Genomic DNA, 57,671 nt, shown 5'->3' with positions numbered 1-57,671 from the left:
GGTTCATCATGTCCTCGTCACTGGTGCCGGGATGGGCGGCGATGAAATACGGGATCAGGTAGTACTTCTTGCCGGCCTGCGCCGCGGCCGCATCGAACATCTGCTTGAAGCGGTGATAGGTGCCGATGCCCGGCTTCATCATCTTGTCGAGCGGACCGCGCTCGGTATGCTCCGGCGCGATCTTCAGATAGCCGCCGACGTGATGCGTGACGAGCTCCTTGATGTAGGCCGGGCTCTCCACCGCGAGATCGTAGCGCACGCCGGAAGCGACCATCACGCGCTTGACGCCCTTGACCTCGCGCACCTTGCGATACAGGCGGATCAGATCGTCATGCGAAGTGTTGAGGTTCGGGCAGATCTCCGGGAAGACGCAGGACGGCCTGCGGCACGCGGCCTCGACCTTGGGGTCCTTGCAGGCCATCCGGTACATGTTGGCGGTGGGGCCGCCGATGTCGGAGATGACGCCGGTGAAGCCCGGCGTCTTGTCGCGGATACGCTCGATCTCCTGCAGGATCGAGCCCTCCGAGCGGCTCTGGATGATGCGGCCCTCATGCTCGGTGATCGAGCAGAAGGTGCAGCCGCCGAAGCAGCCGCGCATGATCGTGACCGAGAACTTGATCATGTCCCACGCCGGGATCTTGGCATCGCCATAGGACGGATGCGGCGCGCGGGCGTAGGGCAGGTCGTAGACGCTATCCATCTCCGCCATGGTCAGCGGGATCGGCGGCGGGTTGAGCCAGAGGTCGCGGTCGCCATGCCGCTGCACCAGGGGGCGCGCATTGCCGGGATTGCTCTCGCGATGGAGCACGCGCGAGGCGCGCGCATAGGCTTCCTTGTCGGCCTCGACCTGCTCGCAGGACGGCAGCCGGATGACGACGTCGCCCTTCTCGCGCGCGGCGCCTTCGTCGGCGGAGTCGAGATCGTCGGCGTGCAGCTCGACGTAGCCCTCCGGCACTTTCCGGAACAGCGCGGTGCCGCGCACCGACTGGATGTCCTTCGGCTGCTCGCCGCCCGCGATGCGGTGCGCGACCTCGATCACGGCGCGCTCGGCATTGCCGTAGATCAGGATGTCGGCCTTGGCGTCGGCCAGCACCGAGCGCCGCACCTTGTCGGACCAGTAGTCGTAATGCGCGATCCGGCGCAGCGAGGCCTCGATGCCGCCGAGCACGACCGGCACGTCCTTGAACGCCTCGCGGCAGCGCTGCGCATAGACGAGGGTGCAGCGGTCCGGCCGCTTGCCGCCTTCGCCATTCGGCGTGTAGGCGTCGTCGCTGCGGATGCGGCGGTCGGCGGTGTAGCGGTTGACCATGGAGTCCATGTTGCCGCCGGTGACGCCGAAGAACACGCGCGGTTTGCCGAGCGCCTTGAACGGCTCGGCCGAGTGCCAGTCGGGCTGCGAGATGATGCCGACGCGAAAGCCCTGGGCCTCGAGCAGCCGGCCGATGATCGCCATGCCGAACGAGGGATGGTCGACATAGGCGTCGCCGGTGACCAGCACGATGTCGCAGACGTCCCAGCCAAGCGCGTCCATTTCCTTCCGGCTCATCGGCAGGAACGGCGCGGGCTTGAGGTCGGCGCGGTGGCGCGGCCAGGAACTCAAGGGAGGAGCGCTCAGAGGCGGGGCGGTGAGGGCGATGTTCATCGCCCACGCATAGAGAAAGGGGCTCTCGGATTCAACCGAGCCCCCTGTCGCAGGAGACGGCGGACGATCAAATTGTCCGGAATGGTTCCCGCGCGGTGTTGCCCGGGATCCGCGCCTCGAGGTCGCTGGTGCTCAGTTGAGGCCCTCGGAGGCCTCCGCCCGTCGCTTCAGCCAGCCATGACCGAAGAACGCCAGCAGCGCCGCGGCCGCGAGCATGATCCAGATCGAGGGCATCCGCGAGCGGGTGCCGCCGGGGGCTTCGCCGACCGTCATCGGCCCCTGTGCCGTGCCGGAGTCGCGCATCGAGACCAGCCGCATGTCGGCGCCGTCGGTGGTGCTGCCGCGCAGGCCGGCCACCGCCGGCTGAACCTCCGCCGACAGCATCCGTCCCATCTGCGCGCCGGCATAGGCGGGCGAGCCGTCGTCGGCCTGCGGCGTGTCCATCGCCGCCGGCGCGGCCCGGCTGCCGCCGGGCAACTGCGCGAAGGAGTTCAGGTTGGCCGGCCGATGCGCCTTGGGCGGATGCTGGGGCATCCGCTCCGCCTTCTCAGGCTTATCCATCGCCGTCTTGTCCATCGGCTTCGTCGGCATCGACTGCGGCAAGGCCACGCGGACCTGGGGACGCGTGTAAGACTGGGTGACCGCGAGCATTCGGTTCGACCAGGCCATGTAGGCCTTGCACATCGAGTTGCAGTATTGCCCGTTGACCATGTCCTCGCTGGCCCGCGCCGCACCGGGAACGGCGAGCAGCACGGCCGACAGCAGCGCCGCGGCGGCGCCGAGCTTCATGGCCGATCTCGATTGGGACGTCGCTTGCAAATGGCCGATCATCGCAATTTCCCCCGTCGCGGTTTCACGCCGTTTCGGAGATAACGACAGCCGCTGTGGTCGAGAGTTGGATCAGATCGCGTCAACATCCGGATGAGTTTGAGGTCAATTTGCTGATGCGAGGCGTTCTTAATAGGCGGCCGGTGCTGCTGTTCGACATCGACGGCACGCTTGCGGATACGGATGCGCTGCACCTGCAGGCGTTCAACGCGGTGTTTGGTCCGTATGGTCACGTGTTCGACCGCGCGCGTGCGGCACGCGAACTGCTCGGCCGCTCCAACGCCGCGATCGGCGCCCAATTTCTGCCCGACGAGCCGCCGGAGCGGCGCGCCGCAATCATGGCGCAGAAAGAGGCGGTGTTTCGCAGCCTCGCCGCCGGAAAGGTGGAGCCGCTGCCGGGCCTGATCGCGCTGCTGGATCGCGCAGCAGCGGCGGCGGTCCCGGTGGTGGCGGTGACCAACGCGCCGCGCGCCAATGCCGAGCTGATCCTGCGGGGGATCGGCATCGCCGACCGGTTTCGCGCCGTCATCATCGGCGACGAGCTGCCGCACGGCAAACCGCACCCGCTGCCTTATCTCGAAGGGCTGCGCGCCGTCGACGCTGGGCCGGACAGTGCGGTCGCGTTCGAGGATTCACGCGCCGGCATCGCGGCTGCAACTGCCGCGGGCATCGTCACTGTCGGCCTGCGCACCAATCTCGAGCACGACGATCTGATCGCCGCCGGTGCCGTGCTGTCGGCTGCGGCATTCGACGAGGCGGAGGTGCTGGCGCTGGTGCAAAGGCGTCTGGGAGGCGATTGAGTCGCCGCATGGCGACGCGGGTTCAAACCGGGGAGACGAAATATTTCGGCGACGGTGGTCTTTGAAAATCCGGGAAGAGGTCTAGGTTCTCGCGCGCCGACATCGATCGGCATGATCGCGCGCGGTGACAGCGCGGCGGCAACAGCCGCCCCGGCCATGCGCGACTTGGAGACCCCTCATGGACATCACCACTCTGGTCCAGCCGGCCCTCGCGGCCGGGGCGATCATTGCGTTGCTTGCACTGCTGAAGCTTTCCAACGTCGTCCGCTACATTCCCAACAACCAGGTCGGCATCGTCGAGAAATTGTGGAGCGTGCGCGGCTCCGTCGCCGACGGCTTCATCGCGCTGAACGGCGAGGCCGGCTTCGAGCCGGAGGTGCTGCGCGGCGGCCTGCACCTGTTCTTTCCTTTCATGTACCGCATCCACACCTCCGATCTGGTGACTGTTGGCCAGGGCAAGATCGCCTATGTCTTTGCCCGCGACGGCGCGCCGCTCGGCGCCTCGCAGGTGCTCGGCGCCAACGACAGCGAGGACAACAGCGACTTCCAGGACGCGCGCCGCTTTCTCATGGCCGGCGGGCAGAAAGGCCCGCAGCGCAAGATCCTGCGCGAGGGCACCTATGCGATCAACACGACGCAGTTCGCGATCATCACCGACGAGCGCGTCTATGGCCATGCGCTGAGCGACCAGGAGCGCATCGTGCTCGACGCCATGCAGCTGACGATCGCCGAGCGCTGGGGCTTCACGCCTGTGATCCTGGCGGCCGATCATGACCTGGTCGGCATCGTCACCGTGCATGACGGCCCGTCGCTGCCTCCCGGCGAGATCATCGCGCCGGAGGTCGGCATCGCGCTGCACGACGCGGCAACTTTTCACAACAATTTTCAGGAGCCCGAAAAATTCCTCGCCGCCGGCGGCCATCGCGGCCGTCAGCTGCAGGTCATCGTCGAGGGCACCTGGTACATCAACCGCCTGTTCGCGACTGTCGAGAACGTGCCGAAGACCATCATCCCCGTCGGCAATGTCGGCGTCGTCATCTTCTACACCGGTCCGCGCATGGCCGACGTCTCCGGCGAGACCTATCGCCATGGCGAGCTCGTCTCCAATGGCGGCCGCGGCGTCTGGAAGGATCCGCTGCTGCCCGGCAAATACGCGTTCAACACCTATGCGGGCAAGATCGAGATCATCCCGACCGTCAACTTCATCCTCAAATGGGTGCGCGGCGAGGTCGGCGCGATGAAGCTCGACGAGAACCTGTCGGAGATCTCGCTGATCACCAAGGACGCGTTCGAGCCGACCCTGCCGCTCTCGGTGGTGATGCATATCGACTACAAGAAGGCGCCGATGATCATCCAGCGCTTCGGTGACGTGAAGAAGCTGGTCGAGCAGACGCTCGATCCGATGGTGTCGGCGTTCTTCAAGAACGTCGCGCAGAAGATGACCCTGATCGAGCTGCTGCAGAACCGCGCCGCGATCCAGGAGGAATCCGCGGCCGAGATGAAGGTGAAGTTCGAGGGCTATTCGCTCGAGCTGCAGGAGGTGCTGATCGGCACGCCGCGCGCGGCGCCCGGCGACCAGACCATCGAGAACATCCTGATCCAGCTGAGGATGCGCCAGGTCGCGCGTGAGCAGGTCGAGACCTTCCAGGAGCAGGAGAAGGCCGCGATCCAGGAGCGCACGCTCAACGAGGCCAAGGCGACGGCGGCGGCGCAGGCGGCGCTGACGCAGTCGCTGATCCAGATCCGGGTGAATGAGAACGAAGGCGCGGCCGCGCTCGCCCGCGCACAGAAGGATGCCGAGACGCGCAAGGTGACGGCGGCCGCCGTCGGCGAGCAGTCGCGGCTCGAAGGCCAGGGCGAGGCCGATCGCGCGCTGGCAGTCGGTGCGGCGAATGCGCAGGCTACCAAGCTCGCGGTCGATGCCTATCGCGGCCCGGAGTTCAGGCTCGCCGAGCAGAATTTTGCGAAGTTCGCAGAGGCGCTGACCCGGATCAACCAGCCGCTGGTGCCGCAGTTCCTGATGTCCGGCGGCCAGGGACAGGAGACCGGCAATTCCGGCCTGATCCCGACAGCGATGCTGAGCTCGATGTTCGGCCGCATGATGCCGGAGGCGCTGGAGCAGCTGAAGCGCGAAGCCCCGCGCAGCGCGCGGCAGTAGGAGGGAACAACGTGGGACGGCGAGCTGACATTTGGCTGACATCCGGCAACAGCTCGCCGTCACCGCGCTTGGCGCAATGCTCGCGGCGAATGCGGCCGATGCATCGGCCGTCAGGACACGAAGGTGAGACGCATGCGCAAGATGTTGATTTCAACCGGCCCGTCGGAGCAGCCGCTCCGCGTGCTGCTGCCCGCCGACGAGACCGCAGCGGCGATCGAACAGCGCGGACGTCGCGCGCGGGCGTTGAGCCGCCATCGGTCGGCACGTCCGTCTCGCGCCATGAAGGTCATCCTGAGAGGCCTCAGGGCCACGCTGATGGTTCTGATGCCGCGGGATCTTCACAGTCCCGCGGACGAGCCTCGCCGCGAGATGCTGCCGTCGTCCTCGGTTCTGCCGGGGCTGCATCTCGTTCGCGATTGCGGCCGAGCGCTGGATGTGGCGGATCCGGCGCCCTGCTTGCCGAGCATCTTCTCGTGTGGGGCCATGACCCCGCGTCATCACTTGCGTCATCTGCGCGGCCGACGCCGGCGCTGTTGAGCCCCGACGCGTGCGCGCTCGACGAGCCGGATGGATCGCGTCTGTCGCACCTATGCTGCAGCCAGTCTCACGAGGGCTCGCGCGCCATGCATCGGTTCGGGTTGAGCGTCGCACTGCTGATCGCTCTGATTTTGCCGACGGAGCGCGCTGCAGCTCAGAGCCTCGATGAGCCGGTCACGTTCAACTCTGCACCCTACGTCGTCGGCCAACTCCAGCAGCGCATGGCCCTGGAACGTGGCGAGATGGTGGGTGGTTCGACGCAGGCCATCGGCGGCTATCTCTCGAAGCCTGCGGGCGATGGCCCGTTCGCGGCGATCGTCTATCTGCATGGATGTGCCGGCCTGAGCGAGCAGACGCGCCAGCGTTTCGCACGGATGCTGACCGGATGGGGCTACGTCGTGCTGGCCGTGGACAGCTTCGGCGCGCGCGGACTCGCGCAGGCCTGCACGCGTCCGGCGCTCGATCGCCAGGCCGACGCCTGGGGAGCAATGGCCTATCTCGCTTCCGTCCCCTTCGTCGATCGGACGCGCATCGGCGTTGTCGGCTCCTCGCAGGGAGCCATGGCGGCGATGCGGCTCGCCTCGACGCATGATGTCAAGATCTATGACGTTCCCGATGACCTGACCTTCAAGGTCGCAGTCGCCTACTACCCCCGATGCGGTGTCGCGTCGAAATGGCTGGCGGTGCCGACGCTGATCCTGATTGGTGACAAGGACGATTGGACCCCTGCGCAGGATTGCCAGAAATGGATGTCGCTGCGCCCGGACAAAGGGGCTCCCGTGAAGCTCCAGGTCTATCCTGGTGCCTATCATTCCTTCGATACGCCCCGACCAGGCCGGTCGCTGTACGGCCACTGGCTGAAATACGACGCGGACGCGACCGAGCGTTCGACCGCCGAGATGCATGATTTTCTGGCAGCTCATCTTGGCAAGCAGTAACTCAATCATTGCTCATCGCAGGATGCCGCGACGTCAGGCTTCGGCCACCGATTGCGGCGCGCCTGCATGGGCGCTCTGCGGGGTTCGGGCGGCCATCGGCTTGTGCCGGGCTCGACGTCGTGAGATCAACGCCCGGAGTGTGCTGTGTTTGCGCCGTGCAAGAGGTGATGTTGGCGATGATCCTGTCCCGTTGTCTGTCGGCCGCTTCAGCGCTGCTGTTCGCCACGGCCGTCCTCGCCGCCGACAAGCCTGGCGAGACGAAGGGCTCGGTGCTGGAGCCATCGTCGGAGAATCTCGCGCTGACCTGGACCAAGGCCAATCTCGTGCTGCCGGCGACGTTGGCCGGCGGGCGGCGCTGGGAGGGGCACGCCGCAGATGCGCCAGACGTGATCGGCATCGCGCCGCTTGTGGTCGTGATGCATGGCTCGAGCGGGGTGGCTCCGGCCGTGAAGGAGTTTCAGGTCTGGCTGGCCGACGAACTCGGCGTCGCCTCGGTTGCACCCGACAGCCTCGCGATCCCTGACCGGCTCACCTACACGTCGCCGGTCGACGTCGCGACCTATGAGCGCGTTCACACCTTGCGGCTGGCCGAGTTGGAGAACGCGCTGAAGACGTCGCGTGATTGGAGCTGGGTCGATCGCCAGCGCCTCGTGCTCGCCGGCACCAGCGAGGGCTCCGTAGCGGTCGGCCGTTATGCCGGCAAGGACGTCGCCGCGCGGCTGATCTATTCCTGGTCCTGCGAGGACAATTATTTCGTCACTGCGCCGAAGCTCGGCATCGGTGCGAAGGAGCCGGTACTCAATGCGATCTCGGCGCGCGATCCGTATTTTTCGGCGGCCAACCCCTGGAACAAGGACCGCGCGGTGACCGGCTCCTGCGCGGCGGCCTTGAAAGATGATCCGAGGGCTGAGGTCGTGGTGATCGACGCCGATGTTCACACGATCCTGAACCGGCCCGAGGTGCGGGAGCGGAGCGCTCAGTTCCTGCGCGGCGTTCTCAATCCGTGAGACTGCGAATGAAGATGCGGAGACTGGCCTGGTGTTGAAACTGCTCGTGCTCGAGGGCAACTCGCTCGCCGGCCGTCGCCGCTGGGCGGAGGTCGCGGGACAATCGCCATCTGAAAGCTATGCTGATGTGTTGCGCGCGCTCGCGCCTGACGCGGAGGTCGACATCGCCACGCCTGCCGATGCGGGCGCGGCGTTGCCGCAGCCGATCGAGGCGTATCAAGGCATCGTCATCACCGGCTCGGCGCTCAACATCTATCAGCGCGAGCCGGAAGCGCTGCGCCAGATCGAGCTGGTACGAGCAATCTTTGCCCAAGGCGTGCCGATGTTCGGCTCGTGCTGGGGGCTGCAACTGGCGACGGTGGCGGCCGGCGGCGAGGTGTCGCTCAATCCGGCCGGCCGCGAGGTCGGCTTCGCGCGCAAGGTCGTGCTGACCGAGGCCGGCCGCGGTCATCCCTTGCACGCGGCGCGCAACGAGGTCTTCGATGCGCCGGCCATCCACAGCGACATCGTCACCAGGCTGCCGTCGGACACGACGGTGACGGCGCGCAATGCGATGAGCGAGGTGCAGGCCGCGGAGATCCGCAGCGGCCGCGGCCGTTTCTGGGGCGTGCAGTATCACCCGGAATTCAGCCTGCAGGACGTTGCCTGGGTGATCAGGCGCCTCGGGCAGCCGCTGCTCGAGGAAGGCTTCTTCGCGGATATGGCGGAGCTTGAGCGCTACGCGACCGATCTCGCAGCGCTGCATCATGACCGTGCCCGACGCGATCTCGTGTGGCGGCTCGGGCTGGATCAGGACGTTACGAACGACGCGCTGCGCCAGGCGGAGATCAGCAACTGGATCGCTTCGCTCGCGCGCCGCTGAGCGGCTACTTCATGAGCTGAATGATCAGCGGCGCCAGCGCAACGTTCATGAGCCCCACCAGCACCATCACGAGCCCGGCGATCGCACCTTCCTCCCGGCCGATCTGATGGGCGCGCGCGGTGCCGGCGCCGTGCGCGCCGACGCCGAACAGCGCGCCCTTGGCGAGCGTCGAGCGCAGCGGCAGCCGCGCTAGCACCACGTCACCGACGGCCGCGCCAATGATGCCCGTGAGCACGACGAAGATGGCGGTGAGGTCGGGGCTGCCGCCGATCTCGCCGGACACCTCCATGGCGAATGGCGTGCTCATCGAGCGCGGCAAAAGGCTGAGCCGCAGCTCACCGTCGATGCCGAGTACATAGGCGAGCGCCCAGCTGGTCGCAACGGCGGTGAGACTGCCGGCGACCATGCCGGCCAGCAGCAGCGGCCAGCGGCGGCGGATCAGCGCGCGCTGCTCATAGATCGGCACGGCAAAGGCGACCGTCGCCGGCCCGAGCAGCGCCACCAGCCAGTGCGTGCCACGGATGTAGTCGCGATAGGAGACGTTGAGCGCAAGGGCTGCGATCATCAGCAGCGCGGGCGCCACCGCGAGCGGCATCAGCCACCAGCGCGGCCAGCGCCGGTGTACGCGCTTGGCGACCACATAAAGCAGGATCGTCGCCAGCGACCAGACCGCCGCCTGGACCAGCGGTTCACGCCACAACGCTGCGGCCGTCATCACGTTCGGTCCAGCGATAGCAGAGGTCCACGGTCAGCGCGGTCACGCACATCACGGCGGTGGTGCTCACGGCGATGATTGCGAAGATCTTCAGGCCGAGCAGGCCGAACAGCTCGCGATGATCGAGCAGCGCCAGTACGGCCGGGACGAAGAACAGCAGCATCTCGGCCAGCATCCAGTTGGCACCGCGTTTCACGCTGCCCACCTTGAGGCCTCCGCACAGGAACAGCGCAAGCGCCAGCGCCATGCCGACGATCCCGCCGGGCAGCGGCAGCCCGCTTGCCTGCGCCAGGATCTCGCCGGCGGTCCAGAACAGGCCGAGCAGACCGGTCTGCACCAGCCGGTTACGGCGCAGCAGGCGCTGAAGCGGAGTGAAAATATTGCGGTGCATCATAAACGATATTCCAAGGCTGTCTCTGCAGCAAAGGATATGTCGCATTGCAGCATGTACAAAATGAATTGATTGAATGAAGATCAGTCGAAAATGGAATGCCGAGGCTCTATATGGAACTGCGAACGCTCAAGACCTTCGTCGAGGTAGTCCGGCAGGGCGGTTTCTCGCACGCCGCCAAGGTGGTGTTTGCCACGCAATCGACGGTCAGCAAGGCCGTCAAGCAGCTCGAAGACGAGCTCGGCCTGCCGCTGCTGGACCGGCTCGGCCACAAGAGTCGCATGACCGCGGCGGGCGAGATCGTGTATCGGCGCGCGGTCCGGCTGCTCGCCGAACGCGACGATCTGCAGGCGGAGCTCGAGGAGCTGCGCGGGCTGAAGCGCGGCGTCCTGCGGCTCGGCCTGCCGCCGATCGGATCGAGCACGCTGTTCGCCCCGCTGTTTGCGCAGTACCGCCAGCTCCATCCAGACGTCGAGATCCGTCTGGTCGAGCACGGCAGCGACCGACTCAGCGAGTTGCTTGCCGCGGGCGACATCGATTTCGCCGGCCTGCTGCCGCCGATCGCCGATGAGTTCTCCGCCCAGATCGTGCGCCGCGAGCCGTTGATGGCGCTGGTGTCGGTCGATCATCCGCTGGCGCGGCGCGACACGATCACGCTGGCCGAGCTGCGCGAGACGCCGTTCATCCTGTTCGAGGCGGGCTTCGCGCTCAACCGCATCATTCGCGAGGCGTGCCGCCGCAACGGCTTCGAGCCGCTCGTGGCCGCCCGCAGCACCCAGATCGACTTCATCGCCGAGCTGGCCGGCGCCGGGCTCGGCATCGCCTTCCTGCCGCGCATGATCGCGACCCAGCGCACGCAGGTGCCGATCCGTCTCATCCTGCTCGACGAGCCCGACACGGAATGGACGCTGGCAATGGCCTGGCGCCGCGGTGCCTATCTGTCGCCCGCGGCTGCGGCATGGCTCAAACTGGTGCGAGAGCGGGGCGAAGCGTGAGTGCGACGCTGGTGCGCGTCGTTGGCGGAGGAACGTGGAGCAAAGCGGACGGTTGTCGCGGCCAATGCCTCTCGAGGATCTGCCATGGCCGAATTCAGACTGCCGAAGAATTCACAGATCTCGGAGGGCAAATCCTGGCCCACGCCGAAGAGCATCACGCTCCGCGAGTTTCGCATCTATCGCTGGGACCCGGATGTCGGCGGCAATCCGCGACTCGACAGCTATCACGTCGACACCTTCGATTGCGGGCCGATGGTTCTCGATGGGCTGATCTGGATCAAGAACAACGTCGATCCGACGCTGACCTTCCGGCGCTCATGCCGGGAAGGCATCTGCGGCTCCTGTTCGATGAACATCAACGGCCAGAACACGCTGGCCTGTACGAAATCGATGAGTGACCAGGACGGCGCGGTCCAACTGCTGCCGCTGCCGCATCAGCCGGTCGTGAAGGATCTCGTTCCCGATCTCACCAACTTCTATGCGCAGCTCTCGGTGATCGAGCCCTGGCTGCAAACCACGACGCCGACGCCGCAGAAGGAATGGCGACAAAGTGAAGAGGATCGCGACAAGCTCAACGGACTCTACGAGTGCATCCTGTGCGCCTGCTGCTCGACCTCATGCCCAAGCTATTGGTGGAACTCGGAGCGCTTCCTCGGGCCGGCGGCGCTGATCCAGGCGGCGCGCTGGATCAATGACAGTCGCGATGAAGCCACCGGCGAGCGTCTCGACATCCTGGAGGATCCGTTCCGCCTGTATCGCTGCCACACCATCCTCAACTGCGCAAAGGCGTGTCCGAAGGGGCTCAATCCCGGCGAGGCGATTTCCGAGCTGCGCATGAAGCTCGTGGCCCGCAAGATGTGACGCCTGGAACGTCGGGCGGCGGCCGAGGTTGGCTTCAAAGGCGCCGTTTGCTCAGCGCGCGTCAAGAGGAGACCTCCGATGTCCAAACTGCCGCCAGTCCCGCCCGAACAGCGCAGCGACAAGGGCCCGGGCTCCGACCCGAAGATCTCGGTTGAGGACAACGTTGCCGGCCGCGAGAACTTCGATACCCAGGGCCGCCAGGGCAACCTCAAGCAGAACACTACCAATCAGGGTTATCAGCAGGACCGTTAGCCACCTGCCAGATGCCTGCCGACGGGACGGATTGATGAGCGAGCACCGCCGCGAGACGCCAGATCGGACATCCGGCAAACCAGCCGATCCGAACACGTCGAAAGATCAACCGCCGCCGGCAGGGCCGCATGCCCGGCCGGACCTGGTGGACGAGGATAAGACGCCCGGCACGGGCATGTTGCCGGATCCGCACGATTCCAATCCCAGCCCGACAGGGTGACCGCAACGGCGTGCCTCGCCGCCGCACGAGGATCGCGGTTGTAAGACTGCCCTCAAGGCTCGCCTGATTCCTCGTTGGGACTGGCCGCGTCGACATGCGGTCGATCGGACGCCGGCGAATGCCGATGGTGAGCGCCGGTCGGCAGCCGCGGGCCGGGAACCGCGGCCGGCGCTGCTGCGTTGCTGCCTCCCTCGCATTCGCGACCTTGGTCGCGCCTCTTTCCTATTCATCCGACCGGAGGGGCAAGGATGTGCCGCTGGATCGCCTATCGCGGAGAAACGACCGCGTTCGAGCACTATGTCACCGAGCCCGAGCATTCGCTGGTGACGCAGAGCATTCGTGCGCTTGAATCCACCGCAGGCACCAACGGCGATGGCTTTGGGCTCGGCTGGTATGGCGACCATCCCGAGCCGGGCCTGTATCGCGAGACGCGGCCTGCGTGGTCGGACGAGAATCTGCGCTATCTCTGCCGGCACCTGCACTCGCATCTGTTCTTCGCGCACGTCCGGGCAGCGACCGGCACCGCAGTGACGCGGCAGAACTGCCATCCCTTCGCCTGTGGTCGCTGGCTGTTCATGCATAACGGCTTCGTCGGCAGCTGGAACAGGCTGCGGCGCAAAGTCGAGGCCATGATTCCCGAGGCTTTATATCCGTCGCGGCTCGGCACGACGGATTCCGAGGCCGTGTTTCTCGCCATCGTCGGGGCCGGCATTGATCAGGATCCGATCGGCGCGACCTCCAAGGTGCTGCGAGACCTCTGTCAGCTCGTCAACGAGGATGGCTTGCGCGAGCATCTGCGCTTCACCTCGGCGCTGTCGAATGGCCACGATCTCTACGCGTTCCGCTTCGCCGCCAATGATCGTGCCAATTCGCTCTACTACCGCGAGGATGGCGATCAGGTGATCGCCGTCTCCGAGCCCTACGACAAGGAGCCGGACTGGATCGAAGTCCCGCCAGATCATCTGCTGGTCGCACGTGCGTCCAGACCCGCTGAAATCGTTCCGCTCTTTGTCGCAGGCGCGGTCGGCTTCGACGAGGAACGCAAGAGATCACAGAGGGTTATCGGAGGCATGTAGAAGAACGGAGTGATGTTCCGCGATGTGCGGCATTTGTGGTGAAATCAGACATGCCGGCCAGCCCGCGCTCGCGGCGCTCGGCCGGGTCAATGATGCGATGCAGGCGCGTGGTCCCGATGCCGCCGGGCTCTATGTCCAGGGCGGGATCGCGCTCGGCCATCGACGTCTCAGCATCCTCGATCTGTCCGCCGCCGCGCAGCAGCCGATGATTGATCCGGCGCTGGGGCTGGGCATTGCCTTCAACGGCTGCATCTATAACTTTCGCGAGCTGCGCACCGAGCTGCAAGCCAAGGGCTATGCATTCTTCTCCGACGGCGACACCGAAGTCATTCTCAAGGCCTATCATGCCTGGGGCAAGTCCTGCCTGCAGCGGTTCAAGGGCATGTTCGCCTTCGCGCTGTGGGAGCGCGACAGCGGGCGCGTCGTGATCGCGCGCGACCGGCTCGGCATCAAGCCGCTGTACTACACTGAAGGTCCCGGCTTCTTCCGCTTCGCCTCGTCTCTGCCGGCGCTGCTGGCGGGCGGCGGCGTCGATACGTCGCTGGATCGAAACGCACTGCATCACTTCTTCAGCTTCCACGCGGCCGTTCCGGCGCCGCGCACGATTCTCAACGGCGTGAAGAAGCTCGAGCCTGCGACATTGCTGACGATCGAGCCGGACGGGGGGCAGCGTCGTGAACGCTACTGGCAGTTCAGCGTCGGCGAGCTGCGCCCGACCGATCGCGCGATGAGCCAGGAGGAATGGTCGGATGCGGTGCTGGATGCGATGACGACGGCGGTCGACCGCCGCCGCGTCGCAGACGTGCCGGTCGGCGTGCTGCTGTCCGGCGGGCTCGATTCGTCGCTGCTGGTCGCGCTGTTGTCCAAGCTTGGCCACGAGGACATCCGCACCTTCTCGATCGGCTTCGACGCGGTCGGCGGGCATGGAGGCGACGAGTTCCGCTACTCCGACATCATCGCGCGGACGTTCGGCACCAATCACGAACAGATCAGGATCGGCGGCAACCGCGCCCTCGAGGCGCTGCCCAACGCGATCGGGGCGATGTCGGAGCCGATGGTCAGCCACGACACGGTCGCGTTCCATCTGTTGTCCTCAGAGGTCGCCAGGCGCGTCAAGGTCGTGCAGAGCGGCCAGGGCGCCGACGAGGTGTTCGGCGGCTACAGCTGGTATCCCGGCTTCCTCTCGGCAAACGACGCCGTCCAGCAATATCAGAACGCCTATTTCGATTGGAAGCACGCCGATCTGCAGCGGCTGCTCGCGCCAGACATGCTTGGCGACGACGTGAGCCTCGATCTGGTCGACCGCTTCTTCGCCGATCACGGCGGCGCCTCCGCCGTCGACAAGGTGCTGCAGATCGACACCGAGATCATGATGGTCGACGACCCCGTCAAGCGGGTCGACAACATGACGATGGCGTTCGGGCTGGAGGCCCGCGTGCCTTTCCTGGATCATGAGGTGGTCGAGCTTGCCGCGCGCATTCCGGCGGAGCTGAAGGTCCGGAATGGCGGTAAATACATTCTGAAGGAAGCAGCCCGACGCTGCGTTCCGGCGGAGGTGATCGATCGCCCCAAGGGCTATTTCCCGGTGCCGTCGCTGCGATATCTGCGCGGGCCGTTTCTGGACTATGTGCGCGATGTTTTGAGTGACGAGAAGGCGCGCACGCGCAGTCTCTATCGCCGCGAGTTCATCGATCACATGCTGCAGAACCCGGAGGCCGAGATGAGCCCGAAGGGACACTCGCGGCTTTGGCAGGCAGCCCTGCTGGAGGCCTGGCTGCAGACTCACGGTATTTGATTCCGACAGGATTGATCAGATGGGATTGGACCCGAAAATACTCGAGCGGCTGAGGCTCGGTCTGAGCGATGATGAGCGGCGGCTGGTCATCCGCTCCGCCACCGGCGGAGAGGACGTCACGGAATATTCCTTCGGCATCGAGGAGGAGTATTTCCTCGTCGATGCGAAGACGCTCGATGTCGCGATCCGCACCCCAGACGATCTGTTCGAGGCGGCGAACTGGTCGACCGGCGGGCAGGCCATGCGCGAGATGCTGCAGGCTCAGCTCGAGGTCGCGACCAATGTTCATGTCGACGTGGGCGACGCGCGCGAGGAGCTGAAATTCCTGCGGCGGGAGGTCGCCAGCGTCGCGAGTCAGTATGGCCTGACGATCCTCGCCTGCTCCACCCACCCGACCGCGACGTGGCGCAGCTCGCAGCCGACGCCGAAGCCGCGTTATGAGGAGATGATGGAGGATCTGCGCATCGTCGGCCAGCGCAACATGCTGTGCGGCATGCATGTGCATGTCCAGCTGCCGGATCCCGATCGCCGCTTTGCGGTGATGCGCGCCATGCTGCCCTATATCCCGGTGTTCATCGCGCTGTCGGCGTCCTCGCCGTTCTGGAATTCGCGCGAGACCGGGCTGAAGGGCTATCGGCTCGCCGTCTACGACGAGCTGCCGCGTACCGGCCTGCCCGAGCTGTTCACGTCGAAGAAGCAATACGACCGCTACATCGCGGCGCTCACCAAGTCCGGCGTGATGCCGGACGAGAGCCATGTGTGGTGGGCGATGCGACCGTCGCTGCGGCATCCGACCCTGGAATTGCGTGCCCCCGACGTCTGCACGGCCGTCGATGATGCCCTCGCGATCGCCTCGCTGTACCGCGCTCTGGCTCGGCATCTCTATCTCAATCCCGAGCTCGCCGACGCCGTCGGGAATGTCGAGCGCGCGATCGCCGTCGAGAACAAATGGCGGGCGCAGCGCTATGGCACCGACTGCCTGTTCGTGACCGAGGATGGTCCGGTGACCGGCCAGGAGGTCCTGAATCGGATGATCGCCGATATCGCTGAACATGCCGAAGCGCTGGGATGTCTCGCCGAGGTCGAGCGCTGCCGCACCATCATGCAGTTCGGCAGCTCGGCGGATTATCAGTTGCAGGCCTATCGCGAGTCCGGCGGGCGATTGTCGGCGGTGACACAGTGGATTGCGGCCGCGACCGTGTCGCGCGCCGAGCCGCCGCAGTCGCAGGCTTCGGTCGAGACAGCGCGGTAAGGCCGCTCAGCGCGATCGCGTCACGCGGCCATCGCGCGCGACGAGGCGGCCGTCCTTGTAGACGGAGCGTCCTTTGGGCACGGCGACGACCGCCTCCGGGACGTGCTCCGCATTCAGGGTGACGAAGTCGGCGCGCGCGCCGACACGCAGGCCGTACTCCGTGAGTCGCAACGCCTTGGCGCCGGCTTCGGTGACAAGGTCGAAAGCGACGCGCAGCTCGTCGTCGACATAGAAGCCGGAGCGATAGCCGACCATCATGGCGCGGTTCAACAGATCGCCGTCGCCATAGGGCCACCAGGAGTCGCGAATGTTGTCGTTGCCGCTGAACACGGTGACGCCGGCCGCGCGCAGCAGCGCAACGGGCGGGAAGGGGCGCGCGCCAGGGGCGTTGGTCATGATCGCAACACCTGATGTCGCCAGCACGTCGGCGATTGTCTTGAGCGGATCGGTCGGCAGGTCACCGAGCCCGTAAGCGTGGCTGACCGCGACGTGACCTTGCATGCCCAGGGCACGCGTGCGGGCGGCGATCTGCTCCAGCTCGAACAGGCCGAGCATGCCTGCATCGTGCAGGTGGATGTCGACGTCGACACCGTGCTTGTGTGCCGTGCCGAACACGACGTCGAGATGCTTCTCGACGTCGCGGTCGAAGCTTGCCGGATCGAGCCCGCCGACCACGTTTGCCCCGAGCTTGATCGCCTCGTCGAGCAGCTCCGGCGTGCCCGGGCTCTTGAGAATGCCGCTCTGGGGGAAGGCGACGAGCTGGATCTCGATCAGGTCGCGGTATTCCTCACGTACGCGCAGGATGGTCTCCAGCGATGTCAGTCCGACGGAGCCGTCGACCATCACGTGGCTGCGCATCCGGGTGGTGCCGTGGCCGATGCAGAGATCGAGCTGGTTGCGGGCGCGGACGTCCATCGGCGCGGCCGCCGCCATGTTCTGGGCCTGGAAGGTGACGCGCTCATGCACGTCGAAGCCGTTGGTGCAGGGCTTGTGCGGCTTCCAGACATCGCCATAGAAGCTGGTGTCGAGATGGATATGGCCCTCGACGAAGCCGGGCACGACCAAGGCGCCGCCGAGATCGATCACCTCGCGCGCCTCGGGCCGCGCCGTCTCGGCGAGCAGCCCGCTGATGCGGCCGTTGTCGACCGCGATCGCATGGCGCGCGCCGCGATCGAGCCGCGCATTGATGAACAGCTTGTCGACGGCCACGCAGAGCTCCTCCCAATCGGCCGGCGTCGGCCCGCATGTCGCGGTCCGACGCCAATGCGAGCATTTTCAATCAGGATCGGCTCCGGCCGCAAGCGCCGATGCCGATCAGGCTGCCATCACTTGCGGCAGTCCGGCAAGCCAATCCCGCGCCAGCGCCATATCCGCCTGCGACAGCTGATGTCCCGTCGGCAGCGTCGTGTGGGTCACATCGGCGCCGGCCTCGGTGAGCTGGCTGCACAGCTTCGCCGAATTGCTCGCGGGCACGATCGGATCAGACAGTCCCGACAGGATCAGCACCGGCTTGCGCGCAAGCTTGACGGCTGGCGGCTGGGCCAGCGGCACCATGGCGCGGAACAGCACCGCGCCGGCCAGCGCCTCCGGCTGCAGCAGGAGCAGCGCGGCGGCGATGTTGGCGCCGTTGGAGTAGCCGACCGCGATCGGCGCCGCGATGCCGTAGCGCTGCCGCGCCTCGCCGATGAAGGCGCCGAGCTCCAGTGCGCGGCGGCGGACATCGTCCTCGTCGAACACGCCTTCCGCCAGGCGGCGGAAGAAGCGCGGCATGCCATGTTCGAGCACCTGCCCGCGCGGCGACAGCAGCGCGGCGCCGGGCGACAAGGTGGCGCCGAGCGGCAGCAGGTCGTTCTCGTCGCCGCCGGTGCCGTGCAGGAGCAGCAGCGGTGCTGCGCCTGCGTTGCTTCCGGGCTGGAAGCGGTGGGTGAAAGACAATGTGTCGGTCACGATGCGGCCTCCTCGAGGTTGGGCAGCACGCCCTCGATCTGTTTGCGGTGCGATTCGAGAAACGCGGGCAGCTTCAGATTGCGCCCGAGCTCGGCGACCGGCTCGTCGACCGCGAAGCCCGGGATGTCGGTCGCGATCTCGAACAGCACGCCGCCCGGTTCGCGGAAGTAGATCGAGCGGAAGTAGTTGCGGTCCTTCTGCTCGGTCGGATGCAGGCCGTGGCGGTCGACCAGCTTTTGCGCCATCACGCCCTGCTCGGCATCATCGGCCGCGCGGAAGGCGATGTGATGCACGGAGCCGGCGCCTTGCGCACCGCGCAGAAAGCCCTTGGCTTCGTAGATGTCGACCACGCTGCCCTGCGCATCGCCCGGCGCCTTGAAGCGGATCACCGAGCCTTCGCGGCCGGCTTCCGCGAAGCCGAACACGTCGGTGAGCACGGCCGCGGTCTTCTCGGCGGAATCGAGCAGCAGGGTGACGCCATGGAAGCCGCGGATCGCATGCTCGGCCGGGATGTCGCCATTGCTGTAGCCGGGCTCGTTTTCCGCGCCGGGCACGCCGACCAGCGCCAGCGCCATGCCGTCGGGATCGGTGAACGGCAGCACCGACTCGCCGAAGCGCTTCTCCAGCGCTTCATAGGCGATGCCCTTCTCGGTGAGGCGCTGCGTCCAGTAGCCGAGCGAGCGCTGCGGCACCCGGAACGCGGTCTGGTGCGTTTCGCCGACGCCGCGGCGGCCGGGCCGCACGCCGGCCCAGGGGAAGAAGGTCAGGATGGTGCCGGGGCGGCCGGTCTCGTCGCCGTAGTAGAAATGGTAGGTGCCGGGATCGTCGAAATTGACGGTCTTCTTGACGAAGCGCAGGCCGAGGTCGCGGGTGTAGAAGCCGAAATTGCGGATCGGGTCGCCGGCGATCGCGGTGACGTGGTGCAGTCCGGGCATGTGGGTCTCCTGTCTGTTGGCCCCGGTCGGAGCCGTCGAATGTCTGGACGCCATATTGGTCTGCTTTGGTTTGGAGACAATCCGTGCTCTTGTGACGTCTCTGTCTACGATTTGGCGACAATGCCCGCCTGGAGACCATGGACAAGCTCAGCAGCCTCAGGGCCTTCGTGAAGGTGGTCGAAAGCGGCAGCTTCGCCGAGGCGGGCCGGCAGCTGCGGCTGTCGCGCTCGGCGATCTCGAAATATATCGGCGAGCTCGAGCAGAGCCTGGGCGTGCAGCTGATCGTTCGCACGACCCGGCATGCGAGCCCGACCGAGACCGGCCAGCGCTATTTCGAGCGCGCCGTCTCGATCCTGGCGGATCTCGATGCCGCCGATCAAGCCGTCAGCCAGTCGCAGGCGGCGCCGCGCGGGCTGCTCCGCATCAATGCCCCGATGTCGTTCGGCACTCTGCGCCTCGGGCCGGTCGTGGCCGACTTCATGAGCCGCTATCCCGAGTTGCAGCTGCAGATCGTGCTGAGCGACGATCTGCTCGATCCGGTGCAGGACGGCTTCGACGTCACGCTACGGATCGCGGAGCTGGAATCGTCGAGCCTGGTCGCGCGCCGGATCATGCCGGTCGACCGCGTCATCTGCGCCGCGCCGGCCTATCTTGCCCGGCACGGTACCCCAGAAAGCCCCGAAGATCTGCGCCGCCATACCTCGCTGACGTATGGTTTCCTGCTGACCGGCAATCAGTGGAAGCTCACCGGCCGCGACGGTGATCACTGGATCCAGCCGGCCTGGAGCCTGTGCGTCAACAATGCCGAGGTGCTGCGCGACGTCGCAACCAAGGGGCAAGGCATCGCGCTGATCCCGCACTTCATCGCGGCGGAGGCGCTGGCCAGCGGCGCCCTGACTGCGATCCTCGCCGACTACACCGCGCCGCCGCTCGCGCTCTACGCGATCTATCCGCCGACGCGGCACCTCTCGGTCAAGGTGCGGCTGTTCATCGACTTCCTGGTCGAGCGCTTCGGCCGGGCCCATCCGTGACCAGGCTTTGGGCTGGTGGTGACCGGCAAAACGCCTCGAAGCTTTAACCGGGCGCTGCTAGGCTTGGACGACAGCAGCAGGGGAGCAGGGATGGGCCGTCTCAGCACGCATATCTTGGACACGGTGAGGGGCAAGCCGGCCGCCGATGTCGCGATCGATCTCGATGGTCTTGGGCCGGGCGGCGCCTGGCGGCGGATCAAGCAGGTCCGGACCAATGCCGACGGGCGCACCGATGCGCCGGTACTGGCCGGCGAGGAGTTCGTGGCCGGAACCTACATGCTGACCTTCCACATGGGCGCGTACTTCAAGGCCCATGGTCTCGCCTCCGGCGATCCGCTGTTCCTCGACCTGATTCCGCTCCGCTTCACGGTCGCAGACGCCGCCGCGCACTACCATGTGCCGCTGCTCGCGACGCCCTGGAGCTACCAGACCTATCGCGGGAGCTGAGACGAATGAGTGCTGACTATCCGCGCGACATGGTGGGCTACGGCCGCATGCCGCCGCATCCGCGCTGGCCCGGCGATGCCCGTATCGCCGTGCAGTTCGTGATCAATTACGAGGAGGGCGGCGAGAACAACATTCTCCACGGCGATGCCGCCTCGGAAGCGTTCCTGTCCGAAATCGTCGGCGCGGCGCCTTGGCCGGGCCAGCGCCACATGAACATGGAGTCGATCTACGAGTTCGGCTCGCGCGCCGGCTTCTGGCGGCTGTGGCGGATGTTCACCGCGCGCAAGCTGCCGGTGACGGTGTTCGCGATCGCGACCGCGATGGCGCGCAACCCGGAGGCCGTGGCGGCGATGAAGGAGGCCAATTGGGAGATCGCCTCGCACGGCCTGAAGTGGATCGACTATCGCGATTTCTCCGAGGCCGACGAGCGCGCCCATATCGAGCAGGCGATCCGCCTGCACACCGAGCTGACCGGCGAGCGGCCGCTCGGCTTCTATCAGGGCCGGACCTCGGAGCACACGCTCGACATCGTCCTGAACGAGCAGGGCTTCGTCTACAGCGCCGACTCCTATGCCGACGAGCTGCCCTACTGGATCCAGGGACCACATGGCCCGCAGCTGATCGTGCCCTACACGCTCGACGCCAACGACATGCGTTTCGCCACCCCGCAAGGCTTCAATGCCGGCGATCAGTTCTTCGCCTATTTGAAGGACAGCTTTGATACGCTCTACGCCGAGGGCGCGGAGAGCCCGAAGATGATGTCGGTCGGGCTGCATTGCCGGCTCGTCGGCCGCCCGGGCCGTGCCGCAGCGCTGGCGCGCTTCCTCGACTACATCATGAGCCACGACAAGGTCTGGGTCGCGACCCGGCTGGACATCGCCCGGCACTGGATCCGGACGCATCCGCCGACCGGCGTCTGGCGTCCGTCGCAGATGTCGCGCGTGCTGTTCGTGGAGCGCTATGGCGACATCTTCGAGCATACGCCGGAGATTGCCGACCGCGCCTATCGTGCCGGCCTCACCGCCTTCGACGACGCTGCCGATGCACTGCACTCCACGTTGATGAACGTCGTCCGCGGCATGAGCCGCGACGAGAAGCTGAAGCTGATCCGCGCCCATCCCGAGCTCGCCGGCCGCGAGGCGCTGTCCGGCGAGATGACCAACGACTCCATCGGCGAGCAGGGCCGGCTCGGCTTCACCTCGTTATCGCGCGCCGAATTCGAGCGCGTCGCCGACATCAACCGCCGCTATCGCGACAAGTTCGGCATGCCGCTGATCGTCGCGCTCGCCCTGCACGCCGACCGCGCCTCCGTGATCGCCGAAATGGACCGCCGCATCAGCAACGATCTCGACACCGAGATTGCCAACGCCATCGACCAGATCGGCCACATCACCCGGGCAAGGCTGGCGAACAAGTTCGAGCAGGGGTGAGAGCGGCTGTCGCTATCCGCTACTGGGCTTCTGGATCCATCCTTGCAGGTGGCGCGTCCCCTCTCCTCGTTCTTCACGGGAGAGGGTTGGGGCGAGGTGCCGCGGCACGGGCGGCGCGAGTCGTTGAACCTTTACCCTCTCACCCGCATTGCATCTGACGACGGAATCCGACCTCTTCCGCGAACGGGGCGACGTAAACACCAAGTTCGCCCTACCGCCGTCGCATCTCGCCGTCTTGCTCCGCGGCCCCGCTTGCCATATCCGAAGAGGTCTCGCAGCGTCGTTTTGAGCGCTGCAATCGCGCCTTCCAACGGAGCCCCCCATGAGCGTGACCGCCGCCGGCATTTCCTCGATGGCTACCCGGCAGATCCTCGCCGAGCTCGCGGCCGCCTATGAGGAGGCGACCGGCGAGGTGATCACGATCGAGTCCGTCGGCGGCGTCGACGCTGCCAAGCGCATCCGTGCCGGCGAGGCGTTCGACTTCGCGGTGCTCGCCTCGGATGCGTTGCAGAAGCTCGAGGCCGACGGCCATCTCGTGCCCGGCAGCATCATCGAGATCGCGGAATCGCCGATGGCGATGGCCGTGCGCGCGGGCCATCCGAAGCCCGATCCGCTCGACGAAGCCGCCGTGCGCAAGGCGATGGAGAGCGCCAGGGCAATCGGCATCTCCACCGGACCGAGCGGCACCCACGTGCAGAAGCTCGCCCGCGACTGGGGCCTCGAGAGCGACGGCGCCTCGCGCCTGGTCCAGGCCAAGCCGGGCATTCCCGTCGCAAAGCTGCTTGCCGACGGCGAGGTCGATGTCGGCTTCCAGCAGCTCAGCGAGATGCTCGGCGCCCCCGGCATCGACATCGTCGGCCTGCTGCCGGCCTCGCTGCAGCCGGGCACGGTGTTCGCCGCGGCGCTCTGCAAAGCCGGCGCGCACGGCGATGCCGCGCGCGCCTTCATCGAGTATCTTGTCTCGGATGAGACCGCCGAGACCAAGCGCCAGCACGGCATGACGCCGGTGTGAAGCGGAAGAGGGCTGCAATGGCCTCCAGCACGCCGCTGACTGCCAAGGCCCTGGAGCAGCTCGGGGCGCAGCGCCTCGCCGAGCTGCTGCTGGAGGTGGCCGAGCGCGACACGGCGATCAAGCGGCGCCTGAAGCTCGAGATCGCAACGCCGGCCAAGATCGCAACCGAGCTGCGCAAGCGGATGGCGCAGATCGCCCGCGCCACGACCTTTCTCGAGCGCAACAAGCTGCGTCCGCTCGCCGCCGACCTCGAAGCCTTGCGTGCCAGCATCGCGAAACAGGTTGCGGAGCACGATTCGCAAGCGGCGCTCGAGCTGATGTGGCAGTTCATGGATCTGGCGAACGGCGTTCTCGGCCGCTGTGACGACAGCGACGGGGTGCTTCACGACATCTTCTGCGCGGCCTGCGCCGATCTCGGCCCGTTGGCTGAGGCGGCCAAGGCCGATCCCATCGCCCTGGCCGACCGCGTCTTCGACGCCCTCGACCACAACGCCTACGCACAATATGGCGATCTGATCGAGACGGTGGCCCCGGCGCTCGGCGAGCGCGGGCTTGCTCATCTCAAGCAGCGCTTCATCGAATTCGCCAAGACACCGGTCCAGCGACCCTCGCAGACCCAGCGCAGGGCCGCGGGGTGGGGAAGCAGCGATTCCCGCTATGAGCAGGAGGCGGAGCAGCGCCGCCGCACCAGCAATGCCCGTTCGGCGCTGCTGGCCATCGCGGACGCGACCCATGACGTCGACCTCTACATCGCGCAATTCGACGAGGAGGAGAGCAGGCGGTCGGAGATCGCAGCCTATATCGCCCTGCGGCTGCTCGCTGCGGCGCGGGCCACGGAGGCGCTGCAGGTCCTCGACGCCGCCGAGCTCCGCAATCCAAGCCGGCCCGATCCGGACTGGGAGGAGGCGCGCATCCAGGTGCTCGACGGCCTCGGGCGCAATGAGGAGGCGCAGGCGGCACGCTGGGCCTGCTTTGCGCGCAGCCTCGACGCACGACAGCTGCGCGCCCATCTCAAGCGGCTGCCCGACTTCGACGACGTCGAGGCCGAACGGCGCGCGCTCGACCATGTCGAACAGTTCCCGCGGTTGATAGGGGCGCTTGACTTCCTGATCCGCTGGCCGGCGCTGGATCGCGCCGCGAGGCTTGTGCTGGCGCGCAGCCGCGAGCTGAACGGCGAGGCCTATCACGTGCTTGCGCCGGCCGCGGATGCGCTCGCCGGCAAGCATCCGCTCGTGGCCACGCTGCTGCTGCGCGCGATGATCGACGACACCCTGCAGGGCAGCCGCACCAGCCGCTATCGCCATGCTGCCCGGCATCTGCTCGAATGCGGCAGCCTCGCCGCGGTCATCGCGGACTTCGGTGCCTTCGAGCCGCATGCGGCCTATCTCGCGCGCCTGAAGTTCGAGCATGTGCGCAAGGCGAGCTTCTGGGACCTGATGAGTTGACGCGGAACGATCAATCGCGCGATGTCGCAGCGATTGATCGCGACATTCCTCGGTTCCCGCACGGTCGCCTTGGCCTGAAAAAATGCGGTCCGCTGTCGTCCCGGCGCTATCCCGCACGTCTTCCAGAAAGAGGCGGTAAGAACGGAGACGACCGATGAACGCATCGCATTATCGCTGGGTGATCGTAGCGGCCGGGGGCGTGCTCGGCTGCGTCGCCGTCGGCGGCCTGTTCTCGCTGCCGGTGTTCCTCAAGCCGATGGCCGCCGCGACCGGCTGGTCGGTCGCCGGCATCTCCAGCGCGCTGACGATCGGCTTTCTCGCGATGGCCTGCACCAGCATGGCCTGGGGCACGCTGTCCGACCGCATCGGCCCGCGTCCGGTGCTGCTGATCGGCTCGACCCTGCTTGCGTTGAGCCTTCTGTTGGCGAGCCTGACATCGTCGTTGATCGTGTTCCAACTGCTGTTCGGTCTGATCGCGGGCGTCGCGACCGCGGCGATCTTCCCGCCGGTCATGGCGACCGTCACCGGCTGGTTCGACACCCATCGCAGCCTCGCGGTCTCCCTGGTGTCGGCCGGCATGGGCGTGGCGCCGATGACGATGTCGCCGCTCGCGGCGTGGCTCGTCTCCAGCTACGACTGGCGGACCGCGATGCAATTCATCGCCGCGATCGTGGCCGCGATCATGATCCCCACGTCGTTGCTCGTGGGACGCCCGCCATCGTCAGCGCCCGGCGATGCCGTCACGTCGGGACCCGCCGCCGGGCCGCCCGAGATGACGCGATCGGCGGCGCTGCGCTCGCCGCAGTTCCTGATCCTGCTCGCCACCAACTTCTTCTGCTGCGCCACTCATTCGGGCCCGATCATCCACACCGTCAGCTACGCCGTGACCTGCGGCATCCCGCTGATGGCGGCGGTGACGATCTACAGCGTCGAGGGCCTCGCCGGCCTCGGCGGCCGCATCGCCTTTGGCCTGCTCGGCGACCGCTTCGGCGCCAAGCGCGTGCTCGTGCTCGGCCTGCTGGCGCAAGCCTTCGGCGCGCTCGCCTATGTCGCCGTGCGCGATCTCGCGGCGTTCTACACCGTCGCCGCCATCTTCGGCTTCCTCTATGCCGGCACCATGCCGCTCTACGCGTCGATCGCGCGTGACAACTTTCCGCAGAGCATCATGGGCACGGTGATCGGCGGCACAGCGATGGCCGGCAGCCTCGGCATGGCGACCGGCCCGCTCGCCGGCGGCCTGATCTACGACAGCTTTGCCAGCTACACATGGCTCTATGTCGGCTCCTGGGTGATGGGCCTCGGCGCGGTCCTGATGATGATGACGTTCAGGCCGTTCCCGAAAACACCGCCGGCAGTGGCCTCGGCGCAGGCCATGGCGTGAACGTGCTGCGAAGCAGCAATCACCCGTTGCGCCGCTGGTGACAGAGTTTCGTTCCTAATGAGTAGCTCTGGAGACCACACCAACGCTTGATCGGTAATCCGGAACTCGGTCGTCATCAGCGGGTTGGGCGTGCGTGTCGTTTCAACCCGATGGAGATCGGATCCATGAAGAAGACTCAGCTCGCCCTTGCCACTCTCGTCGCCGTCAGCTTCGCGGCGGCGCCGTTCGCGGCCGAAGCCAAGCACCACAAGAAGCACCACTCGTCGATGTCGACGAACTCCTCCCAGACCACCGGCGCCAACATGCAGCCCGGCAGCAGCAACATGAAGTCCGGCCGCGACTCCACCTCGTCGAGCCAGGGCAATGTCGGCCCGGGCACGAACCAGGCGGGAAGCATGGGGAAGTAATCTGGCACATCACCCATCGGACGTAGCGCCGGGAACATCTGGTCCTGGGTTTTCCCGGCGCACGCGGACATAGCCGTGCGAGGCTCTAAATCAATCAATATACCAGCAGTCCAAAAGAGCTACATGAAACTATCCCAAGTTGAGGGAGAAAGGCGTTCTGCCGCAGTCGTGCTTCGCTAAGCCTCGGCGGCCAATGTCTCTTCTTTGCCGTGCTACTCCGCGAGGGCGAGTTCGCGAGCTTCGTCAGCAAACGCCTGCTGCTTCACAAAATCATGAAGTCTTTCCGACGCTTTTATACCGCCCGATCTGGGCGCATTCTCCCACCGTGCGATAGCAATATCGGGTCGATAGTCCTGCTCGAATCCGAATACAGCGTTGAGCCAATTGCGAACATCCAGTGAAACGCGACCGGGCGCGGATCTGATGCTTGCGATACTGCTCGCCTTCATATCTCGCGTCCACGAACATTCTTCAAGCCAGTGGACTGCAAGAAATCTCAATCCGGGATCCGATATTTGCTTAAGGGATCTTGGGCATTGTTCGAGCAGAATGCCTCGTGGTTCATCTAGGTCTTTCTGCAAGCAGGCGCGCGCGGCGGCGTACAAAACAAACGAGCGCCACTGAGCCAAATCGTCGAGTGCACTTGGCTCCGACAAGAGGCGTGCCGCGACCAAATCCATGGCCGAGATCACATCTGCGCCGGGCTGCTCTGCCAGATATAGGCAGCACACCAGCGTCTTAGCCCATGTGTCGATGTCAATTAACTGTGCTAGATTTGTCTTTACGAGTACCCGCAAGAGATGGCGCGCCACGTTCCATCTGCCTGCGTTCTCAAGTTGGATAATCAGAGCAGGAAAAAATTCGAGATCTAGAGGCTGACGCCGCATGATCCTGCGTTCAAGAGCATTGATATCAATGCAAGCAGCAATGTTAGTGAGGCGCGATCCTGTGCCCCCCTTGCAATCCTCTATCCTGTCGAGCGCTGCAGCCAGCCGCATCAGTTCGGAGAGTGCCGCAGCAGAGCGAAGCGAGCCAATAATGTCTGACCTGCTCCAAACAGCCTCGAAGGGCTTCGATAAGTGTTCGATTGGACGATAGCCAAATCGTATTAATAGGCGGGCCACCATCGCAAATGTTCGTGGATTCTGAATAAACTGAATCTCATCTTTTATGACTCGTGCCCGACTCTCGGCTTCCATAAAAATCGCAAGCAAGTGTCGGCCAACTCCAGGCAGCACAGCGTCGGCACTGACCAACAAGCGAACTACTTGACCGGGCGACCGCTCGAGGCGACGGATCTTGTCTGCTAGAATCCCCTTGCCGCGTGCGGGCGAGAAAACTCGCGCGCTGCGTAGAGTGGCTCGAGCGAGACCGGAATGCAGGAGCCTCAACTGGTCGAGCAATGCTGCCGTATCCTCCGCGTCTCCCTTACCTAAAAATACCCCGCGCCATCTAACGCTCTGGAGCGTATGAGCCATCCTTGTAGCTTGTTTACTGTCGTTGACGAGTCGTTCATCTTTCTCTTCGGGTAACGCGGGTCTCCGACGAGCAGCCGCTGCCTCAACAATCTCGGCTCCCGCTAGACCATCTCCAGAGCGCCTAAGAGTAGCGTCGATAGCGCGAAGAGCAGTTACGACCATGTCGGGACGGCCACGTCGTTCCAGCCCATGAAGAAGCTCCTCCAAGCGCGGGTCAGCCCGTATTCTCTGTGAGAACAACTCCGCTAGTCCTCGCTCACGACAGTCCAGTAGAGCGAGTCCATGGAGCGCGGCAGCAATTTCAGGATCTGAGGCGCTCAGCATTGCCTCAAGTATACGCTCGCTATGTCGTTCGATAACTTCCTGAATACGTTTGCGTGCCTCGGTTCCAAATTTGGGGTCGCGGCATATACGAAATGCCAAGCGAGCTGCCCATGGTTGAAACCCGATCTCAATCGCTCGACCGAGGTGCTCGACTACTTTAGGAAGGAGTTCCGAAAAATAGGGATGCTGCGCGAGCAGTAACCCTTCTGTAAGATAGAATAGAATTGCAGATCGATTCTCGAATTGGAACTGGGCCTCGAAGAAATCCTTGTTGACCTGGTTGATCAGTTGTTCGGCAAAATTGGCATCTTGATTACGAAATAGACCGTCGATCTTTGTCGCGGCAATAATGAGTCGGCCGGCATTTCGTCCATCTCGCTGTGCGCGGATCACTTTTGCAAACGCTCGCGCTCTTTTGGAGTTCGGAATTGCCTTCTGACCAGGCTTTAGTTCGGATCCCAAGTAGAACAGGTCGAAGGCGCTTTCTAGGTGCCATCTGGAGAGGGCAGCGGCGAGGTTGGCAATAGCTCCAGCGTCGTGCCGAGGGTCAAGAACAAGACGATCAAATGGATTGAAGTCGTTGAGGTATTTTATGAAATAGCCGGGTCGCTCGCGATATATTCCCTCAAATCCTGCAATTAGGTCGTTCATATTTGAAGTTGGGAGGACGAGAGAAATTCGTCTGTTAAGTTCTCCATGATGCGCCGGCCAATCCTGTGATATCAGGCCTAGCCGGAGCCTTAGCCGCTCCAATTGGCACTCTTGTAATAGAGAGCGGCCTGGTAAATCACGAGGAGCGCTGTCGATTAAGTTTCGAGCCCAGCCACGGACGGCCCTATCGTCTCCCTCTGGACCATCGAGGATCAAGCGCAGCCTGGCTGCAATGTCCACTATCCTAAAAACATAGGTGGCATCCACATCGCCGCCGTCTATAGCATCGTCGAGTATATCGTTCATGATGCCAGGTATCTTGAGATCGACTTCGGCGTCACGAAATGAGAGAAGGCAGCCGATTAGAGCCACTCGTTCCCTTCGAACCGTTTCGTCGCGCAGCAATCTCGCAAATGTAGTCGGAATGTCGGTCTTGATGTCAGACCAGACTTTTTCGAGTGCTGAAGCTTGTCCCCTCTCATCAAAGTCGCGGCCGATCAGTCCGCGGTTCCGGTGCAAGACTTCGAGACAGGCTCGGAGATCGGAGCACGAGATGCGATCATTCTTCAGTTCTTCATGGCAGCGGATCATGATCCTCGCAAGAATTACGATTGCATCTTCAGTACGAAGATAAGTAGATATGGCTGAAAACAGGCTCAGCATCGAGGGTCGTCCCAGCGCGTCGTGCTGCGCAAGCGCGGTGATCCTATCCGAGCGCTCTTTGGTGTAGACGCCATTTAGTAGTGCGCTCGCGTGAGGATTGCTTGAAAGTCGCCAGCAAACATCAGCCAGGGCATCAATAAAATGCAATTCTTTGCTTTCCTCGGCAGAGTTTATTAGATAGTCAACTACACGTGAAATAGACCGGAGGCTTTCTGCGCGCGAGGGAGCCCGAGGCGATCGCCCGCTCGACGGAGGGTCAAGGATGTCTATCAATACCTTTGCTACATGACGCGAAGCAATTAGGATCCAACCATCTTCAATTGATGTAGATGAAATTATGTACGGAGAGATTGCCTCCTTTGCGGTCTGGTTGATGCCTTCGAGCAAACGCTCGGGGACGCCAATGCCCCAGTATGAGGCATAGGCGAGGTTCTTCAGGCGCTCGGGATCTGCACCCCTTAGTCCTTTGACCAAGTCAGTAATTCGAGCTTTTGGGTCATTTCCCGACGCAACGTCGACGAGCCAGCCGAGATCTCTGGACGCAACGGCCGCATCTATCGCGATCTGCCGGCCAAGATCCGCGTCCTGAGTGGCCAGCAGTCGGTTGGCGAACGTCCGAAGCGCTTCTGTGCCGGTGATAGCATTAAAGCTGAGGTCCTGGGTCATGTCCCAGTTACTGAAGTTATCGGCGCGCCTAACGATTAGGAAGGAGATGCAATGCCGGTCCGCGATGTACTCCAATTCTTCGCGAAGCTCTCGCAGTCGCTCGTCGTACTCGATGCCGTCGATGACCATCAAGCGGGGACGATCGGATCGCAGAAGGTCAATCTCTCTGGTCGTGAGTTGTAGCAACATTGCTGGGTCTGTCAGCGTTTGGATTGCTCCCGTCATCCGTCTTACAGAAAGGACGGCGACTTCCCATCCGCGCAACAAAAGTTGCGTGACGACCTCTTGTGCAATTCTTGTCTTGCCTGTCCGCGCCGGTGAGCTAAGAAAAAATATGCCAGGTCTTGCTTTTGCGCTGACCGGTCTGCGGTCGCGAGGAGATATTTCGACCTCGGAGCTAGAAAGAATAGCCTTGTAGATTGTTTCTGCTTGCTCGGTGGAAACTCGCTGAAAATCAAGATCGTTCGTTGTGCGCCAGCTTGGCCAAAAGCCCGCGTGATGAAGCCATTCGTGACGACGGCGATCAATGACTTCATCGAAGAGCGGCCCCCACATCAGCTTGGCGGCGTCCATCAAGCCTGCAGGAAGGTGGACGCGTACAACGCCCTCGGCGCTGGCATGTTCTCCCTGACCAGCGCATAGGAGGGCCGTCCGATAGCCGTCCTCTCGCACTGCCAGCGCTTTGCCTCGCTCTGTCGCCTCGTCCAGCGGTCGTAAGCTGTAAGTCTCGATAGCTCTATTTGGACCAGAGCGTTTGATCTCAAGCGCGCCGGAGGCCGCGTAAGGGCCCTGCGGAAGATCGAATGATTGGCGCAGGACTTCCAGGGCCACCGGGAGTGCGGCAGAACTGCCCGAGATCGTTGTCGGCGGAACGACTGCAAATAGTTCAAGGTCGACCGCGCGGTACTCATCGCTGCTAAGTCCGAGTTGCTCCAGCAGCGCTCGAGATGCTGCTAGACCGTTTTCCACGCCCTGACGGAAGCTTGCGTCTATCGGCTGCCAGTCTGGATCGATTTGGAGAAATCCTCCGGGGCGATCGACTCGGGCTGCCCTGTGTTCTTCATCGATACGGACGCCATCAACACGCTCTGTCGCTGATTCAAGTCGTGCACCGAGAAGCATTCCAGATGACGGTGTGCCAAATAGCGGCATTCCGCATAGCGGAATGTCGAAGCGCGAAAGTCGGGCAATGCTTTCGCTCAGGGAGGCCGTCCTCTTCAATCCCTGGGTGGTGTGGTCGAGGGAATCCGAGTCGAACTCACTCTGAAGGAGAGTCAACGTCAAGTTCTGCTCTCGCAGAGCGGCGCGTTCGTCGCGCGCAGCAAGGTGAAAGATGCGCCTGCCGCGATCCTCAAAACGTTTCCAAGGTTGGGCACGGTTGTCGATCACGTTCTCTAGGGACGGAGATCGATCTCTCAATTCGAGATATAGATACAGTAAGAACTGATTTCCGCCGCTGGCGCGATTTGCCCAAGAAGAGGCGTTCTGGTTGAGTTCGTGGCACAATTGCAGAACGGCGGTCTTGAGTGTGCCGTCGTTAATTCTATTTGGTTCGTCGAGTGTCGCCGCAAGATTGTAAAAAGATGTACTAGAAGAAGGTTCGCTGCGATTGATGAGCCAACTTGGCAGACCATAGAGGCATGCGCCGACTGTACGTTCTATGTCCCCGACGGTGTCTATGAGAGAAATGAGTATTTGACGCAGTGTTGCGGTCCAGATCTCGTTATATCTAAAGCCGTCACTCCGACAGTCTTGTGGTCGATTGGCCCAGGCTGTCTCCAGAGCAACCAACGTGCTGAGTACGATGTCTCTTTGCGTGAAATCTAGCGTTCGTCGTGGTCGATGCCGCTCCAATGTCCGCAAGTACGCGTTCTTCAAGTTTAAGAGTTTAGCTTTCAAATCTGGAACAAGATCTTGGTCTACCGCTGAGAGCAGAGCGTCTAATCGATGCGCGCGATATGCATGGTCGAGGACTGACGTCCAGATGTTCTGTGCGGAGCTGTCAAAATTGATCAATGTGGTATCGAGCCTCGCGTCGGAAGCGATGCGTCGACAATCCCCCTTTTCAGGGTATAACCGGGCGAGAAATTTGCGAAGATTGATTATTGCTTCCATTTGAAATGCCCGTCGTCATAGTGTGGCGAGACCCGCCACGACGCGATCGATCAAAATTCCTTCGTTTCGCAGATAAGTATTGTTCGAGGATGCGTTCGAAGTCAGAGAGGCGTGGTGAACTGCAACCACGTTCCAGTCTCTGTCAAATACAGGCGATCCAGATGAACCCGGCAACGTGTCGGTTAAATACTGCAGACGTCCGCCGCCGACGTAAACAACGACGTTTGCGAGACAGGAGACCTGCTTTGGTCCGCCGCCGGGGTGTTGGATGATGTTGACTCGATCGCCCGTCGCGGGCACTGCGCTCTGGGTTACTGAGAGTGATCCCCATATTGCGTTGGGATTGCCTGCAATTCGGACTGCTGTCCAATCGTCCTCAACTGAGGTGCAAAACATGTCGTCTGGAATAAGGTTGTATTCGTCAACGGGATTGTCCATGCCGTTGGGCGATTTCTGGTAGTTGAACTGAACGATTGCGCTGCGTGTTAACTCGACGCTCGGTAGGACGTGATTGTTGGTGATGATGACGTTGTGGGACGTCAGAAAGCCTGATCCAGAGCTTCCGTTGGGTAGCCGGATTCTCGCGACCGCTCGTGCGCGTATCGTGCCGATTTCGAGATAGCTCACTGGTACCAACGTGCTTTGGGTACCAATGATCTGCTCGATCTTCAAGTTATCGTCTGATCCTTTCCAGTCTACCTTCGGCTCGCGGAACCCCGGTGGAATATGGCCGTCGCGCGCGAGACGAAGTTCTTCCACGGACGGATTATCCGTTGTGGCAATGTCTAGAAGGGACTCGATCTTGTTGCGGGGGCCCGCATACTCGAGAATAGAGTGCCAGCGGTTGATTGCGGATCCCGAAAAGTCAATCTCGGCAGTATTCAAGTCTGCGTCGCGTGCGGCGCGTGCGGCGTCGGTCCTAGTGGGGTAGTAGATCGCGAACAGGCAACGCAATCGCCGAATCTCATCACTGGTCCAGGTCATCATGATCGGTCCCAAGGATTCCCGTCGAACCCAAGTTCGTTGGTAAAAGACCAGCAGTAGTATGAGCAATCAAACACAACTTGGCTAGAGATGCGTGGCTCGCCGCAGCCTCTCAGAGGTATTCCTACACCGAACAATGTCGAACGGAGGTGTCTAAGTGCCTTCGTGTCACTCAGGTTCGGTATTGATGGGACGGTCGAAGCCGTCACGGCGAACAGCGTGAGCAATGGTGCCCCTGGCCGGCAAATCGTTAAACGCGTAACCATTTGAAGTCAAATGGATTTTCGTTGTCAGTGGCTGGCTGATACCAACAGGAATACCAGCAAAACGCCGTACTGCACTTGCTGGCAAAAAAAACTGCAGGCGCCTCGGCAAATGGAGGCCCGGCCCAGCTCTGGCACGCTTCACCAAACGTCATTGCGTCAACATCCGCTCATGCACTCCGGATTTTCACGTTCGGGCGCGATCATCCCCTGACAGCTGTCCGGACGTCCAGCCAAACTCACGGCGTGCTTTAGGCGCTACGATACTGAGCGACCGAGGCGAGATCGGGCACGAGGCCGATCCCGGGTTCTTCGCCCAAAGCAACCGTTCCCTCGGTGACCCGGGCCACGGGACCGCAGAACTGGTCCCGAAGTGGATTGTCATTGGCATCGACTTCCAGCCATCCTCCGCCGCCCATACCGGCCAGCAGATGAGCGGATGCAAGCAGTCCGACGCCGCCGCCGAGATAGTGAGGGCAGAACGTCTTCCCTGACTTGATAATGTTGCGGGCGAGGTTCGCACAGGTGCTGATGCCGCCCCATTTTGCGATGTCCGGCTGCACGACGCCCAGAACGTCCTCAGCCAAGACCCGGTCAAATCCGCCGACGCTCGCGATGTTCTCGCCGGCGGCGAGAGGCATTGGTGCGTGTGCGCGCAACCTGCGCCACTCGTCGCGCGGTCGATCGGCTCGGATCGGCTCCTCGAGCCAGCGCAACTCGAATGCGGCAAGACGCGGCAGCATGGTCAGCGCGTGCTCGGTCGACCAAGCCTGGTTGGCGTCCGCAGCGAGCATGCCGCTTCCCGCGATCGTGCGCAGTGCGGCCAAATTTGCAATATCAATGTCGGCACCGAAGCCGACCTTCAGCTTCAACGCTCGATGACCGCGCTTCAGCGCGGCTTCCGCCGTTTGCGCAGCGCCGCCGGGATTGATACCGCTGGCATAGACCTTGATCCTGTTCGCACTCCCCCCGAGCAACCGCCACAAAGGCTGGCGTCGGCGTCGGGCAACGAGATCCCAGAGCGCGAGATCGACACCCGCTATCGCTTGAGCGAACGGGCCGGGCTCGCCACACTGCAGCGCCAACACTTCGGTCCCTTTTGTCAGCTCATCGAACGCCTCGGAGGGGCCATCGAAGCTGCGTCCGGCAATGCCAGGCGCAATCACCTCATTGACAAGGCGCGAGCGGTGTTCAGCTCCCGGCGCCGGGAAATTCGACCATGTTTCCCCCCAGCCCTCGATCCCGTCCTCATCGATAACGCGAACAAAGACGGCCGGCCGGTCGCCCATTCGACCGAACGACGTTACAACCGGTTTCGCCAAAGGATAGCGAAAGCAAGAAGCTTCGATCGAACGAATGGTAAATCGGTCAGTCGTCATGCTGGAACTTTCAGTCGCAACGGATGCACGACACTGACAAATCACAGGTGCCGAGCGCAAGCCGTCAGCCTGCCCATGGGCCGGGCGCGATGCCAGTTTGGAACGCGCTCTCCGGCGCGAGGTGGCGATCACCGGGGGCTCTGCTGCGGAGCTTCAGAGGCTGATTGCTCGTCTCGCCCGGTGCGTTTGTTGACGATAACGGTCAACTCAAATGCGCCGAGCTCTGATGCTCAAGTGGCGGCCCAGAGGCAAGCAGCGAGCGGTTTACTCAAGCGCATTGTGGGCGATCGCCGGCACGAACCGCGCATCATCGGGTTCATGCGAAGACCAACGGCGGAAGAACAGCGGGCCGACAAGGCCGGCGACGATGTCGCCCGTTGCTCTGGCTCGCTCGGTCACTGATTCGAACGGTGCCATGAAGCTACGGTGCATCTCATCTGCACCGCGGCGATTTATGGGTACGCTCGGCCGCGTCGAGGTCGAAGCGTAAGCCCTGTTTCGTCGAAGTCGGTTCCGGGCGTGAGTCCTAGTTCGGGAACTGGTAAGCGATGGCATGGGTACTGCTGGATAGCGTTCATCAGGTGATGAACAAAACATCCCCCGCCGTGCTAGGGTCGTGGTGCGTTCAGATGGTAGAGAAGCTGCGACCATTGGATTCCGCCGAGACACGCGCGACAATCGTTGGCAACGAGCTGTATTTGACAGACCCGAATGGCCGTGACTCACAGTTGCGGAAGGGAAATTGCTTCGTCATGTTCGAAAGCGTCGAGTTGGTTGTTCGGTCACTCGCGCAGTGGCCGACCGGCCGAGACGAGCCGCAAGGTGAGCCGACCTTTCGCACTGCGATCTCGGCAACTCTCAAGCCAACTCGGCATCATCTCTTTGCATTCAAGGGCGAGACATTTCTCGGTCCAGTGAATGCCGCCACACTGTTGCGTGAGAGCGGTAGCAGAACTCTCTCGTCAGCAAACCTCTTCGAGCCGGGTGAGGGTGGGGCGGATCAACTGACGCTCGTTCTGACGTGCCAACTTGTTGAGCTGCACTTCAGGGAGCTATTCCACCCAATATGGTTGCGGCAGTCCAAATCGATATTAGACGCATTTCTTTACGTTGAAGAGTACGAGTCGGCAGCCAGCCATGCTGGCCCTCCTACGGGTGCCTTGTTTGCACTTCGCTGAGCTTCGGACCGACCTTGCTAGTCTGCAAATTGGGTTAGTTATCACTGAGCTCTGAGTTGGCTTCCGCTACAACAACTGCCATCGGCCGACGCTCTCGGCCATATTGGTGGGTCGCCTTTGGCACACCGTTTCGTCCTGGATCAGGATGGATCGGAAGCGAGTGTTGCGTCACGGGGCACTGCTATGGTCCGGCTAGCCTGCGGTATGTCACATGCGCTGTCGCGAAGGGAAGCCCCGCCCGGCCGGCGGTTCCGCGAACGATACATGCGTTGTCGTCGATGAGATAAAACCAGTCATCAAAGTTCAGCTTGGTCGTCTTCCCGTCGGACTGCGGTGTCTCCCTCGTGTAACGCCAATGAAATGCGCAACCAGCCTGGTCGCCTTCCGCTTCCCCCTCGAGGTGTGGCTCTGAACCGTTATACTTGCCGGGACCAAGCTTTTTGATCGCCCAGTTGAGCGTGTCCTCGTGTCCATCATCGAAACGGTAGGTCTCAACGAACTGAACAACCTGCTTCGCTTCGTCCCATTGGCCCTCCGCCGTGATCGTTGCCCGTTTCAATAGACCGCCAATCAGGCTTTCGAGCACAGCCCATCCTTCCAGCCGCCCGTGGAAGAAGCGCTCTGGTAGGAAGACCGGGCTCATACCCTCGAACTGCTTAATGGACATCGGATCTCCCTCGCAATTTGCATTAACTAGGCAGCAGATGGCAGGTTCCGTCACGCTCAGCCCGCAAGGCGGCGCCTGCGTGGGTCGCTTCAAATCACTCCGCCGGTCGACCGGGCGGGCTGTCTCGCTGCGGTACATGTTCGCGTAAGTGAAGCGACGTGCACCGCCTTCAAGACCGGAACGTGTGCGCCTGATGCAGAATCGGGCCGACCCGCTCGATCGGCTTCGTGGGGGAGGCCCCGCCGCTGCAAAAGCGGGCTTAGATCATTGCTCGTGATTCAACACGAGGCAGCGAGGCGTGATACTCGTCGATGCTGTCGAGGTCGATGAGTGTCTTGCCCCCCATCTTGTAAGCCTTGATCCGTTCGCGCGCGATCAGCTCATAAGCTTTCGTCTTCCCGAATCTGCCATAGCGGCATCCATCCTTGAACTCAACGAGCCGGCGCTGCCTGAAGTGGTCACTCTGAGTTGTGCTCATAGAAATGCTCGGGTTTTCTCGAATTCGTTGCGCGCCGGGGGAGTACCTACGGCTTTATTGCTCCAGGGCGGCCTCCCCGCTGAACACAGTCAAGATGCCACAAGCCGACCGGGGAAGAGATCTGGGGCCTTGGTGCGTGCTTTGGATAGAATGGCGAAGAATTGGGCTTGCGACGAGAAGTCTCGCCCTGCTTGGCATCGGGACCGATCGCAGATTCGTATGCAGCCTCAGTAACGCCTGGAACCTTAGGCCACTGGTGGAGTTTTCGTTACGGCGAGGTTTGCGTGGGCTGCAAACGCGAGCTTAGTTGAACCAACTATTGGATAGAACGGCCACGGGCGCGGCCGCCCGAGGAGGACGGTGTCTGTGGGGCTGCACGAAGAGATAAACCGGAGCTTTCTGGCTGGCGGAAGAGAGGCGGGCCGGCTCATTCGGACCTTCGATTGGTCGCAGACTTCACTCGGTCCGATCGAGCATTGGCCCCAGAGCCTGAGAACCGCTGCAACGATCCTCCTTCGATCGCCTGTGCCCATGGTGATTTTGTGGGGCGGCGAAGGGGTGATGCTCTACAATGACGCGTACTCGATGCTTGCCGGGGCACGCCATCCGAAGCTACTTGGCTCCAACGTTCGCGAAGGTTGGCCCGAGGTTGCTGACTTCAACGACAACGTCATGAAGGTCGGGCTGGCAGGCGGCACGTTACATTATAGCGACCAGGAGCTTACTCTGTTCAGGCATGGCCGGCCAGAGCAGGTCTTCATGAACCTCGACTACTCGCCTGTCGTTGACGAGAGCGGTGTCCCGGTCGGCGTGCTGGCCATTGTGGTCGAAACGACGGAACGAGTGCTCGCCGAGCGGCGTCGCGCGTCTTTGATCGCTCTGGACGAGAGCCTGCGAGATCTTCCCGAGGCTGCCGATCTATCGTTTGTCGCTTCCAAGATCCTGGGCGAGGCGCTGGGCGCCTGCCGGGCAGGTTATGGTGTGCTGGACGAACAGGTGCGCACGATCCACGTCGAGCGAAATTGGAGCGCGCCGGGTTTCTCGGACGTTGCCGGTCTCCATTATTTCGAGCGCTACGGCGCCTATTTCAACGAGCTTCTGCAGGGTCTGGTTGTCGCGAACTCGGATGTCACAAGCGACCCTCGTACCGCCCTTCATGCGTCTGCCTTCGAGGAGCTGGGGATTCGGGCCCACCTTGATGTGCCGGTGATCGAGGACGGTCGCGCGGTGGCGGAAATGTTCGTCCATTCCGCAGTACCCCGCGTGTGGACAGAGGAGGAGATCGCCTTCGTTGGGGATTTCACCAGACGGACCCGCGGTGCGATCGCGCGCCGGCAGGCTGAGCAGGCGCTCCGGGCCAGTGAGGCCCGGCTGGCCGCCGTCATCGACAGCCTCCCTGTGGGAGTGGGCATTTTTGGCTCCGATGGCTGTCTCAGCCTGTCGAATCCTGAAGCGCGTCGCTTCTTGCAGACCAACCGCATTCCTTCAAGAGATCCTGGATCAGCGTCCCGGTGGCGCGGTCGGTCAGCGGATGGAGGAGTGCTGAAGCCGGATGATTTCCCAGGCGCCCGCGCGATCCGTGGTGAGCGCGTCGTCCCTGGAGTGGAGGTCCTGTTTACAGACGACAAGGGGCGTGAAATCTGGACCACGGTCGCCGCCGTACCGATCAAGGATCGTGATGGCCGGGTCACTGCCTTCTCCCTGGCGATCAGCGACATCGACGCAGTCAAGCGCACGGGTATGGAGTTGCGCGAGAGCGAGGAGCGCTTTCGACAGCTGGCAGAAGCGGTCAATCAGGTCTTCTATGTCACCGACGTCGATGCCAATCGGCTTCTCTATCTCAGCCCGGCCTATGAGAGGGTCTGGGGGCGCCCCGCGTCCGAACTGCTCGCCGATCTGACGCTCTTTCTGAAGACTGTGCATCCGGAAGATCGAGAGCGTGTCGCCGCGATGGCTTCACGCCAAGCGGCTGGCGAGCCTTTTGAGATCGATTACCGTATCATTCGACCGGATGGCGAGGTCCGCTTCATCCGCGATCGCGCATTTCCCGTAAAGGCTGACGGCGTTCGCCGTTGCGCGGGTGTCGCTGATGATGTGACAGAGCGGCGGCAGGCAACCGCCTGGTTCGAGGGCGTCTTCAACTCGGATCTGATGGGTTTCACCATCTTCGACGCGCAGACAGGCGAGACACTGGCCATCAACGATCACTTTCTCGCCATGACTGGTTACAGCCGCCTGGACTTCGAGCAGGGGCGATGGGACTGGCGAGATATCACCGTGCCCGATCACCTGGCCAAGGATGAGGCTGCCATCGCCCAGGCGCGCGAGCGGGACTGGTGGGAGCCGTATGAGAAGGAGTATCGGCTGCGAGATGGTCGTCTGCTTCCGGTGCGGATCGCAAGTGCTCCGCTTCCGGGCGAACCAGGTCGGGTCGTGGTCTCGGTCGAGGATATTAGCCCGCGGCGCGCAGCCGAGAGGGCTCTGCGCGAGAGCGAGGCGCTGGCTCGTCAGAGGGCGGACGAAATCGCCGTCGTCTATGATGCCGCACCAATTGGGCTTTGCGTGTTCGATCGCGAGTTGCGCTACGTCCGCATCAATGAACGCCTTGCGGAGATCAACGGCAAGCCAGCAGCCGATCACATCGGTCGAACTGTCCGTGAAATGGTGCCGGCGCTCGAAGACCAATCGCTCAGCGCTTTGCGCCGAGTGCTGTCTGGCGAGGCAATTTTTGGCTCGGAGTTCGTTGGCGAGACCGCGGCCAAGCCGGGCGTCAAGCGAACGTGGAGAGAAAATTGGCTGCCGCTCCGGAACGCTGCCGCCGAGATCGTCGGCATTACCGTGTCCGCCGAGGAGATTACCGAGGCAAAGCGCGTGGAGGCAGAGCTGCGCGAACTGAACGCCACGCTCGAGCAACGCGTGGCGGAGCGGACCGCTGAGCGGCATCTGCTCGCCAGCATTGTCGACACCACAGAGGAGCAGATTCAAGCCTTGGGCCTTGACTATCGCTGGCTCGCCATCAACCCCGCATGCATCGATGCCTATCAGCGCCTGTACGGCGTTCGACCAAGCATCGGCGACAGTCTCCTTGATCTGCTTGCCCACAAGCCAGAGCATCTCGAGGCGGCAAAGGCGGTGTGGGCGCGCGCCTTGGCGGGTACGGCCTTCACGGCCTCCGCCGAGTGGGGCGACCCGGAGCTCGGCCGTCGCTCCTACGAGATGCGGTTCGAGATCCTGCGCGATGCGGGCGGCCGACAGATCGGCGCGTTTCTGACCGGGCGCGACGTGACAGAACGGCTTGAGGAGCAAAAGCGTCTTGCCCAGGCCGAAGAGGCACTGCGACAGTCGCAGAAGATGGAAGCGATGGGGCAGCTCACGGGAGGCGTTGCCCACGATTTCAACAACCTGCTGACACCCATTGTGGGAGCGCTCGATCTGCTGCAGCGCAGAGGCCTCGGTTCTGAACGCGAGCAGCGGCTTATTTCAGGCGCCATGCAGTCGGCAGAGCGCGCCAAGACGCTTGTCCAGCGTCTCCTGGCGTTTGCGCGGCGGCAGCCTTTGCAGGCGGTGTCGGTTGATGTTGGCGCTCTCGTGGTTGGCATGGCCGAACTCGTATCGAGCACCACCGGGCCACAGATCGAGGTCGCCGTCGACGTTGCCGGCGACCTGCCGGCTGCGAAAGCCGACCCCAACCAGCTCGAGATGGCACTCCTGAATCTGGCCGTGAATGCGCGAGACGCGATGCCGGGGGGTGGCACGTTGCGGATAAGCGCGAAAACGGCCAGTGTCGGACCGCGCAACGACCAGGCCCTGCGGCCGGGGGACTACGTCTGGCTGTCCGTCGCCGATACCGGCGTCGGCATGGACGAGGCGACAATTGCGCGCGCTGTCGAGCCGTTCTTCTCCACCAAAGGCATCGGCAAGGGCACAGGGCTTGGGCTGTCCATGGTGCATGGCCTGGCCTCGCAGCTCGGCGGCGCGCTCACGATCAGAAGCCGGCCGGGGCTCGGCACAAACATTGAGCTCTGGCTTCCGCGCAGCGACATGGCTCCAGAAACACGGCCTTCCTCACTTGATGCGCGGGCCCTTGCCGGACCTCGCGGCCACGCGCTCCTCGTGGATGATGAGGATCTGGTCCGCGCCAGCACGGCAGATATGTTGGAGCGCTTGGGCTTCTCCATCGTTGAGGCCTCCTCGGCTGAGGAGGCGCTCCGCGTTGTGCACCGGGGTGAACCAATCGATCTGCTCGTAACCGATCATCTGATGTCAGGGATGAGCGGCGTCGAATTGGCTCGCATTGTTCTTGCGGTTCGCCCTGGGGCGGGAGTTCTGATCATCTCGGGCTACGCGGAAACAGAAGGTCTTGCGCCTGATCTGCCCCGCTTGTCGAAGCCGTTCAAGAGCGACGAACTCGCCTCCGCGCTTGCGCATGTGCTTGGACCTGCATGACCACTTCTGATGAGGCTGCTGCTGCGATCCTTACGGCGCCGTGCTGAAAGGAATGGTGCCATCGGCTGCAGAAGAAGGCTTCATGGTGTCGCTCGCCGGAGGCACTCGCGTTAGGGGCTGCCGCTTCGCGGCATCGCTATCACTGCCCCAAACGCGGGTGCCTTGTTAACCGGTCTCGCGACCGCACTCGGTCCCGGGTCCCACTGCTGACGCGGTGGCCGCCATGCTGCCCCTCCTGCGGGTGCCTTCTTTGCCTTCGCTCCGCGACGGCGCAGTGACTCATGGGGGGCAGGACCTGGCTGCGTCGAGTGAGCAAAGCCGAACGTGCGCAATGGGGTACGATCGACACACAACCCGCGCTCCTCGGTTTCAGCACATTGAGTGCCGGTCATGTCGCGCTTCGTGCTACGAGTCTGCGGCGAGGTGAAGCTCTTGCTTGCCGCCATCCTTGTTGAACGCTTCGTTTCGTTGACAAGGTGGGGTTGGACGATCGACTGTTGCGCTTGATTGCTGCGGCCACATCCTGGGTGCCCTTCAGGATCCGAATCCGCTAGATGTCGTCAGATTCGCCGGGCTTTTCGCCTGGCGCCCTCAATGACGCGCGAGTCGTTATCTTTGCCCTCAGTCCTTCGCAATCCCCGCAGCTTGATGCAGCGGAAGACGACATCACCAAAACAGTCCCCCTCGACAAAGAAGCCGGTTCCGCGCAAAGCGATGCCGGCTGCGCCAAAGAAGCTGGCGGTCGCGCGACCTGCCATATCCTCCGCGTCGCCTCTGGGGCTCTTGGCGCTTCACTTGGTGACCGAGTGGCAAGAGGCTGGTCGGGGCGGCCTCGTGTTTCTCGCCGAGAATGAGCGCCGCGCCGAGCGGTTGGCCTCCATCATTCAGGTTATCGAGCCAGCGTGTGATGTGCTCGTCTATCCACGACTGAACACCTTGCCATTCGATCTGCTGGAGCCGTCGCGCGACATCGCCGGCAGGCGAAGCTCGGTTTTGAGACGCCTGGCGCGGCGGAAGACGCCCGTCCTGCTGATCACGACGGTCGAGGCGCTCATGGAGCGCCTGCCGCTGCCGTCGGGCTGGTCGGCAATCGGCATGCTGCTGCGGGTCGGCGAAACCTACTCCGAACCGCAATTCGAGGCTCAGTTTGCTGCGCTCGGATATGACCTGGACGACAGTCCGGATTATCCCGGCGGCGTGCTGTTTCACGGCAACACGTTCGAGATTTTCCCGGCCGGCGCGCGCGGCCCGTTCAGGGTCGAGCATTCGGGAGGGAGGATCAGGCGGATTGCCGCCTTCAATCCATTGAATCAGGAGGTGATCTCCGAGTTCAAGGAGCTCCATATCGATCCGATGTCCGAACAGCTGGCGTTCAAGGCGCGAGCTCGGAACAAGGCCAGCGTGTTCGATTATTGCGCGCGGGCGACGTGGATCGCCGATGCCGAGGTGCCCAAACACGCCGGCACGTGGCTGGGCACGATCGAGGACGCAGCTCCCCGCGCCGAACGTGATCGTGCCTATGTGAGCCGCCGCGAATGGGATCTGGCGGCCAAGAGAATCGATCTGCTGTTGCCGACGGCGCCATACCGAGCAACGCCGGAGTTCTACAAGGAGGCCATGCCCCGAAAGGCGCTGCGCGCCTTCATCGAGGAAGCCCGGCATGGCGACGCGCGTCTTGTGTTTGCTGCAGCGGTCGAGGCGGATTTGCGGCTCATGGCCGTGATGAGCGGCGTCAAAGCCGAGTGTGCCGCCGATTGGGCGGAGGCAACCGCGCGAGGCAGGCGGGAAGCAGCCTTGCTGGCCGGCTTCGACGCCGGCTTCGTCGTCCCAGGACGAAAGCCGATTATCGTCATCACCGCATCCGACGTTCTCGGCAGCAGGGCGCATCAGCCGCAGCCGGCGAACTGGGCCTGGTCACCGGGCTTTGAAGCCGTTGATCTGCCCGAGCTTGGATCGGTGGTCGTTCATCTGCAACGTGGATTGGCCCGGCTCGCCGGATTGCGCTTGATGGGAAGCGCCGGCCTATCTGCCCGTGAGATGGTTCGGCTGGTGTTCGCCGGGAATGATGCAGTGCTCGTGCCTGTTACGGAACTGGCTCTGATCTGGCCGTACGCGAACGAGCTCGGCGACACCTCACTCGACAAGGCCGATGGCAGCTCATGGCGGCCGCGGCGGGCCGCTGCTGAGACCGAGATCCATGTCGTCGCCAAGGAGCTCGCCAGGCAGATGAGCCAGCGCCGGCGGCGGCCGGCTCCGAAGCTCGTGCCGCGGCCGGCGAGCTACGAGACATTTGTCGCGCGATTTCCTTACTTCACCACGCCGGATCAGGCCAAGGCCATCCGCGAGGTGCTGGATGATCTTGCATCGGGCCACCCGATGGACCGGATCGTCTGCGGTGATGTCGGCTTTGGCAAGACGGAGGTGGCGTTGCGCGCCGCCGCGGCGACCGTCTTGGCCGGAAGGCAGGTCGCGATCATCGTCCCCACAACTGTGCTGGCGCGGCAGCATGTCGAGACGTTCCGCAAGCGCTTCGCTGCGCTCAGCATCGAGGTCAGAAATCTGTCGCGGGTCGCGGCGACCGCCGAGGCCCGCAAGGTACGAGAAGGGCTGAAAAGCGGCCAGCTCAAGGTCGTCGTCGGGACGCTTTCGCTGGCATCGAAGGAGGTCAAGTTTGCTGATCTCGGGCTGGTCATCATCGACGAGGAACAGCATTTCGGGGCAGCCGATAAGGCCTTGCTCTCGAGCCTCAACAAGAACGGTCACCGGCTCTGGATGAGTGCGACCCCCATCCCACGTACGCTTGCGGCCGGCTTGACGGGCTTGCGCGATCTCAGCGTCATTGCAACACCTCCAGTGCATCGGGTGCCGGTCGTGACCAAAGTGGCGCCCCTGTCGGACATCGCGATTGCCGCCGCCCTGGTTCGCGAGCATCGACGCAATGGCCAGAGCTTCGTGGTCTGCCCGAGGATTCAAGATCTGGATCCCATGCTCGCTCGGATCCACACACTGGCGCCTGAACTGCGGATCATCTCGCTTCACGGCAAGCTGTCTGCCGACGAGATCGACGAAAGGCTGATGGCGTTCGTCGAGGGCGAGGCGGACGTCTTGCTCGCGACCAACATCGTGGAGAGCGGTCTCGACATCCCGCGCGCCAACACCATCGTCGTCTGCTGGCCGGAAAGATTTGGCCTCGCACAATTGCATCAGCTTCGCGGCCGGGTTGGGCGCGGCGGCATCCGCGCATTTGCGCATTTCCTGACAGAGGGCAGCTCCGGCCGGTCGGAAAAGCGCCTGTCAGTCCTGGAAGAGCTCAACCGTCCTGGCGCAGGCTTTGCGATCAGCGCGCGCGATCTCGATCTCCGCGGCGGTGGCGACATGCTGTCGGATCGTCAGTCAGGTCACGTGCAGGTGTTTGGCCCGACTCTCTATGGCCATCTTCTCACCCTGGCTCTTGAGGGAGATCGAGACGGAATGTCGGCGCTGTGGATTCCGGAGCTGAACCTGCCGGTCGCGGAGCTGCTGCCCTCGGATTATGTGCAGTCCGAAGTGGTCAGGATCGAGATCTACGCTCGCGCCGCTCGGTGCCGGACCGATGATGAGCTGGAGGACCTTCGGGACGAAACCCAGCGCCGCTTCGGTACTCTGCCGCCGGCGGCCAGCAATTTTTTCGCGATTGCCGAGCTCAGGATACGTTGCAGAGAGCGCGGGATCATGCGCCTCGATGTCGGGCCAGAAGCGATTGCGGCAACTCTGCTGCCGGGACGGATCCGGCGGTCGTGCTCACGGCTGCTGCAGCGCGACGGCAATCGGGTCGTCTTTGCTGGACGAAGCAGCGAGCCTGTCTTGCAAAGAATCGAACAGTTCGTGGATCTTCTGGACGAATAGCAGGACACACCTCGTAAGTTTCTGGTGTCTGGTCTTGCCACATAGTGCTCTCGACGCTCTCACAACGGGCCAGCGAGGAGATCTTCACGAGGCGATCTCGCAGACTGTGCACCCATCTCCCGTGACCAGAGGATCGGATAGGTCAATCGAGTTTGATAATGGCACTCATGGGGCGGAAGCGGATCGTTGCATGATCGATGTCGCAGGGTGGATCAAGGCTTTAGGCCGAGAGAGTGAATAGCCCCGCTGGAAATGGCAGGAGCGATGGTCGGCCTGCCAGCAGGCCCTTCATGGCTGCAGCTGGACTTGTCCTTCGACCGAAAGAAGCGTCTGATGGCGCTCACGAAAGATGCTGAGGGCATGGTGATGGTCAATGCGCTCGTCGTCCGTGAGACTCATCTCCCGCAATCACCAAACGGGCGTGCGGCGCAATACGTTCGCATGTCGACGGACTATCAGCGCTACTCGATCCAGAATCAGGCTGCAGTCATTGCGGCCTATGCCCACGCCCACGGGCTTTCCATCGTCAAGACCTATGCGGATCATGGCGAGAGCGGTCTCAAGATCAAGAACAGGCCGGGACTTGCCAAGTTGATCGATGACGTCAGCAGCGGGCGGACCGGCTTTGACCACATCCTGGTCTATGACATCAGCCGCTGGGGTCGATTTCAGGACGTCGACGAGGCCGCGCATTACGAATTCATCTGCAAGCAGGCCGGCATCAAGGTCAGTTATTGCGCTGAGCAGTTCGATAATGATGGCAGCATGCTGTCCAATATCGTGAAGAACCTCAAGAGGGTGATGGCCGCGGAGTACAGCCGCGAGCTTTCGCAGAAGGTTCACGCCGGTTCATGCCGGTTTGCACGGATGGGCTTCAATCTGGGTGGCCAGACGATGTTCGGGCTCCAGCGCGTGCTCGTCGACGAAAGGCTGCAGCAGAAGAAGGTGTTGCTGAGGGGAGACCGAAAGTATCTGATGACTGATCACGTCCGGCTGAAGCCGGGCGATGTGAGCGATCGCGCGACGATCGCGTGGGTCTTCAGACGCTTTGTTCAGCTGCGGTCCGAAACGGCGATTGCCCGCGAGCTCAACGCGCGGGCCGTTCCGGCAGCCAACGGTCGGGTCTGGAATAGAGGGATGGTAGGCAGAATTCTGCGCAACGAGAATTATCTGGGAAACATCGTTTATAACCGCCGCTCTCGCAAGCTCGGTGGGATCTCGGTCTACAATCCGCCCGAAGAATGGGTCCGCGGCGAAGCCGCCCTCGAGCCAACTGTCGAACGCGATCTCTTCCAGCGGGTGCAGAAAATCATAGCGGAACGCCGCGTCGACCTGTCGGAAGAGGAGATGCTGCTTCGACTTCGACAGACACTGAAGAAAAAGGGATCGCTCAGTCCCTCGATCATCAATTCGACGGTGGGCCTGCCTTGCTGCAAGACCTACATGGATCATTTCGGCACTCTCAGACGAGCATATGAGCTGGTCGGGTTTACGCCAAGCCGGCGCTGCGACTATCTCGATGTCAGACGGACCTGGTCGGATCGCCTTCTGAAGCTGTCTTCGCGCGTCAGCGAGCAATTGAAGACGCGGGCTGCGATGAGCGTCCGCTTCGGCGAGGTGAAAGGACATGTCTATACGGCTCCGGAACATCATCTTGTTGTCGGCCCCAAGTGCCATCTCGTTTTTCGGATCGCCTTCTGGACGGGCGCCTCTCGGCGGGCATGCTCGCCATTTTGGACAGTGTCCTGCCGGCATCTGCCGGAGGGATGGATCATCGCGATCCGGCTCGGTGAGCACAACACGTCGATCCTCGATTATGTCGTTCTTCCGATCGTCGCCAATGCCAGCCTGACGATCAGATTCCAGGAGCAGGGGCGCCTGGACCATGGCGTCTTGTACTTCAAGACGGAAGCAGGTCTAGCCCGCGCGGTGGCCCGTCTCGTCACCAGGCGAGACCATACCGGGCGATCACGGCCGCAAGCGCAGAGCCGAGCACGGAAAAGATCCCGAACCTGCGGACCGGGCGCTGGCCTGCGGCATCGATAGAACGAAGATAGAGATACGCTCCCAGCAGCAGTCCGTAGTTTCGCCGGAACTCGCCATTCAACTTTGAGATATGAACAAGGTCGGACTTCGGACCTGCTTGCTCGGCCATTGCTGCCTCCCAGAGTTGAGCCAGCAGCCTATGAACCACTGATTTGCCCGACGGCGCAAGTTGAAATTCGGCTTTCGCGAAATTAGATCTATGATCTCGTTCTCGATCGCCACATGTTCGTAGTCCGGGAAAGCCTCCATTCGTTAGTCTGCTGACAGGGGGGCGGTGGATTTGATGAGGTTATCACACCGAGCAGGAGGGTTCTCACCGGGCAAGAATCATTGGACACGAGCCGAAAGAGACGTCCATTCGCCCGAAGGCTTGCGCTCCCCCGGCTGGCGATGGTGCCTGGCTTGGTTCGGCGACGAGCGCCTAGAGCCCTTGACAGATCGGGTCGAAAGAACAAAAATAGAACAATTGCGGCCGACGGCAAGAGTGCGCGCGATGCTTAAGCCTAGCTTAGCCTCAGGAAAATGGCGCTTGGGGCCGGACGCGCTTCTTAGACGCAATGAAAGGCATGAAAAGAGCGCCACGGATGAAGCCGCAAGTTCTTCCTGTCTACTACTATCTGGATCATTTCACCGAGATGCTCGACTTCGTGAAGAGGACCTATGGTTCCGTTCTGAGCCACGAGCACCACGTCTTCATCAAAGGATTTGACGATCTTTCCAGGGATGCACAATGCCTGCTCGTTCGCATGGTCAATCGAAGAGGAGCGATCTTCAATCGGACGCACTTCAAATATCCTGAGATCGTGGACGTCGAAGCCGCGGTTCGGGATCTCCTTGCCAGCGGCCATGCCCGTGCTCTGCAGGCGGACGACTACGCTGCTTTCATCACGTGCCTGCCCAAAGACATCCTTGTCACGGCGGCGCATGCATCTGGAAGATGTGATATTCGCAAGTCCTGGTCGAAGCCCAAGCTCACCGACTACTTTCTCGCCAATGTTCCTTTCGACGTCGCTGCCCGGCATTGTGGCGGAAAACACTTCATCGCGCTTCGAAACACGCAGCCCATCGAATTTCTGCTCTATCTCTATTTTGGCAAGACGGAGCGGGATCTCAAGAGCTTCGCGCTCCGGGATCTCGGCATCATGCGCACCAATAGTGCGACCTCGTTCAGTGCACGCTTTGCCGATGGCGATGAAGCCCACGCCTGCTTTCATTATAGTCGCCTGCTTGACCAACTCGAGACCAAGGCCGAGGCGATCTATCGGGAGGGAGTGGTCGCGCTGCTCGGCGGGCCGCCGGGTCCGACAGATTACGCTTCGGACCTGAGAAACCGCGCGGCGTTCAAGCTTGGCCAGTTCTTCGAGAAGGGCGCCGATCCTGCACTCGCACTTCAACTTTATCGCGCCGGCTCGTCTCCCGAATGCCGCGAGCGTCTCGTGCGCCTTCACTACAGCCGGGGCGCAAAAAATGAATCTGAAGCGCTTCTGCGCCAGATCATCGACGATCCGGCCAGCGACGAGGAGCACTTTTTTGCCGTTGACTTCTATGCCCGGAAATTCGGTGGTCAGCGAATGGGGCTCTGCACGGAGCTCCTGCGCTCAGGGCAAGGCATCACAGTCGACGACACATACAGGGGTAACCCGGAAGCCGGCGTTGCTGGCGTGATGCGCCGTCAGGGCGCAATGGTGTACTTCGCCGAGAATGCATTGTGGCACACGCTTTTCGGGCTTCTGTTCTGGGATGAGCTGTTCGAATCCGGTCAGTTGCACAGTGGATTCGACTGGGTCCCGCATTGTCTCAAGGACCGCACCTTCATCCGGACGTTCAAGCCAGAGGTGGAGAGGAAGCTTGCCGCCGTCAGGTCGGGTGAAGCCCTGCCGCTGATCTTGCGGATGCTCGCTGCACGCTGGGGGCGGTCCAATGGAATCTTCAATTGGGATCGCTTTCAGATCGAGGCTGTCCGTGCGCTTCTCGATCACGCCAGCCCTCACGGCGTTGCCGTGATCTTGCAGGCGATGTGCGAGGATTTCCGCGCGATGCGCGACGGCTTCCCTGATCTGATGCTGGTTCGCGATGAGGAGGTCTCATTCTTGGAAATCAAGGCTGAGGGTGACGTCATCCGCCGTAACCAGCTCACACGACTGCGGCAATTGCAAACAGCCGGGCTAAAGGCTGAGATTGGCAGGGTCGAGTTTCGCTTCGACCCTGGGCAGGATTACATCGTGGTTGATATCGAGACGACGGGAAGCTGGGCCGCCGGCGACCGAATTACGGAGATTGGCGCGGTCAAGATCCGCAATCATCAGGTCGTCGATGAGTGGCATTCTCTGCTCAATCCCCAGCGTGCCATCCCTGCGCAGATCACCCGGCTCACGGGCATCACCAACGAGATGGTTCGCCACGCTCCGGTCTTTGCATCCGTTGCAGACAGCTTTCTGGAATTCATGGCGGACGGCATTTTCGTCGCCCACAACGTCAATTTTGACTACGGTTTCATCACCTACGAGTTCAGTCGTCTCGATCGAAAATTCCGCTATCCGAAGCTTTGCACCTGCGCCGGAATGCGACGCCGATATCCTGGCCATAAGTCCTACGGGCTCGGACATCTGTGTCAGACCTATGACATCGAGCTCGAGAGCCATCATCGCGCGCTCTGCGATGCGAAGGCTGCCGGCCAGCTGCTCAATCTGATCAACAGGAAGCGCGAAAGTGAGGGCCCGCTGGCAGGGCACCAAGCCGCTTGAAGATGCGCTGCTGTCTCAGGCAAATCCTCGCGCGTAGCTCATCATCCCGGTCAACACCAAGCGGCGATGTCCTCGGGGAAGCTCCTGAGTGAAGTCAAGCCGTGTCTGGCTGAGGGTGAAGCTCCTTCAGAGAGAGTGCAGGCCGGGTTGGCCGTGACGCGCATCCTCGCTATGCCCGCGGACCCAGCGAGCGAAGGCGCACTGGGGTGCATCAGCTATACCGATCGAGCGTGATCCGAGTGATTGACTGCCTCACGTGTCAACCGTTTTGAGTCCGGGTGCGACCGATTGTCATCTGCGCTTCGTATCCCCGTTCCAAAGTGAAGCTTCCAAGTTTGTGGGGTAGCGGGGAGAGCCAAATGGCCGATATCACAGTCAACCAAGCCGTCGGAGACGAGCGGCCCATTCAGCCGGCCGGACGGCCTAATCTCGACAAGGGCTTCAACCCGCTGACGATGATCCTCTTCCTCGGCACTCTCGCCGCCGGATTGTTGTTCGTCGCCTACAGCATCTATGTCGACGTCGACGCCACCGGCGTGAAGGTGACAACCTATCTGCCCTACGCGCTGCTGTTCGTCGCGCTGCTGATCGCGCTCGGCTTCGAATTCGTCAACGGCTTCCATGACACCGCCAATGCGGTGGCCACCGTGATCTACACCCACTCGATGCCGGCCGAATTCGCCGTGATGTGGTCGGGCTTCTTCAACTTCCTCGGCGTGCTGCTCTCCAGCGGCGCGGTGGCATTCGGCATCGTCTCGCTGCTGCCGGTCGAACTGATCCTGCAGGTCGGGTCGAGCGCCGGCTTCGCGATGGTGTTTGCGCTGTTGATCGCGGCCATCATCTGGAATCTCGGTACCTGGTATTTCGGCCTGCCGGCGTCGTCCTCGCACACGCTGATCGGCTCGATCATCGGCGTCGGCGTGGCGAACGCGCTGATGCGCGGCCGCGACGGCACCTCCGGCGTCGACTGGACCAAGGCGACCGAGATCGGCTACGCGTTGCTGCTGTCGCCGCTGGTCGGCTTCCTCTGCGCCGCCGCGCTGCTCTATCTGCTCAAATTCCTGGTTCGCAACCCCGCACTCTACGCCGCTCCCGAAGGACCGAAGGCGCCGCCAATCTGGATCCGCGTTCTCTTGATCCTGACCTGCACCGGCGTGTCCTTCGCGCATGGTTCGAATGACGGCCAGAAGGGCATGGGCCTGATCATGCTGATCCTGATCGGTACGGTGCCGACGGCCTATGCTTTGAACCGCACGCTGCCGGAATCGCACATCGCGAAATTCCAGGAGACCTCGCAGGCGGCCTCCAAGGTCATCGCCGCCAAGGCTGCCGGCTACAACGTGATCGGCGATCCGCGTCCGGCCGTGACGCTTTATGTGTCCCAGCACAAGATCAACGAAGGCACCTATCCGTCGCTCGCGGTGCTGGTGAAGGACGTCGGCGAGCAGGTCCGCACGTATGGCTCGCTGAACAAGGTCCCGACCGAGGCGGTCGGCAACACGCGTAACGACATGTACCTGGCCTCGGAAGCCATTCGCTTCCTGATGAAGGACAAGGAGAACGACCTCAGCAAGGACGAGGTCGCGACCCTGAACGCCTACAAAGGCTCGCTCGACAGCGCCACCAAGTTCATCCCGACCTGGGTCAAGATCGCAGTCGCAATCGCGCTCGGACTGGGCACGATGATCGGCTGGAAGCGTATCGTGGTCACGGTCGGCGAGAAGATCGGCAAGTCGCATCTGACCTATGCGCAGGGAGCGTCGGCCGAGCTGGTTGCCGCCGCCACGATCGGCGCCGCCGACGTGTTCGGTCTGCCGGTGTCGACCACCCACGTGCTGTCGTCCGGCGTTGCCGGCACCATGGCGGCGAACGGCTCCGGCCTGCAGATGTCGACCGTCCGCAACCTGCTGATGGCCTGGGTGCTGACCTTGCCAGCGGCGATCCTGCTGTCGGGCTCGCTCTACGTGATCTTCAGCCGGATCTTCTAAGATGCGCGCTGACCGGGCGGCGCTTGCAGCTGTGACGGCGCCGCCCCTCGAGGGGCTGGTGTGGGCCTTCCGCTTCACCGCGGACGGCACGCCCCAGCCGCTCGCCAACGACCAGCCGTTTCATCTCGATCACGATAGCTGGTATTGGCTGCACTTCAATCTGGCCGATGCGCGCGCCCTGCAGTGGCTTGGCCATGCCGAACTGCCGCCGGCTGCGCGCGACCTGCTGCTGTCGAAGGACAGCTTTCAGCAGCTGCATGGTACCGAGGACTGTGTGCACGGCGTGATCGCCGATCTCGCGCGCGACATCGGTGGATCGACGGAGGAGACGGGGCGGCTGCGCTTCGTCATGACCGAGCGTCTCCTGGTCAGCGGACGCCATCACGCCTTGCATGCGGTAGACGTGACCCGCCGGTCGCTGGAGGCCGGTCAACGTGTGCCGAGCGCAGCTGTCCTGTTCGAGCGGATCGTGGAAAACGTCGCCGAGGCGATGGAACATATCGTCGACGGCTTCGAGCAGCAGCTGGACGAGATCGAGGAAAAGCTGCTGTCGGAGGAGGGCGACAACCAGCTCCCCGCACTTGGCCGACTGCGCCGCACCTGCATCAGGGTGCACCGGCATCTGTCCGAACTGCGCGTCGTGCTGCATCGCTTCGACCGCAACGTGCCGGCCGACATGAAGCCGGCGCTGCAGCTGCGCGCCCGCAATCTGGCGGAGCGGCTCGACGGGCTCGACCACATGGTGGTCGAGCTGCGCGACCGTAGCCGGCTGCTGCAGGAGGAGCTTCACCTGCAGATGGAGGAGCAGACCAACAACAGTCTCCGGATCTTGTCGGTGCTGACCGCGCTGCTGTTGCCACCGACGCTGGTCACCGGCATCTTCGGCATGAACACCAAGGGATTGCCGTTTACGGACTCCGAGACTGGCTTCATCTCGGCCGTTCTGCTGATGGCGCTCACTGCCCTCGGCTCGTATGTCTTGATGAAGCGCATCGGCCTGATCAGATAGAGCGAGCGTCGCGTGACTTCGAAAGCCTGGGCCAGAGTGCGGGTTTCATCGTTTGCGTTTGCATTGCTGGCAACCTGCACGCTGTGGTCCGGCGCCCGAGCCGACGATCGAGCTTCCGCAACGACGCAACAGGATCTGCGGCAGCAGCTCGCCGCTTGGGGCATCCAGTTCAACCTGACCTATATTGGCGAGACCTTCGCCAATCCGGTGGGCGGTGTCCGCAACGGCGCGATCTACACCGGGCGCCTGGATGCCGGCACGACCATTGACCTGGAGAAGCTGGTCGGATGGAGCGGCGCGACCTTCCACGCCAACGCCTACCAGATCCATGGCGACGGCCTGTCGCGCAGCTATGTCGGCAATCTGATGCTGGTAAGCGGCGTCGAGGCGCTGCCGGCGAGCCGGCTCTATGAATTCTGGGTCGAGCGGGCGCTGCTTGGCGGCAAGCTTCTGGTTCGCGTCGGCCAGCAGCCGTCGGATATCGAGTTCATCGACAGCAGGTATGACGACCTGTTCGCGAATTCGGCGCTCGGATGGCCGGGGATCGCCGGCATCATCCTGCCGAGCGGCGGACCATCGCCGCCGCTCGCGGTGCCCGGCGTCCGGCTGAAGGCACAACTGACGGATAAGCTCGTCGGCTATCTCGCGGTGTTCGACGGCGACGCGGCGCCGCCCGGGCCCGGCGATCCCCAGCAGAAAAATCCGCACGGCATTCTGTTCCGCGTGCAGGATCCCCCCTGGGTGATCGGCCAGCTCCGGTACAATTTCGAGCTCGGTACGACAGCCTTGCCCGGCACCATCGCAGCCGGCGCTTGGTATCACTTCGGCTCGTTCGACAACCAATCTCTCGACGCCTCCGGCCGATCGCTGGCCGATCCGCTCAGCTCCGGCGAGCCGGCGCGGATGCGCCGCAATCGGGGTTTGTTCGGCGTGTTCGAGCAGCTCCTGATGCGCAGCCCCCTGGATCCTGCGAAGGGCGCCGGCCTGTTCATCAGGACGTCGGTCAGCCCTTCCGACCGCAACCTCATCAGCTTCTATCTCGATGGCGGCATCCAGTTCACCGGCTTCAGCGCCGCGCGTCCCGATGACAAGTTCGGCGTTGCCGCGACCTATGCCCGGATCTCCCGTGATGTCCGCCGCTACGACCAGGATCTGCAGCTGTTCACGGGTATCGCGACGCCCATCCGGGATTTCGAAGCGATCTTCGAGGTGAGCTATTCGTTCCAGGTCACGCCGAATGTCGCGGTTCAGCCGATCGTGGAATATGTCATGCATCCGGGCGGTGGCAGCGTCGATCCCAACGATCCGACCCAGACTCTGCGCATCCGCGACGCGATCGTGTTCGGCATCCGGTCCACGACGACGTTCTGATGGGCGATGCTGGCGGTAGGTCCGTCAGACAGGACACCGGCTAATTCGAAAAGATAAAAATATCCTGCCATTTCCGGAATTTATGGTTTTCTCTCGCCGTCCCGCCTCACTCGGAGGGCGTAGCGCGCGATCGTCACGACACGCGAGGCGGGGATGCGATGGCCGCAAGAGATCGCAGCGTCTTCTCACGAAGGCGCGGACGAACGATGACTTGCGGACGTGAAGTCGGAGCGTCCTGACACCCCGATGCGGGTGTCAAGCCGCGATGGCACTGACGTGCCGCGCGGTGATGGTGGCCAACAAGCCCGGCGCACCAGAGAGACTGCGTATAAGCGTGAAGACCATCGCGCAGGGAATGCCGGTGTGTTCCGGCTTTGCCTGTGGTACCTGCCGTCTGCATTTTCTTCCGCAGGCAGGCCATGGGTGAGGCTGTCACCCGGCATTCCCTGCGCCCTCCCGCCTGTCATGGAGGGCGGACCGCATGCACAACTCGGGCGCCACTCGCCGCGAGGCCGCTCCGTCATGTTCGAGGCTGCCGGAGTCCGCAGGGATGTCTCAGATGGAGATCAGAGTTTCATGCTCGTCTGCCTCGGCGTCGTCATGGCGGGCTTGTCCCGGGCATGACGCAGTGACCGACTTGCAGGTGTATGCGTCGCGACGGCGGTGCATCTCAGTCGTAAGCGATAGCCCTCCCGAATCTAGGGGCCGGTGGTTGATCTCACCTGAGCACAGCGGGTTCTGCGCGAGTTGCGCACGATGTGCATGTGACAATTCCATTACTGATCCAGCGCAAACGCTCTTCATCTGCGCCTGCTACCACTCGGCCAAATCAAAACCGGCCCAGTCAAACGACGACCAAGTCAAACGAAGACATTGCGCCCATGAAGACGGAAATCGTCAAAGAGCTCGGACAACCCGACATCCTGCTGCCGCGACTCGTCGCGGAAGGATTGGCCGCCAATGACCGGATCAAGCTGCGCCTCAGCGCGCTGCAGGCGGCTGTTCAACATGCCCGACAGCCGCGTGGCGAGGTACCGGACCTCACCGCAGAGAGCCGCGCCGCCGGCCTTGCGCCTGCTGCGCTCGTCACGCTGATCGGCGGCGCACATCTCGCAGGCGACGACAAGGTCGTCGCGCCAGGGCTCGCGCCGCTGCTCAAGGGTGTCGAGAGCGACATTGTCGCAATGATCAGCGCGGTCGCGGCCGGCGAGCCGCCGGACGGCCAGCGGTTCGAGAAGCGCCTGGCGTCGATCCGCAGCGCCGGTCACCTGGATGCGACCCCGGAGATCGAGATCGCGCGCATCGGCCGACTGACCGGCGTTGAGAGTGGCGGACCTGACAGCCTGCACCGGCTGGTGATGGATCTGCACAAGGCGCTCAACCGCCTGGCGGCGCGCAACGCGGAGGCGGTCATCGACGGCGCGCATGTCTTCGGCGTGCGGGACGCCGATCATGCGCCGATTGCAAGCTTCATGCGCGGCCTGAACGAGACGCGGCCACTCAAGTTCAACCATCCGGGGCTCGACGCGACCGCGATCCGCGCCGGCGATCGCCTGGTGATCCAGAACGACATCGGCACCACAGACGCGCATGTCATCGTCATCATAGTCACGGCGAGCGCAGTAACGATCACCTACACCGACGTGCATCTGGCGCGCGCGAAATTCTTCGTCTCGCTGTTCGAAGGGCATGCGCTGAAATGGAGCGGCCTCGACAAGCACTCTGCGGCCGGACTAGAGGATGACGGCACCTTCTATCTCGTCACTGGCACCTATGACTATGCCGGGCCCGACGACCGCGACGATTTGCTGGCCGCGATCGGCGCTTCGCTGGTGTTCCTGATCGACTGGAACAAGGCGCGCAAGCTGCTGCGCAGCTGGGTCGCCAAGACCGATGCGGTGCGCATCCTGGAATGGGCGGCGCGCCAGCGCATCGGCCATCGCGGCTTCCTGGAGCTTGGCGGCAACGAGCTGCTCGGTGCGGCCGTGCGCAGCGCGGCGCCGACGCGCCTCGGCTTCGGCGAGCGGCTCGACCAGGTGCTGGGACGCGAGGCCGCGATCAGTTTCCTCAAAGCCTGCCTGCAGATCTCGACCGAGGCGCTGCTGGAAGGGCAGTCGTCGCGGCTGGCGCGCGACCGCATCGGCGCCGATCTCGTCCGGCATCTCGACCGCGTCGATAGCGGATTGCTCGCCATGGTGCTGCGGCAGATCGGCTTGGCGCGCGACGTCGCTGCGCTGGTCCAGCAAGCCGTGGCGATGAGCGAGCCCGATCCGTTGGCGGTCAAGCAGCTAGCGGAGCGGGCCGGCCGGATTGAGCAGAAGGCCGACAGAATTGCCATCGAAGCGCGTGCTGAGATCACGCGGCTCGATGCGCGGCCGGTGATCGGCGAGCTGGTTGACCGCATCGAGCAGGCGATCGATGAATTGGAGCAGGCCGCGTTCATCGCGTCGCTGAGCCAGGGACCGATGAGGCCCGAGATCAGATCCGCGCTGCAGGCGCTCGCTGCTGTCGGCGTGACGGCGACCGAACACGCCGCTGCTGGGCTTGCCGCCGCAGCCGAGGTCCAGGAAGGCCGCCGCGCCGACTCCGAGGACGCCCTGGCCGCTGTGGCGCGGCTGATGGATGCGGAGCATCAGGCCGATGCCAGCGAGCGTGAGATCACGGCGCGCGTGTTCGCCGGCGGTCTCGACGTGACGGCGTCGCTTGCGGCGCTGGAGCTGTCGCGCGCGATAGAGCGCGCAACCGATTGCCTGGCGAGCTTCGGCCATCTGCTGCGGCGCTACACCATGAGCGATCTCTCGGCTTAGGGAATGATGTCATGACGATCGTACGAATTAGCGATGGTCGGCGCCAACTGCCTGGTGCCGAAGAGGTCGGCGCGAAGGCGGCGAACCTCGCGCGGATGGCGGCGCTGGACCTGCCGGTACCGCCGGCCTTCGTGCTGCCGGTGCAGCTCTGCGCCGATGTGGTTG

The 57,671-nt window shown here is 63.2% G+C and carries 43 protein-coding genes (1 of these 43 running past the window's edge); 30 read left to right on the top strand and 13 right to left on the bottom strand.

Annotated features, from left to right (window positions below; translation table 11 throughout):
* On the bottom strand, window positions 1–1,642 hold the 5' portion of the coding sequence (locus tag BRAO375_RS28285; RefSeq protein ID WP_009030856.1) for a YgiQ family radical SAM protein. It extends 398 nt beyond the left edge of the window; the window shows 1,642 of its 2,040 coding nt (coding positions 1–1,642); the start codon lies at window positions 1,640–1,642; its stop codon lies beyond the left edge, outside the window.
* A 132-nt stretch (window positions 1,643–1,774) separates the two neighbouring features.
* Entirely contained in the window at window positions 1,775–2,431 is a 657-nt protein-coding gene (locus tag BRAO375_RS28280; protein WP_009030855.1) for a hypothetical protein, read from the bottom strand.
* A 149-nt stretch (window positions 2,432–2,580) separates the two neighbouring features.
* Between BRAO375_RS28280 and BRAO375_RS28275 the strand changes: the two genes are divergently transcribed.
* The 6 genes from BRAO375_RS28275 (at window position 2,581) to BRAO375_RS28250 (ending at window position 8,772) form a co-directional block, all read left to right on the top strand.
* Window positions 2,581–3,270: an HAD family hydrolase gene (locus tag BRAO375_RS28275; RefSeq protein ID WP_009030854.1), complete on the top strand. Its 690-nt coding sequence runs from the start codon at window positions 2,581–2,583 to the stop codon at window positions 3,268–3,270.
* Between the two features lie 178 nt (window positions 3,271–3,448).
* On the top strand, window positions 3,449–5,428 hold the full coding sequence (locus tag BRAO375_RS28270; RefSeq protein WP_009030853.1) for an SPFH domain-containing protein: 1,980 nt from the start codon (window positions 3,449–3,451) through the stop codon (window positions 5,426–5,428).
* Between the two features lie 132 nt (window positions 5,429–5,560).
* Window positions 5,561–5,965, top strand: a complete 405-nt coding sequence (locus BRAO375_RS28265) for a hypothetical protein (protein ID WP_009030852.1) — start codon at window positions 5,561–5,563, stop codon at window positions 5,963–5,965.
* Between the two features lie 86 nt (window positions 5,966–6,051).
* Entirely contained in the window at window positions 6,052–6,903 is an 852-nt protein-coding gene (locus tag BRAO375_RS28260) for a dienelactone hydrolase family protein (RefSeq protein WP_009030851.1), read from the top strand.
* A gap of 176 nt (window positions 6,904–7,079) precedes the next feature.
* Window positions 7,080–7,910, top strand: coding sequence for a dienelactone hydrolase family protein (locus BRAO375_RS28255; protein ID WP_035642752.1), 831 nt, complete (start codon window positions 7,080–7,082; stop codon window positions 7,908–7,910).
* 31 nt (window positions 7,911–7,941) lie between these two features.
* The gene (locus BRAO375_RS28250; protein ID WP_009030849.1) at window positions 7,942–8,772 is read left to right on the top strand and encodes a type 1 glutamine amidotransferase; all 831 of its coding nucleotides are present in this window, start codon (window positions 7,942–7,944) and stop codon (window positions 8,770–8,772) included.
* A 4-nt stretch (window positions 8,773–8,776) separates the two neighbouring features.
* On the opposite strand, the gene BRAO375_RS28245 is transcribed toward BRAO375_RS28250, so the two are convergent.
* Both BRAO375_RS28245 and BRAO375_RS28240 read right to left on the bottom strand, forming a co-directional pair.
* Entirely contained in the window at window positions 8,777–9,487 is a 711-nt protein-coding gene (locus tag BRAO375_RS28245) for an LrgB family protein (RefSeq protein ID WP_009030848.1), read from the bottom strand.
* Window positions 9,462–9,881, bottom strand: a complete 420-nt coding sequence (locus BRAO375_RS28240) for a CidA/LrgA family protein (protein WP_009030847.1) — start codon at window positions 9,879–9,881, stop codon at window positions 9,462–9,464. The genes BRAO375_RS28245 and BRAO375_RS28240 overlap by 26 nt, the downstream gene beginning before the upstream one ends.
* A gap of 110 nt (window positions 9,882–9,991) precedes the next feature.
* Here BRAO375_RS28240 and BRAO375_RS28235 point away from each other — a divergent pair, with 110 nt between their 5' ends.
* The 7 genes from BRAO375_RS28235 (at window position 9,992) to BRAO375_RS28215 (ending at window position 16,329) form a co-directional block, all read left to right on the top strand.
* Window positions 9,992–10,873, top strand: coding sequence for a LysR family transcriptional regulator (locus BRAO375_RS28235; RefSeq protein ID WP_009030846.1), 882 nt, complete (start codon window positions 9,992–9,994; stop codon window positions 10,871–10,873).
* A gap of 84 nt (window positions 10,874–10,957) precedes the next feature.
* A complete protein-coding gene (locus BRAO375_RS28230) occupies window positions 10,958–11,734 on the top strand; it encodes a succinate dehydrogenase iron-sulfur subunit (protein WP_009030845.1) in 777 nt (258 codons plus the stop codon).
* A gap of 78 nt (window positions 11,735–11,812) precedes the next feature.
* Entirely contained in the window at window positions 11,813–11,986 is a 174-nt protein-coding gene (locus tag BRAO375_RS38235) for a hypothetical protein (RefSeq protein ID WP_009030844.1), read from the top strand.
* 34 nt (window positions 11,987–12,020) lie between these two features.
* Complete coding sequence (locus tag BRAO375_RS36640) at window positions 12,021–12,206, top strand: hypothetical protein (RefSeq protein WP_083842557.1); 186 nt, start codon at window positions 12,021–12,023, stop codon at window positions 12,204–12,206.
* Between the two features lie 248 nt (window positions 12,207–12,454).
* Window positions 12,455–13,282, top strand: coding sequence for a class II glutamine amidotransferase (locus tag BRAO375_RS28225; protein WP_009030843.1), 828 nt, complete (start codon window positions 12,455–12,457; stop codon window positions 13,280–13,282).
* A gap of 22 nt (window positions 13,283–13,304) precedes the next feature.
* Window positions 13,305–15,077: an N-acetylglutaminylglutamine amidotransferase gene (locus tag BRAO375_RS28220; RefSeq protein WP_009030842.1), complete on the top strand. Its 1,773-nt coding sequence runs from the start codon at window positions 13,305–13,307 to the stop codon at window positions 15,075–15,077.
* 19 nt (window positions 15,078–15,096) lie between these two features.
* A complete protein-coding gene (locus BRAO375_RS28215) occupies window positions 15,097–16,329 on the top strand; it encodes a carboxylate-amine ligase (protein WP_009030841.1) in 1,233 nt (410 codons plus the stop codon).
* Between the two features lie 6 nt (window positions 16,330–16,335).
* Here the strand turns inward: BRAO375_RS28215 and BRAO375_RS28210 are convergent, their stop codons facing one another.
* The 3 genes from BRAO375_RS28210 to BRAO375_RS28200 form a co-directional block, all read right to left on the bottom strand.
* Window positions 16,336–17,538, bottom strand: coding sequence for an amidohydrolase family protein (locus BRAO375_RS28210; protein ID WP_009030840.1), 1,203 nt, complete (start codon window positions 17,536–17,538; stop codon window positions 16,336–16,338).
* Window positions 17,539–17,643: 105 nt separating this feature from the next.
* Window positions 17,644–18,276, bottom strand: a complete 633-nt coding sequence (locus tag BRAO375_RS28205) for an alpha/beta hydrolase (protein WP_009030839.1) — start codon at window positions 18,274–18,276, stop codon at window positions 17,644–17,646.
* A complete protein-coding gene (locus BRAO375_RS28200) occupies window positions 18,273–19,211 on the bottom strand; it encodes a ring-cleaving dioxygenase (protein WP_009030838.1) in 939 nt (312 codons plus the stop codon). The genes BRAO375_RS28205 and BRAO375_RS28200 overlap by 4 nt, the downstream gene beginning before the upstream one ends.
* Before the next feature lie 137 nt (window positions 19,212–19,348).
* Between BRAO375_RS28200 and BRAO375_RS28195 the strand changes: the two genes are divergently transcribed.
* The 7 genes from BRAO375_RS28195 to BRAO375_RS28165 all read left to right on the top strand — a co-directional run bounded on the left by BRAO375_RS28195 (window position 19,349) and on the right by BRAO375_RS28165 (window position 26,364).
* Window positions 19,349–20,242: a LysR family transcriptional regulator gene (locus BRAO375_RS28195; protein WP_009030837.1), complete on the top strand. Its 894-nt coding sequence runs from the start codon at window positions 19,349–19,351 to the stop codon at window positions 20,240–20,242.
* Window positions 20,243–20,332: 90 nt separating this feature from the next.
* Window positions 20,333–20,689 (top strand): hydroxyisourate hydrolase, encoded by a 357-nt coding sequence (gene uraH, locus BRAO375_RS28190; protein WP_009030836.1) that lies wholly within the window; start codon window positions 20,333–20,335, stop codon window positions 20,687–20,689.
* Between the two features lie 5 nt (window positions 20,690–20,694).
* Window positions 20,695–22,119, top strand: a complete 1,425-nt coding sequence (gene puuE, locus BRAO375_RS28185; RefSeq protein ID WP_009030835.1) for an allantoinase PuuE — start codon at window positions 20,695–20,697, stop codon at window positions 22,117–22,119.
* A gap of 322 nt (window positions 22,120–22,441) precedes the next feature.
* Window positions 22,442–23,131 carry a substrate-binding domain-containing protein gene (locus tag BRAO375_RS28180; RefSeq protein ID WP_009030834.1) on the top strand — a complete coding sequence of 230 codons (690 nt, stop codon included), beginning with the start codon at window positions 22,442–22,444 and terminating at the stop codon, window positions 23,129–23,131.
* A 17-nt stretch (window positions 23,132–23,148) separates the two neighbouring features.
* Window positions 23,149–24,576: a DUF6880 family protein gene (locus BRAO375_RS28175; RefSeq protein ID WP_009030833.1), complete on the top strand. Its 1,428-nt coding sequence runs from the start codon at window positions 23,149–23,151 to the stop codon at window positions 24,574–24,576.
* A gap of 154 nt (window positions 24,577–24,730) precedes the next feature.
* Complete coding sequence (locus BRAO375_RS28170; protein ID WP_009030832.1) at window positions 24,731–25,957, top strand: MFS transporter; 1,227 nt, start codon at window positions 24,731–24,733, stop codon at window positions 25,955–25,957.
* A 164-nt stretch (window positions 25,958–26,121) separates the two neighbouring features.
* Window positions 26,122–26,364 (top strand): hypothetical protein, encoded by a 243-nt coding sequence (locus tag BRAO375_RS28165; RefSeq protein WP_009030831.1) that lies wholly within the window; start codon window positions 26,122–26,124, stop codon window positions 26,362–26,364.
* 212 nt (window positions 26,365–26,576) lie between these two features.
* Here BRAO375_RS28165 and BRAO375_RS37715 read toward each other — a convergent pair whose 3' ends face one another.
* The 4 genes from BRAO375_RS37715 to BRAO375_RS38230 all read right to left on the bottom strand — a co-directional run bounded on the left by BRAO375_RS37715 (window position 26,577) and on the right by BRAO375_RS38230 (window position 35,319).
* On the bottom strand, window positions 26,577–32,162 hold the full coding sequence (locus BRAO375_RS37715) for a hypothetical protein (protein ID WP_139031498.1): 5,586 nt from the start codon (window positions 32,160–32,162) through the stop codon (window positions 26,577–26,579).
* A 114-nt stretch (window positions 32,163–32,276) separates the two neighbouring features.
* Window positions 32,277–33,248: a trypsin-like serine peptidase gene (locus tag BRAO375_RS28140; protein WP_035642731.1), complete on the bottom strand. Its 972-nt coding sequence runs from the start codon at window positions 33,246–33,248 to the stop codon at window positions 32,277–32,279.
* Window positions 33,249–33,759: 511 nt separating this feature from the next.
* A complete protein-coding gene (locus tag BRAO375_RS28135; protein WP_035642730.1) occupies window positions 33,760–34,887 on the bottom strand; it encodes a mandelate racemase/muconate lactonizing enzyme family protein in 1,128 nt (375 codons plus the stop codon).
* Window positions 34,888–35,151: 264 nt separating this feature from the next.
* The gene (locus tag BRAO375_RS38230; RefSeq protein WP_175345382.1) at window positions 35,152–35,319 is read right to left on the bottom strand and encodes a hypothetical protein; all 168 of its coding nucleotides are present in this window, start codon (window positions 35,317–35,319) and stop codon (window positions 35,152–35,154) included.
* Window positions 35,320–35,435: 116 nt separating this feature from the next.
* On the opposite strand from BRAO375_RS38230, the gene BRAO375_RS28130 reads away from it, so the two are divergent.
* Window positions 35,436–36,065: a hypothetical protein gene (locus BRAO375_RS28130; RefSeq protein ID WP_009030827.1), complete on the top strand. Its 630-nt coding sequence runs from the start codon at window positions 35,436–35,438 to the stop codon at window positions 36,063–36,065.
* Between the two features lie 181 nt (window positions 36,066–36,246).
* Here the strand turns inward: BRAO375_RS28130 and BRAO375_RS28125 are convergent, their stop codons facing one another.
* Together BRAO375_RS28125 and BRAO375_RS28120 are read right to left on the bottom strand one after the other, a co-directional pair.
* Window positions 36,247–36,732, bottom strand: a complete 486-nt coding sequence (locus BRAO375_RS28125) for a DUF3833 family protein (RefSeq protein WP_009030826.1) — start codon at window positions 36,730–36,732, stop codon at window positions 36,247–36,249.
* A 259-nt stretch (window positions 36,733–36,991) separates the two neighbouring features.
* Entirely contained in the window at window positions 36,992–37,210 is a 219-nt protein-coding gene (locus tag BRAO375_RS28120) for a helix-turn-helix domain-containing protein (protein WP_009030825.1), read from the bottom strand.
* Window positions 37,211–37,741: 531 nt separating this feature from the next.
* On the opposite strand from BRAO375_RS28120, the gene BRAO375_RS28115 reads away from it, so the two are divergent.
* The 9 genes from BRAO375_RS28115 to BRAO375_RS38915 all read left to right on the top strand — a co-directional run.
* A complete protein-coding gene (locus tag BRAO375_RS28115; RefSeq protein ID WP_244423346.1) occupies window positions 37,742–41,656 on the top strand; it encodes a PAS domain S-box protein in 3,915 nt (1,304 codons plus the stop codon).
* Between the two features lie 714 nt (window positions 41,657–42,370).
* Complete coding sequence (locus BRAO375_RS28110) at window positions 42,371–45,541, top strand: DEAD/DEAH box helicase (RefSeq protein WP_009030823.1); 3,171 nt, start codon at window positions 42,371–42,373, stop codon at window positions 45,539–45,541.
* Window positions 45,542–45,805: 264 nt separating this feature from the next.
* Entirely contained in the window at window positions 45,806–47,587 is a 1,782-nt protein-coding gene (locus BRAO375_RS28105) for a recombinase family protein (RefSeq protein WP_009030822.1), read from the top strand.
* A 584-nt stretch (window positions 47,588–48,171) separates the two neighbouring features.
* Entirely contained in the window at window positions 48,172–50,331 is a 2,160-nt protein-coding gene (locus tag BRAO375_RS28100; RefSeq protein WP_009030820.1) for an exonuclease, read from the top strand.
* A gap of 359 nt (window positions 50,332–50,690) precedes the next feature.
* Complete coding sequence (locus BRAO375_RS28095) at window positions 50,691–52,319, top strand: inorganic phosphate transporter (RefSeq protein ID WP_009030819.1); 1,629 nt, start codon at window positions 50,691–50,693, stop codon at window positions 52,317–52,319.
* A 1-nt stretch (window position 52,320) separates the two neighbouring features.
* The gene (locus BRAO375_RS28090) at window positions 52,321–53,328 is read left to right on the top strand and encodes a transporter (RefSeq protein WP_009030818.1); all 1,008 of its coding nucleotides are present in this window, start codon (window positions 52,321–52,323) and stop codon (window positions 53,326–53,328) included.
* A gap of 12 nt (window positions 53,329–53,340) precedes the next feature.
* Window positions 53,341–54,699: a carbohydrate porin gene (locus BRAO375_RS28085; RefSeq protein WP_139031495.1), complete on the top strand. Its 1,359-nt coding sequence runs from the start codon at window positions 53,341–53,343 to the stop codon at window positions 54,697–54,699.
* Window positions 54,700–55,580: 881 nt separating this feature from the next.
* Complete coding sequence (locus tag BRAO375_RS28080) at window positions 55,581–57,506, top strand: DUF47 family protein (protein WP_009030816.1); 1,926 nt, start codon at window positions 55,581–55,583, stop codon at window positions 57,504–57,506.
* Between the two features lie 11 nt (window positions 57,507–57,517).
* A partial coding sequence (locus BRAO375_RS38915; RefSeq protein ID WP_175345381.1) for a PEP/pyruvate-binding domain-containing protein occupies window positions 57,518–57,671 on the top strand: 154 nt, incomplete at its 3' end.

Source organism: Bradyrhizobium sp. ORS 375, from assembly GCF_000239775.1.
Taxonomy (GTDB): Bacteria; Pseudomonadota; Alphaproteobacteria; order Rhizobiales; family Xanthobacteraceae; genus Bradyrhizobium.
Note: the sequence above shows the minus strand (reverse complement) of the source record. Positions and strands in the feature narration are given on the sequence as shown.

Coding starts and splice junctions, on each gene's coding strand:
- BRAO375_RS28115 (WP_244423346.1), top strand. CDS start 37,742: ATGGTGATTTTGTGGGGCGGCGAAGGGGTGATGCTCTACAATGACGCG.
- BRAO375_RS28120 (WP_009030825.1), bottom strand. CDS start 37,210: ATGAGCACAACTCAGAGTGACCACTTCAGGCAGCGCCGGCTCGTTGAG.
- BRAO375_RS28280 (WP_009030855.1), bottom strand. CDS start 2,431: ATGAAGCTCGGCGCCGCCGCGGCGCTGCTGTCGGCCGTGCTGCTCGCC.
- BRAO375_RS28175 (WP_009030833.1), top strand. CDS start 23,149: ATGGCCTCCAGCACGCCGCTGACTGCCAAGGCCCTGGAGCAGCTCGGG.
- BRAO375_RS28170 (WP_009030832.1), top strand. CDS start 24,731: ATGAACGCATCGCATTATCGCTGGGTGATCGTAGCGGCCGGGGGCGTG.
- BRAO375_RS28165 (WP_009030831.1), top strand. CDS start 26,122: ATGAAGAAGACTCAGCTCGCCCTTGCCACTCTCGTCGCCGTCAGCTTC.
- BRAO375_RS28260 (WP_009030851.1), top strand. CDS start 6,052: ATGCATCGGTTCGGGTTGAGCGTCGCACTGCTGATCGCTCTGATTTTG.
- BRAO375_RS28105 (WP_009030822.1), top strand. CDS start 45,806: ATGGTCGGCCTGCCAGCAGGCCCTTCATGGCTGCAGCTGGACTTGTCC.
- puuE (WP_009030835.1), top strand. CDS start 20,695: ATGAGTGCTGACTATCCGCGCGACATGGTGGGCTACGGCCGCATGCCG.
- BRAO375_RS28200 (WP_009030838.1), bottom strand. CDS start 19,211: ATGCCCGGACTGCACCACGTCACCGCGATCGCCGGCGACCCGATCCGC.
- BRAO375_RS28110 (WP_009030823.1), top strand. CDS start 42,371: ATGCCGGCTGCGCCAAAGAAGCTGGCGGTCGCGCGACCTGCCATATCC.
- BRAO375_RS28135 (WP_035642730.1), bottom strand. CDS start 34,887: ATGACGACTGACCGATTTACCATTCGTTCGATCGAAGCTTCTTGCTTT.
- BRAO375_RS28130 (WP_009030827.1), top strand. CDS start 35,436: ATGGCATGGGTACTGCTGGATAGCGTTCATCAGGTGATGAACAAAACA.
- BRAO375_RS28080 (WP_009030816.1), top strand. CDS start 55,581: ATGAAGACGGAAATCGTCAAAGAGCTCGGACAACCCGACATCCTGCTG.
- BRAO375_RS28240 (WP_009030847.1), bottom strand. CDS start 9,881: ATGATGCACCGCAATATTTTCACTCCGCTTCAGCGCCTGCTGCGCCGT.
- BRAO375_RS28140 (WP_035642731.1), bottom strand. CDS start 33,248: ATGATGACCTGGACCAGTGATGAGATTCGGCGATTGCGTTGCCTGTTC.
- BRAO375_RS28265 (WP_009030852.1), top strand. CDS start 5,561: ATGCGCAAGATGTTGATTTCAACCGGCCCGTCGGAGCAGCCGCTCCGC.
- uraH (WP_009030836.1), top strand. CDS start 20,333: ATGGGCCGTCTCAGCACGCATATCTTGGACACGGTGAGGGGCAAGCCG.
- BRAO375_RS28125 (WP_009030826.1), bottom strand. CDS start 36,732: ATGTCCATTAAGCAGTTCGAGGGTATGAGCCCGGTCTTCCTACCAGAG.
- BRAO375_RS28100 (WP_009030820.1), top strand. CDS start 48,172: ATGAAGCCGCAAGTTCTTCCTGTCTACTACTATCTGGATCATTTCACC.
- BRAO375_RS28180 (WP_009030834.1), top strand. CDS start 22,442: ATGAGCGTGACCGCCGCCGGCATTTCCTCGATGGCTACCCGGCAGATC.
- BRAO375_RS28215 (WP_009030841.1), top strand. CDS start 15,097: ATGGGATTGGACCCGAAAATACTCGAGCGGCTGAGGCTCGGTCTGAGC.
- BRAO375_RS36640 (WP_083842557.1), top strand. CDS start 12,021: ATGAGCGAGCACCGCCGCGAGACGCCAGATCGGACATCCGGCAAACCA.
- BRAO375_RS28225 (WP_009030843.1), top strand. CDS start 12,455: ATGTGCCGCTGGATCGCCTATCGCGGAGAAACGACCGCGTTCGAGCAC.
- BRAO375_RS28270 (WP_009030853.1), top strand. CDS start 3,449: ATGGACATCACCACTCTGGTCCAGCCGGCCCTCGCGGCCGGGGCGATC.
- BRAO375_RS28245 (WP_009030848.1), bottom strand. CDS start 9,487: ATGACGGCCGCAGCGTTGTGGCGTGAACCGCTGGTCCAGGCGGCGGTC.
- BRAO375_RS38230 (WP_175345382.1), bottom strand. CDS start 35,319: ATGCACCGTAGCTTCATGGCACCGTTCGAATCAGTGACCGAGCGAGCC.
- BRAO375_RS28095 (WP_009030819.1), top strand. CDS start 50,691: ATGGCCGATATCACAGTCAACCAAGCCGTCGGAGACGAGCGGCCCATT.
- BRAO375_RS28220 (WP_009030842.1), top strand. CDS start 13,305: ATGTGCGGCATTTGTGGTGAAATCAGACATGCCGGCCAGCCCGCGCTC.
- BRAO375_RS28230 (WP_009030845.1), top strand. CDS start 10,958: ATGGCCGAATTCAGACTGCCGAAGAATTCACAGATCTCGGAGGGCAAA.
- BRAO375_RS28090 (WP_009030818.1), top strand. CDS start 52,321: ATGCGCGCTGACCGGGCGGCGCTTGCAGCTGTGACGGCGCCGCCCCTC.
- BRAO375_RS28235 (WP_009030846.1), top strand. CDS start 9,992: ATGGAACTGCGAACGCTCAAGACCTTCGTCGAGGTAGTCCGGCAGGGC.
- BRAO375_RS28255 (WP_035642752.1), top strand. CDS start 7,080: ATGATCCTGTCCCGTTGTCTGTCGGCCGCTTCAGCGCTGCTGTTCGCC.
- BRAO375_RS38235 (WP_009030844.1), top strand. CDS start 11,813: ATGTCCAAACTGCCGCCAGTCCCGCCCGAACAGCGCAGCGACAAGGGC.
- BRAO375_RS28195 (WP_009030837.1), top strand. CDS start 19,349: ATGGACAAGCTCAGCAGCCTCAGGGCCTTCGTGAAGGTGGTCGAAAGC.